Source organism: Kosakonia pseudosacchari (assembly GCF_900184035.1).
In the GTDB taxonomy this organism is placed as follows: Bacteria; Pseudomonadota; Gammaproteobacteria; order Enterobacterales; family Enterobacteriaceae; genus Kosakonia; species Kosakonia pseudosacchari.
Genome location: NZ_FXWP01000004.1, coordinates 115,343 through 172,245, shown reverse-complemented (window position 1 = coordinate 172,245; position 56,903 = coordinate 115,343). Strand labels below are relative to the sequence as shown.

The window sequence follows — 56,903 nt, the reverse complement described above, 5'->3', positions numbered from 1 at the left end:
TGGTGACGCTCGGCGTGGATTCCATCAGCACAAACGGTTTCCCGCCTTTCAGGGTGCGCATCATGTCGTGATACATGGCGGTGTAGCAGGCCAGCGCCGTTTCATCTTTATCCCGGTGCCACATTGGGTAGCTATCCCAGGAGATAAAATCGATCGCTTCGGCAAGCTGCCAGTAATCGTAATCGTAGAAATACTCCATAAAGTTGGTGGTCACCGGCAGTTGTGCGTTGGCGGCTTTCAGCGGAGCCACTTCATGACGGCAAAAATCGGTGACCTGCGCGGTGTTAAAACGCCGCCAGTCGAGGTTCAGCCCGTGAATGGAGACCTCCCCCTGCGGCGCTGGCGACTGGATCTGCGACCAGTCGCTGTAGGTATGGCTCCAGAAATCGCTCCACCAGGCGTGATTGAGATTTTCCAGCGTCTGATAACGTGCTTTCAGCCAGCCGCGGAATTTCTCCTGGCACAACGCGCAGTGGCATTCGCCGCCATATTCATTGGAAACATGCCAGCCCAGCACCGCCGGATGGCGCGCATAGCGCTCTGCCAGCAGCGTGTTGATTTTCAGCGTCTTTTCCCGGTACACCGGCGAGCTCATGCAGTGATTGTGCCGCCCGCCGTGCAGCGCCGGGACGCGATCGCGCCCCACCCGCAACACCTCCGGGTATTTTTGCGACATCCAGGCCGGACGCGCACCGCTTGGCGTTGCCAGAAATATATGGATACCGGCGGCATATAATTTATCGATGACCTCATCCAGCCAGGCGAAATTAAATACCCCTTCCTGCGGTTCGAGTTTCGACCAACTGAATATTCCGACGGACATCACATTGCATTTTGCCTGCTGCATCATGGCAATGTCTTTATCAATAATATCGGGATAGTTTTCCCACTGTTCCGGGTTATAGTCCGCGCCATGCAATAGCGAGACGACCTTCGGGCTTAAAGGCGCAAATTTATTCATAATGAATTCCTGAAATTTACCACACCAAAATTAATTAAAAACTTTTACCGATGGCAGCACTTTCCCCTGGCAATCAAATAACGCCTGGTTTTCGCGGGCATTTCCCTCTTTCCACTGGTCGTTGATATATTTCATGCCCGCTTGCGTGGCCCAGGTATTTCCGGGAACGGCAATCCAGGTGGGCTCCCAATAAAAAATACCTTTGCCGCGATGGCCCTGAACATTAATGACCGACTGCATTAAATCGTGGATATAGTCATATTGCCCCTGCACGGTGCCGGGGTAGCCGCCATCTTTCTCCTCTTTCGCCTGGAAGCTGTTTTCCGCGTTATCACAGTTCGCCAGCGTGTAGGCATAAGCCGCTTCCACCACAATCACATCTTTGTTGTAGCGCTTGCTGATGTCGTCCATATTGGCCTGTAACGCGCTGATCGGTCCGTTCCAGTAGGTGTACATGGAGAGGCCAATGACATCGAACGGCACGTTGCGTTTGGTGATTTCATCAAACCACCAGCGGAAGGTATCGTTCTTGGTGCCCTCCGCCAGATGCAGCATGATTTTCACCTGTTCGCCGTTGTTCAGGTTCTCTTTCAGCCCGTCGATAGCGGAATTCAGCAAGCCCGCCAGCCGGTCAAACTCACCGCCACCCTGCCCCCAGCTTTTGCCTTCCGGCCACAGTATGCCGCCGTTGATCTCATTGCCGATTTGCACCATATCCGGCAGTACCCCCTCCTGCTTAAAGCGGGCGATAGTGTCGCGGGTATAGTCATGGATTGCCGTTTTCAGTTGCGGGTAATCCATTTTCTCCCAGGCTTTCGGTTTGTATTGTTTGCCCGGATCGGTCCAGAAATCGCTGTAGTGGAAATCGAGCAGCAGTTTCATACCCTGCGCTTTGGCTCGTTTCGCCAGCGCCAGCGTGCTGGCTAAATCGTTGTTACCACCGCCATAGGCCTGGCCCTGCGCATCTTTCGGATCGACCCACAAACGCAAGCGCACATAGTTGACGCCATTGGCCTTCAGAATGGCGATCGCATCCTGCAGCTGGTTATTTTCGTTATAAAACTTCGCCCCGTGTTTCTCGGCGTCGAGCAGCGTTGAAATATCCGCGCCTTTGATGAAATCGGCGGGCATACCGCTAAAAGGGCGCGTCTTTAACGCGTCGGCGGCAAAGGTGCTGGCGGACAAACTACCAAGACAGACAGCAAGCAGAGCGGGTGCAAATCTTTTCATGTGGTTATCCTTTGGTGCTGCCGGAGGTGAGGCCGGAGACGAAGTATTTTTGCAGTGCCAGATAAAGAATGGCCACCGGAACGGCGATCAAAACCGCGCCCGCCGCGTAGGTGGTGTAACTGGCGCCCATTTTTTGCGCCACCAGGTTGTAAAGCCCAATCGGCAGCGTGTATTTGTCCGGGGTGCGCAAAATGGTGCTGGAGAGAATGAAATCGCCCAGCGGCCCGGTGAAAGAGAACAGCGCCACCACGGCGACAATCGGTTTCGACAGCGGCATGATGATCTCAATAAAAATGCGGAAGTTACTCGCGCCGTCCATGCGAGCGGACTCATCCAGATCTCGCGGGATGGCATCGAGATAGCCTTTCATCAGATAGGTGTTCATCGGGATCATCCCGGCGACGTAAATCAGTACCAGCGCCATATGGCTGTTGATTAAGCCCAACAGTTGCGACAGCACGAAAATGGCGATCAGCGCCGAAAATTGCGGGATCATCTGCAACAGCAAGAACAGCATCAACCCGTTCTGCCGCCCTTTAAAACGAAAGCGGGAAAAGGCATAGGCGGTAAAGCTGACGCTGATAAGCGTCAGCACCATGGTCAGCAGGCTGATCTTCATTGAGTTCCAGTACCAGGTCAGGTAATTGACCTGACCGTTAAACAGATCGGCGTAGTGCTGAAACGAGAGGTTTTCCGGGATTATCGAGGTGCTGAGCAGGCTGTTACCGGCGTTCAGCGACGCACCAACCGTCCATACCAATGGGTAGATGATAATCAGCGATACCAGCCCGATAACCAGCCAGGAGAGCGTCAGGCGGATCCACTTCTCGCGGCGGATACTTTGTGATTGAGCCATTTTTCTTCCCTTATGCCATATCGTCGTTTTTAAAGGATTTGGTCGCGCGGAACTGCCACAGCGCCAGGCCGACAACAAAAATCGACAGCAAAATGGTGATGGTCGCCGCAATCGCATACTGCGAGGAGGACATCGTCAGCTTATAAATCCACGACACCAGGATATCCGTTCCCCCCGCGTTCGCCCCCGCCACCGCCGGGCCGCCGTTGTTAAACAGATAGATGATGTTGAAATTGTTAAAGTTGAAGGTGTATTGGGTGATGATGATCGGCGCAATCGAGTACAGCACCAGCGGCAGCGTAATGGTGCGCAACCGCGTCCAGGTCCCCGCGCCATCCATTTTCGCCGCTTCGTACAAATCATCCGGGATGGCCTGCAACACGCCGGTGGTCATGGCGAAGACAAACGGGAAGCCGAGCCAGGTTTGCATCATAATCAGCGCCGTTTTGGTCCAGAACGGATCCGTCAGCCACGCTTTCGGCGCAATGCCGAAGAACGCGAGAATGGCATTGTTAATCACGCCAAACGAGTCATTAAACATCCCGGCGAACACCAGAATGGTGACAAACCCCGGCACCGCCCATGGCAAGATAAAAATGGTGCGTATCAGCGGCTTAAAACGCAGATCTTTCTGGTTCACCAGAATCGCCAGCAGTACGCCAACGGAACACTGCAACGTGGTGGCCAGTAGCGTCCAGACCACCGTCCATTGCAGGACATCAAAGAAGGTTGAGCGCCAGATCGACAAGGTGAAGATGTTAACGAAGTTCTTTAATCCCACCCAGTCCACCAGTTTGGCCGGTGGCGTGTGGTAAAGGTTGTAATTGGTGAAGGCGATGGCGAAACCGAAGAGGATCGGGAAAATCACCACAAACACCAGCAGAATAAAGCCTGGCGTGATCATCAGATACGGGAAGCCGTCGCTGAGCAACATCTGGTACTGTTTGCGTACGCTGTTGAGCGGTTTTCCCTCGTCGCGTTTTTTACCATTTACCCACGCATCGCGCAGCGAGAGGTAATAGACCATCACGCCAAAGGCGATGATGAGTACGCTGATAATCCCTTCTGCCAGCAAGAAAATGGAGTTATCACGCGGGACCTCTTCACCAAGCGTATATAACCCCCACAATCCTTCGCGCAGAAAATCGTAAAAAATGCCCATAAAGCTGCTAAGCAGCACCAGGAAGATAAGGCCCTTTAACCACTGGCGGTGATAAAACTGACCAAAACCCGGCACAACGGCCAGCAGCAGCCCGCACCACGCATGACGCCCTGCGCCACGCGTTTTGGCAAAATTTTCGCTGGGACTGATAATCACGTACGACTCCTTTTCAACAACGGGAGGTAACCCTCCCGTTTCGCAACAACACGCGGTTACTGGTTACTGGCCTGCATCGCTTCAACTTGCATATGGATCTGTTTGGTGGCCGCATCGAGCGCCGCCTGCGGTTCCTGTTTGCCGGTCAGGCTCAACTCCAGCGCGGCATTCGCCGGGCCCCACACTTCGCCCATCTCCGGAATGCCCGGCATTGCCGTCGCACGCGCCGCCTGCACCGCTACCGCGCTGGCTTTTTCGTCGTTTTTGATAACCGGATCGTCAATCATCGCTTTCTGCGCCGGGATTTCACGCGTGGCGATATAGCGCGTTTTGACGTACTGCGGCTGGTTGATAAATTCGATGAATTGCTGCGCGAGTTTTTTGTCTTTGCTCCAGGTTGAAACGACATAGCCCTTCACGCCGAGGAACGAGCTCATCGGCTTGCCGTCCGGCAGGTTCGGCAGCGGCGCGACGCCGTAATTGATACCCGCCGCTTCATACGGCTGGAATGCCCACGGGCCGTTGATCACCGCCGCGGCTTTTTTCTCGGTAAACAGCGAATCAATGGCGTTCAGGCCGTTATCGCCGAGGATGCCGGAGGGAAACACGCCTTCGGCATAGAATTTTTTCAGGAAGGTGACGGCTTCCACCGCGCCCGGTTTATTGAGGCCAATATCCTGTGGGTTGAAGCCGCCTTTGTCGTTTTTGCCAAACAGGTAGCCGCCTTCCGGCCCGATGGCACCCCAGCTGTAATAAATCTGGTCAAACTTGGCCAGCAGTCCGTATTTGTCCTGTGCGCGCTGTTTTTTCGAATAGTCGAGCCACTCCGGCAGGCTTTGCAGCGGCTTATCAATCAGTTCTTTGTTATAGATAAGCACGAGGGTTTCCACCGCTTTCGGCACACCATACAGAGTGTTATCCAGACGAAAGGCGTTAATTGAGGCAGGCGTAAAGGCGTCAACTTTTTCTTTATCCAGATTCAGGGGGGTCAGCAGCCCTTGCACCACCGCGCCACCCAGCTGATCATTGGGAATGACCAGCACATCCGGGCCAATTCCGGCTGGCCCATCAAGGCGTAATTTTTCCAGTTGCTGCGCGTAGGGCATCTCCTGCACGTTAACTTTGACGTCGTACTTTTGTTCAAAATCTTTTACGGCGTCCTGAATGCCGACCGACTTTTTGATGTCTTCCCAGACATTAAGCTGCTGAGTGGCGGCGTGCGCCGACAGGCTAACCGTCTGGCCAACGGTGAGTGCAGAGAGGATCAGTGCAGTAAGTGTGTTCTTTTTCATTATCAACCTCATGTCAAGGTATAACAATTATGTGGTTTTTATGGCGCAACATCAGGATACCCTTTAAACAAACCACCTGATATTGCAGGGTTTAAGACGTATTCACCCGCCTTATTGAATTTGTTATACGCTACGCTTTACTAATTAATAAAACGAGCATAAACGGTGAGTTATGTGACCGGCATTACAGAAATGAAAATTCATTATAGGGCGCAAAAACACTGGAAGTTATAGTCATAGCAAGATTTTTCGCCGTTACGCAGCAACGCCAGATGATTGTTATACGTAATACAAAAACACTCAACACACGGCATAAATGGTAAATAACGGCTACTACATTCGGGGAACGTTGATGTCCAATATACGACTGAGGAATGTCACCAAACGGTTTGGCGACACGGTGACGCTGAATAATGTCAATTTGTCGATTGATGATGGCGAATTCGCGGTATTTGTCGGCCCTTCCGGCTGCGGCAAATCCACCATGTTGCGCATGATTGCCGGTCTGGAAGAGGTCAGCGAAGGCGAAGTGTTGATTGGCGACGAAGTGATGAACGATGTCGCGCCAGCCCATCGCGGCGTGTCGATGGTGTTCCAGTCTTACGCGCTCTATCCGCATATGACCGTGGCGGAAAACATGGGCTACGGGCTGAAAGTGAACAAAGTGCCGAAAGAGGAGATCCGCCGCCAGGTAGAGATGGTGGCGAAAACCCTGCAACTGAGCCATCTACTGGACCGAAAACCGAAACAGCTCTCTGGCGGTCAGCGCCAGCGTGTCGCTATTGGTCGTGCGATTGTCCGTAACCCGCGCGTATTTATGTTCGACGAACCGCTGTCAAACCTCGACGCCGAATTGCGCGTTGAGATGCGCCTGCACATTGCGCGCCTGCATCAGGAGCTGAAAACCACCATGGTGTATGTCACCCACGACCAGGTGGAAGCGATGACGCTGGCGGATAAAATCGTGGTGATGAACTACGGCAATGTCGAGCAAATGGGCTCGCCGATGTCGCTCTACTACAACCCGAAAAACAAGTTTGTCGCCGGGTTTATCGGCTCGCCAAAGATGAACTTCCTGCCGGCAACCGTTAACGCCTGGCAACCTGGCGAAGTGACTATCACGCTGGCGCAGGGTCATCAATTAACGCTCGGTATTGACACCTCGCGGCTGGAGCCTGGTGCGTCGATCACGCTCGGCATTCGACCGGAACATCTCTCCACGGATGTCACGCGCGGCACGCCGCTGGAGTTTCAGTGTGAAGTGGTGGAACGGCTGGGGAATAACACTTACCTGTTTGGTCAGTGTTACGGCCATGACAACATTAAAATTTTGTTGCCGGGGGATGTCCATTTCCGCCCGTGGCAGAAAATTACCCTCGCTTTTGATAGCCGCCACTGCATGATTTTTGACGATCAGGATTTGCGTGTCAGCGCCGATATTCCGGTGCCAAACCCGGACTCTCCGGACGCGCAGATAAATTGATTTTCACTCATCAAGGATAAGTGCTGCTCCGTTTTGCGTGTTTTTCATCAGATAAGCTTTGACTACCCTTATCTGCATCGACAGCAAAAACGCATTAACGGAGCCATGATGAAAGCTATCGCTATTACCCGCGCCGCGCAGAACGGCAGCAATCTGGATTTTCTTACCGACATTGAACTGCCGCAACCGACCGCCAGCGGCCACGACTTACTGGTGGAAGTGAAAGCCGTTTCCGTCAACCCTGTGGATACCAAAGTGCGCGCCGGTTTTAACGCCGATGCACCGCGCGTGCTGGGCTGGGATGCCGTTGGCGTGGTGACTGCCGTGGGAGAAGCGGTAACGTTGTTCCAGCCGGGCGATGAAGTGTGGTACGCCGGTGCGCTAACCCGCCCTGGCAGCAACAGCGAATTCCAGTTGGTGGACGAACGCATTGCCGCGCGCAAACCGAAAACGCTGGATAACGCAGCCGCCGCCGCCCTGCCCTTAACCGCCATTACCGCCTGGGAGCTGTTATTCGACCGTCTGGGTATCAAAGAAGGCGGCAACGAAAATGATGTGCTGCTGATTGTTGGCGCGGCGGGCGGCGTAGGCTCGATCATGACGCAGCTGGCACGTAAGTTAACCCGCTTAACGGTGATTGGTACGGCATCCCGCCCCACCAGCCAGCAGTGGGTAAAAGAGCTGGGTGCGCACTATGTGATTGACCACAGCAAACCGCTGACCGAAGAGCTGGCGCGCATTGGTATCAAACAGGTGTCGCATGTCGCCAGCCTCAATAATACCGAAGAGCATTATCAGCAGTTAATTAACGCCCTGAAACCGCAGGGTAAACTGGCGCTGATTGACGATCCGCACAGCCTGGATGCGCTGCCGCTGAAGGTGAAAAGCATTTCGCTGCACTGGGAGTTTATGTTTACCCGTTCAATGTTCACCACCGAGGATATGATTGCCCAGCACCAGTTGCTCTCCCGCGTGGCGCAGTTGATCGATGAAGGCGTGTTAAGAACCACACTTGGCGAGCATTTTGGCGCGATCAATGCCGCGAACCTGCGTAAAGCCCATGCGCTGCTGGAAAGCCAGCGTGCGGTCGGGAAAATCGTACTGGAAGGGTTTGCTGGCTAATACTCGCCAGGATTATTCTTAAAGGTTACAAGCGGATAGCGAAAATCGCCGTCCGCTTTTCCTGCTCCGCCCTGGGTTTGCTTACACTTTTTACCAAAGCGTTATTTTTTGGTGGTTGCTCCGTTGTCCGTTAACGGCAATGATGGCGTGCTATTTATGCAACCGCGTGAAATGGATAAGAACAACCTGGAGAGAGTATGAGTAAAACAAAAATGATGCTTCTGGGCGCGCTGTTGGCAACCGCCACGACGGCCTTTGCCGCACCGCAAACCGCGACGCCAGGCGCTAGCGGGGCGCAATCTTACGAAATTAATGAGTTCGTCGCCGACTTTACGAAATTCACCATTGGCGACACGGTTCCGGAAATGTACCGCAGCGAAGAGTACAACATTAAACAGTGGCAACTGCGTAACCTGCCCGCCCCTGAAGCCGGTAGCCACTGGACCTACATGGGCGGCAACTATGTGCTTATTACTGATGCCGAAGGCAAAATCCTCAAAGCCTATAACGGCGACATCTTTTACCATCGCTAAACCAGGAACTGAATGATTATTCGCCGCTGGCAGGAAAGTGACAGACCGTTTTTACGTACCCTTTTTTTACACGCCCGCAAAGCGAGCTGGCATTGGCTTGATGGCAGCGACTGGCGGCTGGAAGATTTTGACGCCGCCACGCTCGATGAAACCATCTGGGTCGCTGAAGAGGATGGCCACCGGCTGGGGTTCGCCTCGGTGTACGAAAACGACAACTTCCTGCACAACCTGTTTGTCGACCCGGCCTTTCAGGGCAAAGGCGTCGGCAGCGCACTGCTCAAACATGCGCAATCTACCTTTACCAGCACCGGCGCGCTGAAATGCTTGTTGCAGAACAAAACCGCACTGGCGTTTTATCAGCACCACGGCTGGCATATCGAAGCACAGGGCGTTTCGCCGGAAGGGGATTACGTGCTGATGCACTATCTGAAGAAGTGAAAAACCTCTCCCGGACGGGAGAGGTTTGCTGACTTACACTGCGCGAAATGCGATATCGCCAGGAATGACTTCGCCCTGCCAGTAGAGCTGCGCGGCTACGCGCCCGGCAAGTTGACGGTAGATAGCGGTAAATTCGCTGTCCGGGCGGCTCACCACTGTCGGCGTACCTTTATCCAGATCTTCACGCAGCGAAATGTGCAGCGGCATCTGACCCAACAACTCAGTGTGATACTGCTCAGCCAGTTTTTCCGCACCACCGGTGCCGAAAATCGGTTCGTGATGACCGCAGTTGCTGCAAATGTGCATGCTCATGTTTTCAACAATACCGAGCACTGGCACTTCCACTTTCTCGAACATGACGATGCCTTTTTTGGCGTCAATCAGCGCGATATCCTGCGGCGTGGTCACCACCAGCGCGCCGGTCACCGGAATGTTTTGCGCCAGCGTCAGCTGAATATCACCGGTGCCTGGCGGCATATCCAGCACCAGGTAATCGAGATCCGGCCACATGGACTCCTGCAACAGTTGCAGCAGCGCTTTGCTGGCCATCGGACCGCGCCACACCATAGCGTTATCGTCGGTTACCAGATAACCAATCGAGTTGGTCGCCAGGCCGTGGGCGATAATCGGCGCCATATGCGTGCCGTCCGGCGAGGTTGGACGCTCATGTTCCGCACCGAGCATTACCGGGATCGACGGGCCATAAATATCGGCGTCGAGAATACCGACTTTCGCCCCTTCCGCCGCCAGCGCCAGCGCCAGGTTGACCGCCGTGGAGGATTTCCCCACCCCGCCCTTGCCGGAACTGACGGCAATGATGTTTTTCACACCGTTGACGCCCGGCTGGTTCTTCACACGTTTTAAGGTGGCGATGTTGTGCGACAACTTCCAGTCGATGGCGCGCGCGCCGGTCAGACGCAGCAATTCGGCGCTGCACTGGGCTTTTAACTCTTCAAACGCACTGCGCCAGACGAACGGCATCAGCAGCTCAACATGCAGGGTATCATCCAGCCATGCGACATGGTGCACCGCTTTAAGCGCGGTGAGATTGTGCTTCAGGGTTGGGTGCTGAAAATCGGCCAGCGTCCCGGTGACAATCGCGCGTAACGCTTCCGGGGATTTGGCCTGGGATTGCGAACTCATCCCGACTCCTTTGTAGTTGTTCTGAAAACGACATTGTAGCCAGCAAGTTTACCCCACGGGCAACAATTATTCATTTACGGATAAATGCCGTTAACGCATGGCGTAATTATTACTCATGTATTCATCTATGGATTGAAACGTGCTTAAAACTCCAGGTACAGGGGCAGCGATATTTACCAAAAAGGTTGATGTAGGGATTAAAACGCTGCAAAAGCCCTTCTCGCGTGGCGCAATATTTACCTTTTTGGTAATATTTATGCCCCTTTTTCTCAAGAAGATGTAATGCCTACTATGACTCAAGTCGCGAAGAAAATTCTGGTAACGTGCGCGCTGCCGTACGCCAACGGCTCCATCCACCTCGGCCATATGCTGGAGCACATCCAGGCTGATGTCTGGGTCCGTTACCAGCGAATGCGCGGCCACGAGGTCAACTTCATCTGTGCGGACGACGCCCACGGCACGCCGATCATGCTGAAAGCACAGCAACTGGGGATCACTCCGGAGCAGATGATTGCGGACATGAGTCAGGAGCATCAGACCGATTTTGCTGGCTTTAACATCAGCTACGACAACTACCACTCTACGCACAGCGATGAGAACCGTGAGTTGTCGGAGCTTATCTACACTCGCCTGAAAGAGAACGGTTTTATTAAAAACCGCACGATCTCTCAGCTTTACGATCCGGAAAAAGGCATGTTCCTGCCGGACCGTTTTGTGAAAGGCACCTGCCCGAAATGTAAATCACCGGATCAATACGGTGATAACTGCGAAGTGTGCGGCGCAACCTACAGCCCGACCGAGCTGATTGAGCCGAAGTCGGTGGTTTCCGGCGCGACGCCGGTAATGCGTGATTCCGAGCACTTCTTCTTCGATCTGCCGTCATTCAGCGAAATGTTGCAGGCGTGGACGCGCAGCGGCGCGCTGCAGGAGCAGGTGGCGAACAAAATGCAGGAGTGGTTCGAGTCCGGCTTACAGCAGTGGGATATCTCCCGCGATGCGCCCTATTTCGGTTTCGAAATCCCTAACGCGCCGGGCAAATACTTCTACGTCTGGCTGGATGCGCCAATCGGCTACATGGGTTCATTCAAAAACCTGTGCGACAAGCGCGGCGATACCAGCAACTTCGACGAATACTGGAAAAAAGAGTCCACTGCCGAGCTGTATCACTTTATCGGTAAAGACATTGTTTACTTCCACAGCCTGTTCTGGCCGGCGATGCTGGAAGGCAGCAACTTCCGCAAGCCGACCAACCTGTTCGTGCATGGTTATGTGACAGTGAACGGCGCGAAGATGTCCAAATCGCGCGGTACGTTTATCAAAGCCAGCACCTGGCTGAACCATTTCGACGCCGACAGCCTGCGTTACTACTACGCGGCGAAGCTCTCTTCGCGCATTGATGATATCGATCTCAACCTCGAAGATTTCATTCAGCGCGTGAATGCCGACATCGTTAACAAAGTGGTCAACCTCGCCTCGCGTAACGCTGGTTTTATCAATAAACGTTTTGATGGCGTACTGGCAGCAGAGCTTGCCGACCCGGCGCTTTATAAAACCTTTACCGACGCGGCAGTGACCATTAGCGAGGCGTGGGAGAGCCGTGAGTTCGGCAAAGCGGTGCGCGAAATTATGGCGCTGGCCGATGTGGCGAACCGCTACGTTGACGAACAAGCACCGTGGGTGGTGGCAAAACAGGAGGGCCGCGACGCCGATCTGCAGGCCATTTGCACCATGGGGCTGAACATGTTCCGCGTGCTGATGACGTGGCTGAAGCCGGTTCTGCCGTCGCTGGCGGAGCGCACTGAAGCGTTCCTCAACACCACGCTTGAGTGGGATGCCATCAACCTGCCGCTGCTCGGCCACAAAGTTAACGCCTTCAAAGCGTTGTATAACCGTATCGAAATGAAACAGGTGGAAGCGCTGGTGGAAGCGTCAAAAGAGGAAGTGAAAGCGGCTGCCGCACCGGCCACTGGTGAGCTGGCGGATAACCCGATTCAGGAGACCATCAGCTTTGATGATTTCGCGAAAGTCGATCTGCGCGTGGCGCTGATTGAAAACGCCGAATTTGTCGACGGTTCCGACAAGCTGCTGCGCCTGACGCTGGATCTGGATGGCGAAAAACGCAATGTCTTCTCCGGTATTCGTTCCGCTTACCCGGACCCGAGCGCGCTGATTGGTCGCCTGACGGTAATGGTCGCGAACCTCGCGCCGCGCAAAATGCGCTTTGGTATCTCCGAAGGGATGGTGATGGCCGCCGGCCCTGGCGGGAAAGATATCTTCCTGCTAAGCCCGGACAGCGGCGCAAAAGCAGGCCAGCAAGTGAAGTAAAAAAATAAGGCGCTGAATTCAGCGCCTTTTTCTATACTCAATTTTGCATTATCAAACATTACCTCACATGGAAAACAGGGGATTATCGTGAAATTGAGTAAACTCATCGCCGCACTTTTTTCTGTCGCTTTACTTATTGGCCTGAGCGGCTGTGGTGAAAAAGAGCAGAGCAAAACGTTTAGCTTCGCACAAGCGGGCACAGAAGTGACGCTCACCTATTACTACAAAGGTGACCAGGTCGAGCGCCAGACGGCGAAAAACAAAATTGAATACTCCTCAATTGGTGCGAAAAACAAAGAGGAAGCCATGAAGGTTCTGGATCCGATCAGCAAAAAATACCAGAGCATTAAAGGGATCAAAGAGAGCGTGGATTATCAGGAAACCTACGCCCAGGAGACGCTGGATGTGGATTACAACGAGGTCGATTTTGCTGCGCTGAACAATCTGCAAGGTTCCGAGTTTACCGGCACGGTCAATGGCAAAATCAGCATGAAGAAATCAGAAGAGCTGCTGAAATCACGCGGCTTTAAAGAAGTCCAGTAAGTCATATTCTCCTTCAGGCTGCGCGTTGCTGGCGGCGCTAAACCACAGCGATGCAGCCTGAAGGATAGTTGATTATTCCGCTTCGGTTTTACCCTTCGGTTTTTGCTCGCGTACCGCCAGACCACGCAAAAAATAACGCATCACCTGATCGCCGCATTCGCGGAAGTTCTTATGATCCGGCGCGCGCATCATGGCGGTAATTTCCGGCATAGAGATGCGGAACTGCTGGGCAGTCAGAATGGCCAGAATATCGTCAGTCTTTAACGAGAAGGCGATGCGCAGCTTTTTTAGCACGATGTTGTTATTCAGCTTACGTTCGGCCACCAGCGGCGGTGCGGTTTCATCTTTGCCACGCTTTTCATAGATAAGGCCATTCAGAAACGCAGACAACACAATATCCGGGCACGGCTTATAACCTTCCTCATCTTCTTTGCGCAGCCAGGGTGCCAGTTGTTCAACGGTCACTACCGTGTCTGCCAGCGCCAGAATGCGCACCAGCGCGGTGTTATCAGCTTGCAGGGTGTAACGCACGCTGCGCAGGATATCGTTATTAAGCATATTTGTTTCCGGAAATGATGAACCAGCGCGCAGTGTAGGCATCGCACAGGAATTTACAACCCCAACGCCTCTTTTAAATTTTTCAGATAACGTCGACTCACCGGCACCGTCAGGCCATCGCGCAGCAGTAATTCCGCCTGGCCGTTATCTTCAAGGCGGATCTCTTTAAGATGCGCCATATTAACCAGGTACTGGCGGTGGCAGCGCACCAGCGGCGTACGGCTCTCCAGCGTGCGCAGTGTCAGCTCAGTAAACCCCTCTTTGCCTTCCTGGCTGGTCACATACACGCCGCTCATGCGGCTACTGACAAATGCCACTTCGTCCATCTGCAATAACCAGATGCGGCTATGCCCGGTACAGGGAATGAATTTCAGCGCTTCCTGGTTTTCCGGCAACACCGACATATCCTGCACGTTTCGCTCAAGACGCAGACGGCTGAGGGTTTTCTCCAGGCGGCGAGCTTCGATCGGTTTAAGCAGATAATCGAACGCGTGTTCTTCAAACGCCTGCACTGCGTATTCATCAAACGCTGTCAGAAAAACCACATACGGTCGGTTGCCCGGATCGAGCATCCCGACCATCTCCAGCCCGCTAATGCGCGGCATCTGGATATCAAGAAACAGCACATCGGGGCGCAGTTTATGTACCGCGCCAATCGCTTCGACGGCGTTGCCGCACTCGCCAACAATCTCAATGTCGCTCTCTTCCTGAAGCAGAATACGCAGGTTTTCCCGGGCCAGCGGTTCATCATCAACAATCAGCACTTTTAACATGCGTGTTCCTCCAGCGGGAGTCGTAAGGTAATGCGGGTAAACAGATCCGGCTCGCAGGCAATGGTAATGCCGCACTCATCGCCGAAACGCGCGCGCAGGCGCTTATCCACCAGGCTCATCCCTAATCCACTGGCGTCGGTTTTCGGCTGGTACAACCCGGCATTGTCTTCAATGTCCAGCACCAGATGCCGTCCGTCCTGGCTGGCGTTAATCACAATCTCACCCACGCCCAGCAGGTGCGACGTGCCATGTTTAATAGCATTTTCCACGATCGGTTGCAGGGTAAACGCCGGAAGTTGCAGGTGCGATAACGCCTCCGGCACATGCAACTGCACCTGCAAGCGCGACTGAAAACGTGCTTTTTCAATTTGCAGGTAGGCGTTTACATGTTCAATTTCGTCTGCCAGCGTCACTACTTCCGACGGCCGTTTTAAATTTTTACGAAAGAACGTGGAGAGATATTGCACCAGCAGTCCGGCCTGATCGCTGTCGCGGCGGATCACCGCTTTTAGCGTGTTCAGGGCATTAAACAGGAAATGCGGGTTTACCTGCGCATGCAGCAGCTTGATTTCCGACTGGGTAAGCAGCGCCTTTTGCCGCTCATACTGCCCGGCAAGGATCTGCGCCGAAAGCAGTTGGGCAATCCCCTCGCCCAGCGTGCGGTTGATGGAGCTGAACAGGCGGTTTTTCGCTTCATACAATTTGATCGTGCCCACAACGCGCTGGTTTTCGCCACGCAGCGGGATCACCAGCGTTGAGCCGAGTTTACATTGCGGGTGGAGCGAACATTTGTAGGGCACTTCGTTGCCATCGGCATAAACCACTTCGCCGGTTTCAATGGCACGCTGCGTCCAGACCGATGAGATAGGTCGCCCCGGCAGATGGTGATCATCACCGATGCCGGTGAAGGCCAGCAGTTTTTCCCTGTCGGTTATCGCCACCGCGCCAATATCGAGCTCTTTATAGAGCACCAGCGCCACCTTCATGCTGTTCTCTTCGTTAAAACCCTGGCGCAGAAACCCCTCCGTCGACGCCGCCACTTTCAGCGCGGTGGCGGAAAACGCCGACGTATACTTTTCAAACATTGCGCGCTTATCGAGCAGGATGCGCATAAACAGCGCCGCGCCCACGGTGTTAGTCACCATCATCGGCGCAGCAATGCTCTGCACCAGGTGCAACGCGCTATCAAACGGACGGGCAATAAGCAGGATAATCAGCATCTGGATCAGTTCCGCCACACAGGTCACCGCCCCGGCGGTAAACGGGCTAAACACCAGATCGGTGCGCCCGCGTTTGATGAGCGCGCGGTGCACCAGGCCGCCGAGCAACCCTTCAACAAACGTAGAGAGCATGCAGCTCAGCGCGGTCATGCCGCCCATCGAATAGCGGTGAATACCGCCGGTTAACCCGACGAGACCGCCCACTAACGGGCCGCCGAGCAGACCGCCCATCACCGCGCCAATCGCGCGCGTGTTGGCGATAGAATCTTCGATATGCAGGCCGAAATAGGTGCCGAGAATGCAAAAAATGGAGAAGGTGACATAGCACAGCAGCTTATGCGGTAAGCGCACGGTCACCTGCATCAGCGGAATAAACAGCCGCGTTTTGCTCATCAACCAGGCGATAACCAGAAACACACACATCTGCTGAAGCAGCAGCAACACCAGATTGAACTCGTACATACCCGCAACACCACATCAACCAAAGCGCGTAACATACAGGGTGTTTTCAGATGTTTCTTTGAAGCGCTGCAAAAAAATACAAAATCGTGCTCCGCATCACAAAGTAAGCCAGAGTGATTAACCGTTCGCACACATTTTGCGCAATTTTGCGGCTGCGCATCCTGTGCCAGACGGCAGCGGCTACAGTTATACAGGGAGTCGGCTGGCGAGGGTAACACCATGGCGCTTTACACAATCGGTGAAGTGGCGTTGTTATGCGACATCAACCCCGTGACGCTGCGGGCCTGGCAGCGACGTTATGGACTATTACAACCCCAGCGTACGGATGGCGGCCACCGGTTATTTACCGAAGAGGACATTGACCGCATTCGGGAGATCAAACGCTGGATAGAGACCGGCGTGCAGGTCAGCAAAGTGCAAAAGCTGCTCTCTCCGGCGCTGGCTGAGACGCATGATGGCTGGCGCGCCCAGCAAGAAACCGCTCTGCAATACCTGCAACAGGGCGACCCGCATCGTCTGCATCAGTGGATCAAAGAGCACGGGCGAGACTATCCGGCGCAGGCGCTGACAACGCATCTGCTCATCCCTTTACGATTGCGGCTACAAACTCAGCAGCCCGCCCTGCTGGCGATGCTGAGCCTGCTAGACGGCATCCTTATCAATTACATTTCCGGCTGCCTGACGTCTGCGCGTAAAAAACCGGGCAAAGACGCGCTGGTGGTTGGCTGGAATGTGCAGGACACCACGCGGCTGTGGCTGGAGGGCTGGATGGCAAGCCAGCAGGGATGGCGGGTGGATATTCTGGCGCACGCCCTGCCCCAGTTGCGCCCGGAGATGTTTCCCGGTCGGACACTGCTGGTGTGGTGCGGCGAAACGCCGGGCGAATCGCAGCAACAGCAGATGCTGGCATGGCGCGACGCGGGACACAGCGTCTGGTTGCTCGGCATTTAATGTTTTATTAACAACTCAACTTGCCTTTATAATGCCAGCCTGATTCAGAAGGAGCATAAAATGAAGTCTGGTAAAATCCTTGTTATCGCTATCTTTTTGCTGATGGCTATCGGCGGAATTGGTGGCGTCATGCTCGCCGGTTATTCGTTTATTGTGCGTGGCGGTGTCGGTTGAGCCGCTGCGCCAGCCGTTCAAATCCCCGATCGACAATAATCGCTGCCAGCGCCACCAGCACCGCCCCCTGCACCACATAAGCCGTATTAAAACCGCTCAGGCCAATGATGATTGGCGTCCCCAGCGTACTTGCTCCCACCGTTGACGCGATGGTGGCGGTGCCGATATTAATAATCACTGACGTGCGCACCCCGGCGATAATCAGCGGTGCGGCGAGCGGTAATTCGACTTTTAACAACCGCTGCCACGCGCTCATACCCATGCCTTTCGCCACACTTTGCACGCTTTCCGGTACCGAGGCGATCCCCGCCAGCGTCCCCTGTAAAATCGGCAATACGCCATACAGTACCAGCGCAATAATCGCCGGTTGTTTACCAAAGCCCATTACCGGCACGGCAATCGCCAGCACCGCCACCGGGGGAAAAGTTTGCCCCACGGCGGCAATGGTTTCCGCCAGCGGGCGAAACTCCCGCCCGGCAGAACGCGTGACCGCAATGCCTGCGCCAACGCCCAGCACAATCGCTATCACGCTGGAAACCGCGACCAGCGAGAAATGGGCGACGGTAAGCGAAATAAAACTCTCCTGCAAATAGACCGGGCGCGGCAGTTGCGGAAAGAACGAACTAAACAGCGCCGCGCTGTGCGGCAACCAGACCAGCAGCGCAATAAACAGCACCATCAGCCACAGTAGCGGATCACGCAGGATCTTCACAGGCGGCCTCCACGCGCAGCAAATCGCGAAAATGCAGACTGCCGCAGGGCTGCCCCTGCGCATTATTCACCGGCAACACCTCGCACTGCTGGGCGACAAAAGCCGAGAGCGCTTCACGCAGCGTCATCGCTGCCTGAAGCGGTTCACCGACATCAACGCGTTCACTGCGCAGATATCCGCTCACCTGACGCAATGAGAGCAGCCGCACGCCAAGCTCGCTGCGGCCAAAAAACTCGCGCACGAAATCGTTACGCGGCGCGGTCAGCATCGATAACGGAGTGCCCTGCTGTACCACCTTGCCACCATCCATCAACACCAGGTGATCGGCCAGTTGTAAGGCTTCATCAATGTCATGCGTCACCAGCACAATGGTGCGTCCAAGCAGGCGGTGAATACGCACCATCTCCTGCTGTAACGCCGCGCGTGTCACGGGATCAAGCGCGCCGAAAGGTTCATCCATTAACAGGACTTCCGGATCGGCGGCAAGCGCACGGGCAACGCCCACACGCTGCTGCTGCCCGCCGGAAAGCTGATGGGGAAAACGCTCGCGCAGGGAAGACTCCAGCCCAAGCAAGGCCATCAGTTCATCAACCCGCGCGTCGCGCTTCGCGCGCGACCATTTTTGCAGTTGCAGCACGGTGGCAATGTTCTGCGCCACCGTCCAGTGAGGAAATAATCCAATCGACTGAATGGCATACCCCATGCGACGGCGCAGTTCCAGCACCGGCAGCGAGCGGATATCTACCCCGGCAAAGGTAATTGTGCCTTCGTCATGCTCCACCAGCCGGTTAATCATCTTCAGGGTGGTGGATTTTCCGGAACCCGAGGTGCCAATCAGCACCGAAAACGCGCCAGTTTTAACCTGCAAATCGAGATGGCTAACCGCGGGCTGACCGGCAAAGGTTTTACTGACGTTATTAAATTCAATCATGATGTTTCACCTTCAGCAGCGCTATCCCTAACGCAAATAACGCATCAACAATCACCGCCATCGCGATGACCGGAATGACGCCCAGCAACACCAGATCCAGCGCGCTGCTCAGCAGCCCCTGAAAGACCAGCGCACCAAACCCGCCCGCGCCGATCAATGCGGCGATCACCGCCATCCCGACCGTTTGCACCGCCACCACCCGCAGGCTGCGCAGCAGCAGCGGAAGCGCCAGCGGCACGCGCACCTGCCAGAAACGCTGACGCGCGCTCATGCCCATCGCTTCGGCGCTTTCCAGCACCTCCTGCGATACCTGGTTTAATCCGGCGACCACGCCGCGCACCAGCGGCAGTAAGGCATAGAGAATGAGCGCAATCAGTGCCGGTGTCAGGCCGGTTCCGGCAATGCCAAAACGACCAAGCTCAGGAAATTGCTGTACCAGCCCGGCAAGCGGGGCTATCAGTAAGCCGAATAGCGCCACCGAAGGAATGGTTTGAATGACGTTGAGCAGAGCGAATACCGGTCCCTGCCGGGAAGGATGACGATAGCACCACAACCCGACGGCGAAGCCGAACACCAGCGCAGGCAACAGCGTGCCAAACAACAGCGTTAAATGCTGCGCCAGCGCATCGTTGAACACATCCTGGCGATTGGTGTATTCGCGTAGCAGTGAGAGATTATCCAGCGCGCCGCTGAGTAATAAATAGAGAGGAAAGCACCACACCTGCGCATGCAGCAACCAGCGCCACACGGGGTTTACCACCACGCGGCGAATCGCATCGCTACAGGCCAAAAGCGTCAGTGCCAGCCACAGCCACAACCCGCTGCCGGGTGATGTGCGCGCCAGCGGGCTGCCCGTTTGCACGAGATCGGTCGCCGCCCTGCCCGCGCTCCATATCAGCAGGCAGAACAGCACTTCGGTGAACAGCAACGTTGCCACCTGTGTACCGCGACCGGGCAGAAAACTCATCGCCAGTAATATCGCGGGTGCCAGTAACCAGAGCGCGGAAAAAAGCTGCCATAAGGCGCGGCTTTCGCCGGAGACCAGCCGGTTTGGCGCATAGTTCACAAACGGCAGCCACGCCGCCAACCCGCCCAGTACCGCCAACAGCAACAACACACGGTTATGGCAGCGTATCGAAACATCCATAGGGGTAATTATTTCACCAGGCCTTTTTCTTTCAGGTAGTCAGCCGCGACTTTCTTCGCATCCAGCCCTTCCACCGCAATACTGGCATTGAGTTTTTGCAGCGTTTTCTCATCCAGGCTGGCAAAGACCGGTTTTAGCCACGTATCCAGTTCCGGGTAGGCTTTCAGCACAGATTCGCGAACCACTGGCGTTGGCGCATAGATGGGCTGCACCCCTTTCGGATCGCTCAGGGTCTGCAGACCCAGCGCTGCCACCGGTCCATCCGTACCGTAGGCCATCGCCGCATTGACGCCGGAGGTTTGCTGCGCTGCTGCTTTGATGGTGACCGCCGTATCGCCACCGGCCAGCGACAACAATTGATCCTGTTTCAGCTTAAAGTCGTAGGCTTTTTCAAACGCGGGCAGCGCATCGGTGCGCTCAATGAATTCAGCCGAAGCGGCGAGCTTAAATTCACCGCCCTGCTTCAGGTAGCGGCTCAGATCCTCAAGCGAGTTAAGTTTGTTTTTCTGCGCCACATCCTGACGCACCGCAATCGTCCAGGTGTTGTTCGCCGGGGCGGGGGTTAGCCAGACCAGCTTATTTTTTTCAGCATCCAGCTTTTTGACTTTCTCGTAGCCCTGCTGCGCGTTTTTCCACGCCGCATCGTTCTCATCTTTAAAGAAGAACGCACCGTTACCGGTGTACTCCGGATAAATGTCCAGCTCACCAGAGGTGATCGCGCCGCGCACCACTGGCGTGGTGCCGAGTTGCACTTTATTGACTGTTTTTACGCCATGACTTTCCAGAACCTGCAAAATGATATTGCCCAGCAGCGCCCCTTCGGTATCAATTTTAGAACCGACCTTTACCGGCTCCGCCGCCTGCAGCGGGAGGCTCACAGCGGCCATCAACCCTATTGAGCACGCAATCTTTTTCATGATTGTCATTGTACTTCCCTCATTTTTTACCGCCTTTTTCAGCAGCTTGAGAAAAGAGCGTAGCCGAAAAATAGCGGCTTTGTCGCCTGAGAGCCCTAAACGATAAAGGAATAAGATATAGCGAGGAAAATCAGGCCGGTTTCCCGGCCAGGGAAAGGTTAACGCAGTTCGAAAGAACCCTGATTCACGCGCGCGGAATCAACGCCGATAAAGACGTTGAATTTGCCCGGCTCCGCGTCATATTTCATACGCTGGTTCCAGAATTTCAGCGCATTAATATCGATCGGGAAGCTAACGGTTTGGGTTTCGCCCGGTTTCAGATTCACCTTATCAAAGCCGCGCAGTTGTTTTACCGGACGGCTCATTGACGCGGTGACATCCTGCAAATACATCTGGATAACCGTTTCGCCTTCGCGCTTGCCGGTGTTGGTCACCTCAACGCTGGCGGTCACTTTGCCGGTGCGCGTCATCGACGGCGCAGACATCTTCACGTCAGAGACTTTAAAGGTGGTGTAGCTCAGGCCATAACCAAACGGATAGAGCGGGCCGTTCGCTTCGTCGAAGTAGCGGGAGGTATATTTGTTCGGTTTATCGGCGTCATACGGGCGTCCGGTGTTCAGGTGGCTGTAATAAACCGGGATCTGACCAACCGAGCGCGGGAAAGACATCGGCAGTTTACCGGACGGGTTGTAATCACCAAACAGAATATCGGCAATGGCGTTGCCGCCTTCGGTGCCGGCAAACCAGGTTTCCAGAATGGCGTCGGCTTGCTGATCCTCTTTCACCAGCGCCAGCGGACGACCATTCATCAGCACCAGCACCAGCGGTTTGCCGGTGGCTTTCAGCGCAGCAATCAAATCGCGCTGGCTCTGCGGAATGGTGATATCGGTACGGCTGGAGGCTTCATGCGCCATGCCCTGTGCTTCACCGACAACCGCAACAACCACGTCGGATTTTTTCGCCGCAGCGACCGCTTCATCAATCATCTCTTTGGGCGAGCGCGGATCAACCACTACCGCCGGTTCATAGAGATTGAGAAAATTAACGATATCTTTGTCATTGGTGATGTTTGCCCCTTTGGCATACACCACTTCACCTTTACCGGCCAGCGCGTTGCGGATACCGGTCAGCACGGTAACGGACTGATCGGCAACACCAGCCGCAGACCAGCTGCCCATTGAATCGCGTTTACTATCCGCCAGCGGGCCCACCACCGCCACGGTGCCCGATTTTTTCAGCGGCAGCGTTTCCAGACGGTTTTTCAGCAGCACCATACTTTCGCGCGCCACTTCACGCGCTTCTTTGCGGTGCAGACGGCTTTCGGCATTGGTATCTTTCGGGTCGCTCTCCTTCGGCCCCAGGTGGCTGTACGGATCGTTAAACAGCCCCATATCGTACTTCACATTCAGCACGTGGCGGGTGGCATCATCCAGTTCCGCCATCGTCACTTTGCCGGATTTCACCAGGCCCGGCAGGTATTTGCTGTAGTACTCATCGCTCATACTCATGTTGATGCCGGACTTCAGCGCCACGCGCACGGCGTCTTCGGGGTCGGCGGCGGTGCCATGTTTAATCAGCTCTTTAATCGCCCCGTGATCGGAAATGGTGATGCCTTTAAAGCCCCATTCGTCACGCAGCAGATCTTTCAGCAACCACGAGTCAGATGACGCCGGCGTGCCGTTGAGCGAGTTCAGTGCCACCATGACGCCGCCGCTGCCAGCGTCCAGCGCGGCTTTGTACGGCGGCATATAGTCGTTGAACAGGCGCTGCGGGCTCATATCAACGGTGTTGTACTCTTTACCGCCTTCAACCGCGCCATAAGCGGCGAAGTGTTTCACGCTGGTCATGACCGCGTAGCGATCCGCCGGGCTTTTGCCCTGCATCGCTTCGACCATGGTGCGACCCATTTCAGCGGTCAGGTACGTATCTTCGCCAAACCCTTCAGAAACGCGGCCCCAGCGCGGATCGCGCGAGACATCGACCATTGGCGCCCAGGTCATATTCAGGCCGTCATCCGCCGCCTCATAGGCAGAAACGCGGCCCACCGTTTTCACCGCATCAAGGTTAAAACTGGAAGCAAGACCGAGGCTAATCGGGAAGACGGTACGCTGGCCGTGTACCACGTCATAGGCGAAAAACAGAGGGATTTTCAGACGGCTAAGCTGCATCGCCTGATCCTGCATGGCGCGAATATCCTGCCGGGTGACGGTGTTAAAAATCGCGCCGACCTGGCTTGCTTTGATCATGTCGCGAATGGCTTCTTTTGGGTTATCCGGCCCGACGCTGATTAAACGCAACTGGCCGATTTTTTCATCGACCGTCATTTTCTTGAGCAACTCAGTGACAAACGCATCCCTTGCTTCTGGCGTCAGCGGATGGTTGCCGAACATCTCCTGAGCCAGCGCTGGTTGCAGCGCGAGGCTCACAGCGACACCTACAGAACATAGCCATTTCATGTCGTTTACTCTCTTGTTTTTCACCCATAACCGCGGTCACTGGCCGCGAAAGAAACGCAGTGTGCCATAATCCTGGCACGTGTTGCAGAGTGGGACTCTGATTTTTATGCGAATTCGCTCCCCCGTTTGGTTTTACGGGACTACCATTAATGCGCACTTTACACGTCATCATGCATAACGCGCCAAAGCGGCAGGTTCACATTCTTATGACGCTTACTGAGATAAGCTTCCGGGTGCCAACGCCAATAAAAGACGGCCCGAAGAATGAAATGTCTTGAACAATGATTAGCCACAAGGAGTGGATAATGTCACATCCAAACAACGCCTTTATCAGCGAACTCAAACGGCTGGTTGGCGCTTCTCACCTGCTTACCGACCCGGCCAAAACGGCCCGCTATCGTAAAGGCTTTCGCTCTGGACAGGGCGATGCGCTGGCGGTGGTTTTCCCCGGCTCGCTGGTCGAATTATGGCGCGTTCTGCAGGCCTGTGTTAACGCCGATAAAATTATTCTGATGCAGGCGGCCAACACCGGGCTGACGGAAGGATCGACGCCAAACGGCAATGATTATGACCGGGAAATCGTGATTATCAGCACCCTGCGCCTTGATAAGCTGCACCTGCTGGATAACGGCGAACAGGTGCTTGCCTACCCTGGTACGACGCTCTATTCGCTGGAAAAAGCGCTTAAACCGCTGGGCCGCGAGCCGCATTCGGTAATCGGCTCCTCCTGCATTGGCGCGTCGGTCATCGGCGGGATCTGCAATAACTCTGGCGGTTCGCTGGTGCAACGCGGCCCGGCCTACACCGAAATGTCGCTATTCGCGCGCATTGATGAGCAGGGCAAACTGGTGCTGGTGAACCATTTAGGGATTTCGCTGGGGGAAACGCCGGAGCAGATTTTAAGCAAGCTTGATGACGATCGTGTGAGCGATAGCGACGTGCTGCACGACCAGCGCCACGGCCACGATCATGATTACGTCACCCGCGTGCGCGATGTCGATGCCGACACGCCAGCGCGTTACAACGCCGACCCGCAGCGCTTGTTCGAAGCGTCCGGCTGTGCGGGGAAACTGGCGGTTTTCGCCGTGCGTCTGGATACCTTCCCGGCCGAAACGCGCCAGCAAGTGTTCTACATCGGCACCAATCAAACGGCAGTGCTGGCGGAGATCCGCCGTCATATTCTGGCGAACTTCGAACACCTGCCGGTGGCCGGTGAGTATATGCATCGCGACATTTACGATATCGCCGAACGCTACGGTAAAGACACCTTCCTGATGATCGATAAACTCGGCACCGACAAAATGCCGTTCTTCTTCACCATGAAAGGCCGCACCGAAGCGCTACTGGAAAAGGCGGCGGTATTTAAGCCGCATTTTATTGACCGCTCATTGCAAAAAATCAGCGGCTTTTTCCCGTCTCACCTGCCGCCGCGCATGAAAGCGTGGCGCGATAAATATGAACATCACCTGCTGCTGAAAATGTCCAGCGATGGCATTGCGGAAGCAGAAAACTGGCTGAAAACGTACTTTGCCAGTGCCGAGGGGGATTTCTTCGTTTGCACTCCTGAAGAGGGGAGCAAAGCGTTTTTACACCGCTTTGCCGCCGCCGGTGCGGCGATCCGTTACCAGGCCGTTCATGCCGATGAAGTGGAGGATATTCTGGCGCTGGATATCGCGCTGCGCCGCAATGACAGCGACTGGTTTGAGCATCTGCCGCCGGAAATCGACAGCCAGCTGGTGCATAAACTCTATTACGGCCACTTTATGTGCCATGTTTTCCACCAGGATTACATTGTGAAAAAAGGCGTGGATGCCCATGCGCTGAAAGCGCAAATGCTGGAACTGTTACGCCAGCGTGGCGCGCAATATCCGGCCGAGCATAACGTCGGGCATCTGTATGAAGCCGCTGAACCGTTAAAACGTTTTTATAAAGAAAACGACCCGACAAACAGCATGAACCCCGGCATCGGTAAAACCAGCAAGCGTAAGTTCTGGCAGGAAGAATCGGCGACAGATAATGCATCGTCAACGGCGATGAAATAACCCGGCGACGGGCTGTATTGTGTGCTCCTTTCGTAATAGAGTAGCGAACAGCGCCAGAGAAACGTTTCTATGGCCGCCTGCTTTGAAGGAGCACACCCGTTATGTCAGCTGTCGATATCTTATCCGGTCCTGCGGTGGTAGTGCGCGACGCCTGCCCTGACGACGTTCACGCCATCGCTTCGCTTTACGCCTGGCATGTTCTGCACGGCCGCGCCTCCTTTGAAGAAGTCCCGCCGACTATTGATGAAATGCGCACCCGCATGAATCGCATCGCGAAAGAGGGTTTGCCGTGGATGGTGGCGCTCTATCACGGCATCGTGGTCGGTTATTGCTATGCCGGTTATTACCGTCCGCGCGAGGCGTATCGTTACACGCTCGAAGAGTCCATTTATGTGGATGCCAGCATGACCGGGCGTGGTATTGGCAGCACGTTGATGAGCGCATTGATCGCACGTTGCGAAGAAGGCCCGTGGCGGCAACTGATTGCGGTGATTGGCGATGGCAACAACAATTCCGGTTCGCTGCGGCTGCATAAAAAGCACGGGTTTGAGATTGCCGGGCAGTTGCGAAGCGTCGGTTACAAGAAAGGCGACTGGCGGGATACGCTGATCATGCAGCGTCCACTCAACGACGGTGACTGGACGCTGCCGGAGTAATTAATCGTTTTGCGCGGTCTGCTCACCCGCAGACGGGTTTTGCGCCATCTGCGCCGCTTTCTGGCGCTTATAGCTTAATGCAGAAGCCGGAACCGGCTGCACTTTGCCGGTTTCAATCCAGGTGCGCAAACGACTGGCATCGGCAAAGTGGGTAAATTTGCCAAACGCATCCATCACCACCAGCGCTACCGGTTTGTTGTTAATCACGGTGCGCATCACCAGGCAGTGTCCTGCCGCATTGGTAAAGCCGGTTTTCGTCAACTGAATGTTCCAGTTATCGCGGTACACCAGGTGGTTAGTATTGCGAAACGGCAGCGTATAAGCCGGGTTGGCGAAGGTGGCCATCTCTTCACGCGTGGTGCTGAGCTGACCAATCAGCGGATACTGTTTGGTGGCAATTAACAGCTTGCTCAGGTCGCGGGCGGTCGAGACGTTGTGAATTGACAGGCCGGTCGGCTCAACATAATGGGTATTAGTCATGCCCAGCGCTTTCGCTTTGGCGTTCATCGCCGCGATAAAGGCGTTATAACCGCCCGGATAGTGGTGCGCGAGACTCGCCGCCGCGCGGTTTTCCGAAGACATCAGCGCCAGCAGCAGCATATCTTTACGGCTGATTTCGCTATTGAGGCGCACGCGAGAGTAAATCCCTTTCATCTCCGGCGTCTGGCTGATATCCACTTTGAGTTTCTCATCCAGCGGCAGGTGCGCATCCAGCACCACCATCGCTGTCATCAGCTTGGTAATGGAAGCAATAGGACGCACCAGATCAGGGTGGCTGGAGTAGATAACCTGATTGGTTTGCAGATCGACAATCATCGCGCTACCTGAAGCGATTTCAGGTTGTGCGGCGATGGTCGCCGCTGTGGTTTTCGCGACGGCAAACGGCGCCACGGGCGCAGCCAGTATTAACGCCAGGCTTAATAAGGAAACTCGAAATTTCTGCATGGTGAGACTTCTGAAAATTATTCACGCACGTTATTACGCACACCGCTTCTGTCAGCCGGAGCAATAACAGAGCTGGCTTTGGCATAATAGCCGCCACGCAGGGTTGCCGCCAGAGGATAATCGTTGCGAGAGATTGCGTTGCCGACATTTACGCCAGCAACGCAACAGGTTTAGAACAAGCGGTAACCGTAACCCCACAGGATCACCGTCAGCGCCAGCAGCACTTCGAGTACCAGCACCCCGATCGCCAGCGTCGAGCTTGAGAAACTTAAGCCCTCTTCTTTATTGATATTCAGGAAGGTTGGGATACCGACATACAGCAAGTAACCGGTGTAAAACAGCGCCACGGTCCCCACCAGCGCGCAAAGCCACACCAGCGGATAGAGCGCCACAATCCCACTGAGAAACAGCGGTGTTGCCACATAACCGGCGAACACCATGCAGCGCCCTAATGAGGGCCGCTGCGGCAAGCTACGCGCCATCCACCAGATCACGCGCCCCATCACCGCCACGCCTGCCAGCATCAACGCATAGAACAGCACCGCCAGATAGAAACCGGTAAACAATGACAGCGTCACCACACTGTTTTCGCCAAAATTCCAGCCGATTTGCGTCGTCCCAATAAACGCGCAGACAACCGGAATGGCCGCCATGATTAACACATGGTGAGTGTAATGATGCGAGATTGTCTCGTTTTCGCCCTTAATAACCTGCATTTCACGATCGGGATGGGAAAAGAGTCCCCAGACATGGTTCATAACGCCCCCTCGCTGAAAGCCCGAACATCGACACTGTCAGTATAATTCACTATTACGATTATTTTTTGTACAACAACAAAAATGGCGCGACAACGAAACGGCGTCATTCCGGCGAAGGCGCGATATCGGGTGTATGCTTAAAAGCGTTTTACCGGGAGGACATAAAAACAATGGATATCAATCATCTGATTAGCCAGTACGGCTACGCCGCGCTGGTGATTGGTAGTGTGGCTGAAGGAGAGACAATTACCCTGCTGGGCGGTGTCGCCGCGCATCAGGGGCTATTACGGTTCTGGCTGGTGGTGATATCCGTGGCGCTGGGCGGCATGATCGGCGATCAGTTGCTCTATCTGCTCGGCAGACGCTACGGCACGAAAATCCTGCGCCGCTTCTCCCGTCACCGGGAAAAAATCCACCAGGCGCAGTCGCTCATCCGCCGCCATCCCTACCTGTTTGTTATTGGTTCACGTTTTATGTACGGCTTTCGTATTATTGGCCCACTGTTGATTGGCACCAGCCGTTTACGACCGAAAATCTTTCTGCCGCTCAACATCGTGGGTGCCATCGTCTGGGCACTGCTGTTTACCACGCTCGGTTACGTAGGCGGGGAAGTGATTGGCCCGTGGCTGCACCAGTTCGACCAGCATGTTAAACGCTGGATCTGGCTGATTCTCGCCATCGTGCTGGTGGTGGCGCTGCGCTGGTGGTTTCATCATCGGCGGAAAAAACGCCAGCGCAACGCGGCGAACGACTAAGCCGTTTTCGGTTTGAACTGCGGGTTAGCCAGCATAAAACCGCCATCAATAATCAACGATTGTCCGGTGGTGTAGCTGGCATGTTCTGAACAGAGCCAGGCAACCATGCTGGCGATCTCTTTGGTGGTGCCCGGTCTTGTCAGCGGAACAATGGGCAACGAACCCGGTTTTGCATCTTCATCGCGCATGTTGTTCATCGGCGTGGCTATTGCCCCCGGCGCGACGGCGTTGACCAGGATGTTGTGATCCACCAGTTCCAGCGCCATCGATTTGGTTAACCCGCCGAGCGCGTGTTTGGCGGCGGTATAGGCGCTGGCGTCCGGTAACGGCGTATGCTCATGCACCGAGGTGATATTAATAATGCGCCCGCCCTGCCCCTGCTGCACCATGTGCCTGGCGGCGATTTGCGAGCAGAGAAACGCGCCGTCGACATCGACGGTAAAAATGCTGCGCCAGTCCTCAAATTTCATATCAAGAAACGGGGCTTTGCTCATCGCCCCGGCGTTATTCACCAGCACATCAATGCGCCCGAAGCGGGAAATCAACGTCTCAATCGCCTGCGCCCCTTCCGGCAACTGGCTGAGATCGAGGTGGATGGTTTCCGCCCGCCGTCCAAGCGCCTCAACATGCAAAGCAGCCTCTTCCGCGCCCTTTTCGTCCGAATGCCAGGTAATGCCGATATCAAACCCCTGTTCCGCCAGCATCAGCGCACACTGTCGGCCAATCCCGGAATCGGCGGCGGTCACAATCGCAACTTTGGTTACAGGCATAGGTCGTCCTCTGGTTAACAAATAGACAGGTAAGTATAGGAAAAAGGCACAACTGCGTGAGATTGCCTACGCTTTTAACTACCTGCATATAAAAAGGACGAAGAAAATGATGAAGATACTGCTTTGGGCAATCCTGATTATCTTTCTGATTGGTCTGCTGGTGGTCACCGGCGTATTTAAGATGATCTTCTAACTGTGTCGCCGGGTAGCGCCCGCTACCCGGCATTGCTTGTTAATTCCCCTTCGCGCTGTAATTCACCGGCACCCAGCGATAACCGTTCTCCGCTTTCATCACTTTACCGATACCCGGGAAAGCAATATGCGCTGCGGCCACCCAGTCGCCTTCACGCGCGACCTGCGCCAGCACCTTTTCACGGGTTGTTACCGCTTGCTGCTGATTAACATCGAAATGGATCGCCACTTCCGGCTGGGGCAGTTGCACCGGGTGCGCGTGAATAATATCGCCCCACAGCATCAGCGTCTTACCGCCGTGAGTGACGCGGTAAATGACGCTGCCTGGCGTGTGTCCCGGGGCCGGGATCGCTTCAATGCCGGGGATAATTTGCGTTGGCGCACGGAAGGGGCTGAGCTTACCGGCATCGATAACCGGGCGCAGCGAGCGTTCGGACTCCGCAAAAGTATGGCGCTGCCCCTCTTCTACCTCTTTTTCATGCGCCGGATTGAGCCAGAAATCGACATCACGCTGATCGACCCGCACGGTGGCATTCGCAAATACCGGTTTGCCGTCGCGCTGCACGCCGCCGGAGTGATCGGCATGGATATGCGTCAACAGCACCGTATCGATGGTCGCCGGATCAATGCCCGCCGCCCGCAGGTTTTCCGGCAGATGACCGCCCGCGTCACCAAACAACTGCCCGGCACCGGCATCCACCAGAATGAGCTGCTTGCCGGTGTTAATCACAAAGGCGTTGATCGAGGTTTCGGCATTGACGGGTAAACTGGCCTGCGCCATCCGTTCCTGCAACTGCTCCGGGGTGATATGGGTCAACAGTTTGTCGAACGGCACCGCTACCGTGCCATCGGAAACGGCGGTGATTTGCCAGTCGCCCATCGCCATGCGGTAAAAACCCGGCGCTTGCGGCTGGTGTGTTGAGAGCGGTGCGGCGGCAATAGCGCCAAAACTCAACCCCGCCGTCGCCAGCGCCAACAGAAGTGGATAATGTTTCATACTCTTCTCCAGTCGTTTTCATTGCGCCAGTATCCGGCAACGGCTACTATCACTCCAATTGATTGGAGTAATAATGACTATCAAAGAGAATGATTTCCGCAAAATCGATCTTAATTTATTGATCGCCTTTGCGGTGCTGTTTCGCGAACAGAGCGTTTCCGCCGCAGCGGATAAGCTGCATCTGGGTCAGCCGGCGGTAAGCGGTGTGCTGTCGCGTCTGCGTACCTTGTTTGACGATCCGTTGTTTATTCGTAGCGGCCATAAAATGCAGCCCACCGCCCGCGCCGTGGAGCTGCACACAGAACTGCTACCGCTGCTGGAGCAGTTGCAAAGCGCGCTGTTTCAGCAAACGGCATTTGATCCGCAAACGGCAACCGTTACGCTGACGCTCGGGATGGCGGACTGGGTGGAAATGTGGCTGATGCCGAAGCTGATCCCGGCGTTGCAACAGGCCGCGCCTGGCATGCGCCTGAATGTGGTGGCCAGCGATCCCTTCAGCGACGCAGGTCGGCTGGAAGGCGGCGAGATGGATATGGCGATAAGCGTCGCCGAGGCCGGACCGCGCTGGCTGGAGCGCGAGGTGCTGACCACCATGCCGTTTATCACGCTCTGGCATCCGCAACAGCTGGCGTTGAGCGCACCGCTGGATATCGACACTTTTGCCGCGCAGCCGCACTTAATGGTCAGCTACCGTGAAGCCACCAGCAGCCACTTCGACACGCTGCTGGCAAAAACCGGCCATCAGCGCCGCATCTACTACACCACGCCGCATTTCGCCGCCCTGCCGGGGTTACTGGAGACCATGCCCGCACTGGCAACCGTACCGGCAGGCCTGGCGCAGGAGTGGCAGCGCACGCGCGGGTTTGCGAGCAGCCCGCTGCCGCTGGATGTGCAGCCAATTGAGCTGGCAATGCTGTGGCATCAGCGCCACAGCAGCGATCCGGCGGTAATGTGGTTGAAAGCGTTTATCGCTAAACGCTTTAACTGACGCCTCTGCCCGCTCAACACGGGCAGAGCGGGTGTTATTTCAGACTCTCGCCATTGCTGGCGATGACATCGCGATACCAGTAAAAACTTTTCTTACGGCTGCGTGCCAGGGTGCCGTTGCCATTATCATCGCGATCGACATAAATGAAGCCGTAACGCTTAGAGATCTCCGCTTTGGAGGCGCTGACCAGATCAATCGGCCCCCAACTGGTGTAGCCCATCACCTCCACGCCATCGTCAATCGCTTCGCGCACCTGCACCAGGTGATCGTTAAGATAAGCAATGCGGTAATCGTCGTTAATGCTGCCGTCCGCTTCCACTTTGTCTTTCGCGCCCAGCCCGTTTTCAACGATGAACAGCGGCTTCTGCCAGCGATCCCACAACATATTAAGCAGTGTGCGCAGGCCAATCGGGTCAATCTGCCAGCCCCACTCAGAGCTTGCCAGATGCGGGTTCTGCACCATGCTGAGAATATTGCCGCGCGCTTTCTGGTTCAACTCTTCATCAGTGGTGACACAACCGGTCATGTAGTAGCTAAAAGAGATAAAATCGATAGTCGATTTCAGCGCGTCACGGTCAGCATCGGTGATATCGATGCGAATGCCGTTGTCGCGGAAATAGCGCAGCATATAGCCCGGATAGGCGCCACGGCACTGCACATCGCCAAAAAATTCCCAGCTACGATTCTGCTGGAGCGCTTCCAGCACATCTTCCGGTTTACAGCTCAGCGGATACATCAAACCGCCCAGCAACATGTTGCCGATTTTGCCGTCAGAGACAATCTCGTGGCAGGCTTTTACCGCCAGCGCACTCGCCACCAGTTGGTGATGAATGGCCTGGTACACCTCCGCTTTGCTGCTGGTTTCCGGCAGACCTACGCCGGTCATCGGCGCGTGCAGCGACATGTTGATCTCATTAAAGGTCAGCCACAGTTTCACTTTGCTGGCATAGCGGGTGAACACCGCGCGCGCATAACGTTCGAAAAACGCGATGGTTTTGCGGTTGCCCCAGCCGCCGTACTGCTTTACCAGCCCCCATGGCATCTCATAGTGGGAGAGCGTGACCAGCGGCGTGATGCCATGTTTTGCCAGCTCATCAAACAGCTTATCGTAAAATGCCAGCCCCGCTTCGTTCGGCGCGGGCTCATCCCCGTTGGGGAAGATGCGCGTCCAGGCTATCGACACTCGCAGGCAGCGAAACCCCATCTCGGCAAACAGGGCGATGTCTTCCGGGTAGCGGTGATAGAAATCGATCGCCACATCTTTCAGGGCGCTGTCACCCGGCACACGTTCGACAACATCGCCAAACACGCCTTTTGGCTGTACATCAGAGGTCGAAAGACCTTTCCCACCTTCAAGATACGCGCCCTCCACCTGATTGGCCGCGAGTGCGCCCCCCCATAAGAACGCTTTAGGAAATGCTTTCATCTCTTTCTCCTTTGATTAACCCGCAACCGCAAGCAGCGGCATACCGGCCTGAACTGAACGGGAGGCCACGGTGTGAACGCCACCGAAGCTGTCGCTGTTACTGATGATAATGGGCGTGGCGAGATCGAATCCGGCGGCGATAATCGCCTCGCGATCGAACTCCAGCAGCAGATCGCCGGCTTTCACTTTGTCACCCACCTGCACATGGGCGGTGAAGGGCTTCCCGTCGAGTTTCACCGTGTCGATACCGACGTGGATAAGCACTTCAATGCCGTTATCGCCGAGCAGGCCTATAGCGTGTTTGGTTTCAAACAACGAAACTACTTCACCGGCAAACGGCGCCACCACCCGACCATCAGCCGGAATAATCGCCACCCCTTCCCCCAGCAAACCGCTGGCGAAAGTGGTGTCCGGCACCTGGTCGAGCGCCAGCACGCTACCGTTCATCGGCGCGAGGACCGCGCTGGCCGTTGCCGGGACAACGTCAACCGGCTCTGCGGCAACGGTCGTTTTCGGCAGACCGGCAACAAACGTCAATACGCAGGAGAGCACCAACGCCACCACACACCCGACAATGCCACCCCACAGCGTGGCGTCAACGCCGCCCGGCGGGATCATCTGCGCCAGCGTAAAGACATTGGCAAAACCGAAGGAGTAAACATGGCTGTTGCTGAAGCCAACAATCGCGCCGCCCATCGCCCCGGCGGCACAACCGAAAATAAACGGACGACGCAGCGGCAGCGTTAAACCGTAGACCGCCGGTTCGGTAATACCAAAAATACCGGCGGCAATGGCGGAACCTGCCAGCATTTTCTGTCGGCCATCGCGGGTACGCAGGAAGATCCCCAGCGTTGCCCCCACCTGGCCTAATACCGCAGGCAGCAGGATCGGCAGCATGGTGTCCTGGCCGAACACCGCCAGGTTGTTGATCATCAACGGCACCAGCCCCCAGTGCAGACCGAAAATCACACAAACCTGCCACAGCGCGCCGAGCGCCGCGCCCGCCAGCCACGGTGCCAGCGTGTAAACCGCCTGGTAGCCATGCGCCAGCATCTGGCTAAGCCAGGTGGCGATCGGGCCAATCACCAGAAATGTCAGCGGCACGGTAATGGCAATGCAAAACAGCGGTGTGAAGAAGTTCTTAATCGACGCGTGCAGAAAGCGGTTGCCCTGCTTTTCCAGCCAGCAGCTAACCCACGCAGCCAGAATAATGGGGATCACCGACCCGCTGTAATTGATGAAGGTGACCGGCATACCCAGGAAGGTTTCGCTCACCGCTCCGCTCGCCTGGCCGGCTTCAAAGGCACTTATCATTAATGGGTGCGTTAACGCGCCGCCAATCGCCATCGTAATAAACGGGTTGCCGCCAAATTTTTTCCCGGCGGTGTAACCGAGAATCAGCGGGAAGAAGAAAAAGAGCGCGTCACTGGCGGCGAACCAGATTTTGTACGTGCCGCTGGTGGTCGTGAGCCAGCCACACACGACCGCCAGCGCCAGTAAACCTTTAAGGATACCGGACGCCGCAAGAATGCCGATAAAAGGGGTGAAAATGCCGGAAATGATATCAATCATGCGGCCAAACAGACTGCCTTTATCATCGCCTGCCGCCACGGGCGTATCGTCTGTTAAGCCCGCTTCGTTACGCACTGCTTGCCAGACATCATGAACGTGGTTACCAATCACCACCTGAAACTGGCCGCCGCTTTCCACCACCATAATCACGCCGGGGTTGGCTTTTAAGCCTTCGGCATCGGCTTTTTTCATCTCTTTAAGTTTAAAGCGCAACCGCGTGGCGCAGTGCACCAGGCTTGTGATGTTCTCTTTGCCGCCGACGTGGCTGAGGATCTCTTTTGCCAGCGCTTGATATTCCATGCTGCGTTCCTTACTTCATGCCCGGAGGCGTTGACTAAGTAAAAAAAAAACCTGAGACCGGCACCTCGCGGTGTCGGACTCAGGTTTTGCCTGCATTATGCTTGCAGTAACAATCCGTAAAGCGCGTTAGCGCCGTTCTTTGCGTACCCGCTCAATATGAATAGCGAGGAACATAATCTCTTCTGTGGTCAGCGAGCGCTGATAATTGCTTACCAGGTGACGCGCCACTTTTTCCGCACACTGCCAGGCCAGCCGGTAGTTCTCTTTCACCGCCTGGTGGAGCGACACATCGTCGTCTTCCACCACCGTGCGGCTCAGCATGCGCTGGGAGAAGAACTTCAGGTGCGTGACAAAACGGTGATAGCTCAGTGACTCTTCATCGTATTCCAGCTTCAACTGGTACTTCACGATATGCAAAATTTCCTGCATCACCTTAGTGATATGCATCACTTCAGGCATTTCACTGTTCAGTTGCGCCGTCACCAGATGCAGGGCAATAAACCCCGCCTCATCTTCCGGCAGCTCCACGCCAAGGCGTTTCGCGAGGATCGCCCGCGCCTGCTGACCCAGTTCAAACTCTTTCGGGTAGAGGCGTTTTATCTCCCACAACAGCACATTGCGCACCACCGCGCCCTTTTTCTGCCGCTCAATGGCAAAAAAACAGTGGTCGGTCAGCGTGATGTAGAGGCTCTCCTGCAACTTCCCGAGCCGCCCTTTGGCAAGTTCAATAATGCGATCGCAGGCGGTCATCACCTCCAGCGGGATCTGACTAAGAAGCTCGCCAAGACGCCGCACCAGTTCATCGCTTTGCAGGGCGAACACTTTTTCGATGCAGCCCTCATCAAGCTGGTCGCCGGGGCGTTTCTGGAAGGCAATTCCCCTGCCCATCACCACTTGTTCGCGCTGCTGCTCGTCCAGCACCACCACGACGTTATTGTTTAATATTTTGGCGATATTCATTCCGACCCCGGAAACAAAAAAACCTGACCTCCGGCAGTTGCCAGATGATCAGGTTTCGCCTGCTTGCGCAGTAACAATCCACGCCCGCACTTTAAACCAGCTTTGTCAGAGCGAACAACGAGGCAGCCAGTGAAATGTGATCGCCATCATACGATATATTCAGTTAATGAATGTTGTAATTGCCGCGTGTTAGACGCCAACGCGGCGACGCTGGCGGGCGATCGCTTGCGCGATATCGTCGGAATTTTTATAGGCGCGGATCTCGGTAAACAGTTCGCTGGCCTCAAGGTATTCTTTACGTAAATAACCGAGCCACTGTTTGATGCGCGCAACATGATACAAACCGGTATCGCCCTGCTTTTCCAGCCGCGAATATTTCGCCAGCAATTCGACAACCTCCGGCCACGGCATACGCGGTTCGTTGTACTTCACCACCCGGCTAAGATTCGGTACATTCAGCGCACCGCGACCAATCATCACCGCATCGCAGCCGGTGGCCACCATACAATCCTGCGCACTTTGCCAGTCCCAGATCTCGCCATTGGCAATCACCGGAATCGTTAACCGCTTGCGGATCTCACCGATGGCGTGCCAGTTAATGCACTCCGCTTTGTAGCCCTCTTCTTTGGTGCGCCCGTGGACTGCCAGTTCGCTGGCACCGGCCTGCTGTACCGCATCGGCAATTTCAAACGCCCGAGCGGGGCTGTCCCAGCCAAGACGCACTTTTACCGTCACCGGCAGATGTGACGGCACCGCTTCACGCATCGCTTTTGCGCCACGGTAGATAAGCTCAGGATCTTTGAGCAACGTCGCGCCGCCGCCGCTGCCGTTGACCAGCTTCGACGGGCAACCGCAGTTGAGATCAACGCCCCAGGAGCCCAGCTCAACCGCGCGCGCGGCATTTTCCGCCAGCCACTGCGGATATTGACCTAAGAGTTGAATACGCACCAGCGTACCGGAAGGTGTGCGGCTTTGACGATGCAGTTCCGGGCAGATTTTATAGAAGGATTTTACCGGCAGGCGTTGATCCACCACGCGCAAGAATTCGGTGATGCACAAATCATAATCGTTAACCTCGGTCAGCAGCTCGCGCACCAGCGAATCGAGCACGCCTTCCATCGGCGCCAGTAATACACGCATATCTCGCCCCATAAAAAAGAGGCGCCATAGTAGCGTCTCTGTTCAGGCGTGGAAAGTGCCTTTCTTCACTACACTTTGGGCTACATCATGCGGTAAATCTTGTGGGAATGCATAACGTTCCTGAATGGAATGTTTGGTATGCTCACAATTCATGATGTGATCAGTAGCACGTTTTTCGCTTTAATTGTATGATGAATGCGTTTCGACAAGGGCTTTCACCATGAGTAACTCACTGAATATTATCTGGCAGTATCTTCGTGCGTTTGTGCTTATTTACGCTTGTCTCTACGCAGGCATTTTTGTTTCATCCCTGCTGCCGATTGCCATTCCTGGCAGCATTATCGGCATGCTGATTATGTTCGTGCTGCTGGCGCTGCAAATTCTGCCCGCCAAATGGGTAAACCCCGGTTGCTTTATTTTGATCCGTTACATGGCGCTGCTGTTCGTGCCTATTGGCGTAGGCGTGATGCAATATTACGACCTGCTGCGCGCGCAGTTCGGCCCGATTGTTGTTTCTTGTGCGGTGAGCACACTTATCGTCTTTTTAGTGGTGAGCTGGAGCACCCATCTGGTGCACGGCGAGCGTAAAGTGGCAGGACAAAAAGGTCAGAAAGAATGATGACGTATATCTGGTGGTCGTTACCGCTGACGCTGGCGGTGTTTTTCGCCGCGCGTAAACTCGCCGCGCGTTTCAAGCTGCCGCTGCTCAACCCACTGCTGGTGGCGATGGTGGTGATCATCCCGATCCTGCTGGTCACGGGCACTCCCTATGACCACTATTTCCAGGGCAGTAAAATCCTTAACGATCTGCTGCAACCCGCCGTCGTGGCGCTGGCGTTTCCGCTCTATGAGCAGTTACACCAGATTCGCGCCCGCTGGAAATCGATTATTACTATCTGCTTTATCGGCAGCATGGTGGCGATGTTTTCCGGTACCGCCGTGGCGCTGCTGATGGGCGCGACACCGGAAATTGCAGCGTCGATATTACCCAAATCCGTCACCACGCCGATTGCGATGGCGGTTGGCGGCAGCATTGGCGGTATCCCGGCCATCAGCGCTGTCTGCGTGATCTTTGTTGGCGTATTGGGTGCGGTGTTTGGCCATACCTTGCTGAACCTGATGCGTATCACCACAAAATCAGCACGCGGGCTGGCGATGGGAACCGCCTCGCATGCGCTGGGAACCGCGCGCTGCGCCGAGCTGGATTATCAGGAAGGGGCGTTCAGTTCGCTGGCGCTGGTGATTTGCGGGATTATCACCTCGCTGGTCGCCCCGTTTTTGTTCCCGGTTATCCTCGCGTTGCTGGGCTAAAATTTGCGATACATCGCGCATTTTTGATTTGAGTTTCATAAGTTGCACATACAGTGTGAAGTGAATCACACATAGAGGCTATACAGCCCCGTAAACTACGATTCCAATACACTGCTATGAGGCACAGCTATGCATTCACGTTTTCACCCTGCTTTTTCCGGGCTTGCGGAGAATTTACAGACCGCACTGGCTCCTCTGCTGGCGGATGAGCACTTCCCCGCCATGCTGAGCGCAGAGCAGGTGGCAACATTGCAAAGCGCAACGGGGCTGGACGAAGATGCGCTGGCGTTTGCGTTGCTGCCGCTCGCCGCCGCCTGCGCCCGCACCGACCTTTCCCACTTCAACGTGGGCGCGATTGCGCGTGGCGTCAGCGGAACATGGTACTTCGGTGCCAATATGGAGTTTGCTGGCGCGACAATGCAGCAAACCGTGCATGCCGAGCAGAGCGCGATCAGCCACGCCTGGCTGCGCGGTGAAAAAGCGCTCTCTTCCATCACCGTCAACTACACGCCGTGCGGCCACTGCCGCCAGTTTATGAATGAACTCAACAGCGGCCTGAATCTGCGCATTAACCTGCCGGGTCGCGCGCCGCATACGCTGGGTGATTACCTGCCGGACGCGTTTGGTCCAAAAGATCTCGACATCAAAACGCTGTTAATGGATCAACAGAACCACGGTTTTGCATCGAGCGGGGATGACGTAGCGCAGGCGGCCATTCACGCGGCAAATAAAAGCCACTCGCCCTACACCACTTCGCCGTCAGGCGTGGCAATTCTTTGCCGCGACGGACGTATCTTCAGCGGGAGCTACGCGGAAAACGCCGCGTTCAACCCAACGCTACCACCATTGCAAGGCGCGCTGAATCTGCTTAGCCTTAGCGGTTTTGATTACGCGGATATTCAACGCGCGGTGCTGGCGGAACGCGCCGATGCGCCGCTCACCCAATGGGATGCCACTGCCGCAACATTGCGCGCGCTGGGATGTGAGCATGTCGAACGCGTTTTGCTGAGTAAATAATTGCTGCTGCGGGTTCGCGCCCGCAGTGATGAAAAACCCCGCAATTGAACTGCCGTTTCTTGCGCTTGCCGTACGGGTAAAGTAGCCTGAGGGACATTCTAATCCTGTTCGAGTCTGCTGCATGTTAAAGCGTTTTACTTACAGCTTGTTAGTCCTTATCGGCTTACTGCTGTTGACTGCGCTTGGCTTAGACCGCTGGATGAGCTGGAAAACCGCCCCCTATATTTACGACGACTTGCAGGATCTCCCCTGGCGCCAGGTTGGGGTGGTTCTCGGCACTGCGAAGTACTACCGCACCGGCGTTATCAATCAATATTACCGCTACCGAATTCAGGGTGCGCTTAATGCGTATAACAGCGGCAAGGTTAACTACCTGTTGCTGAGCGGCGATAACGCGCTGCAAAGTTACAACGAACCGATGACCATGCGTAAGGATTTGATTGCCGCCGGTGTCGATCCTGCCGATATCGTGCTGGATTACGCCGGTTTCCGGACGCTGGATTCGATTGTGCGCACCCGCAAAGTCTTCGATACCAACGATTTCATCATCATTACCCAACGTTTCCACTGCGAACGCGCGTTATTTATCGCCCAGCATATGGGTATTCAGGCGCAGTGTTACGCCGTGCCTTCGCCGAAAGATATGTGGAGCGTACGCGTACGCGAGTTTGGCGCACGGCTGGGTACTATCGCCGATCTCTATATATTCAAGCGTGAGCCGCGCTTCCTCGGCCCGCTGGTGCCCATTCCGTCAATGCAGGAAGTGCCGGACGACGCGCAAGGCTACCCGGCCGTCACCGCCGAGCAGCTTATCGATATGCAAAAGAAAGGAAAAAACGGAAGCGTTAATTAATTGCCGCGTTGCGACTGCTGGTTTTCACTGGACGAACAAGCGTAAAGCCGCGCTCAACGAAATGACGGTGATCGATAACCGCACGGCTGGCTTTATCGAGCGTCCAGTGACCATTTAGCGCATTGAAGGACAGGGCCTTCTCCCCTTCCGGCGTATTCACCAGGTATTCCCCGCTTTTTAAGTACCCTGCGCTGCAGACAATTCGCGCTGGCGGGCTGTTCTTCATTCTGAACTCTATTTTGCGAAAACCGGTGGGCACCGGGCAAAAGTAAAAAAAAGGCAATGCGGTGATTTTTATATCGCCAAGTGAGGCAATCACGTCGCCATCGCGCAACAGTTCGACATTTTTCAAAGAGAAGTTAACAGGTGAGTTTTTTTCATGCGGTAAATTATCAACAGTAAAATAGACAAAATTCATAAGCGCCCCTGAGCTGCGGATACAACATCATTCACAGATTCATTCTTTCAAGCGTAAGTAGCTATGGGCAGACAGGCATTCAGAATTGACTTAAATATCGGGCACATGGGATGTACCCGAAGTGCAAAGCGAAGCGTCAGGCCACTTTGCTCTCATGCTGTTGCAGGCTTCGCTCAAGGTCGTAGATCAGGCTTCTCACCATATCCGGGGTTAAATTAAAAAAGGGCGAATCAAAGGTCGTTGTTCCCGCGCCGCAGGGTCCCGTGCTGCAACCAAACTTCACTACCACGCCGTTCACATCCTCTACCACTCCCACCTGCCAGCCAATCACGGGAAGTGCAGGAAACGCGCACTCGCTGTTCATCCCTAATCTCCTTATTAATGTTGCGTCTTTATTGAGCGTAGCACCGAAGCAAAAAATTTAACAACTCGCCGCGCGTGAAGTTTTTTGGAGGAAGGCAGTGGGTTTACTCCATGGCAGCAGGGGGCAAACAGGCAAAAAAAAGCCCGCTTTTTGAGCGGGCCGGGTACAGACGATGGGATTATTTTTTGCGTGCGTATTTTAGCGAGTCCAGCGCCACGGCGAAGATAATGATGCCGCCCTTGATGATGTACTGCCAGTACGGGTTAATACCGATATAGGTCAGGCCGTAGTTGATGACGGTGAAGATAATCACACCGGTCACCACGCCAAGCACGGTACCCACACCACCGCTGAAGGAGACCCCGCCAACCACGCAGGCGGCGATGGCGTCCAGTTCATACATAAAACCAAGGTTGTTGGTGGCAGAACCGATACGACCCGCTTCCAGCATCCCGCCGAAGGCATAGAACACCCCGGACAGCGCGTAAATCATCAGCAGGTTCAGCGCCACGTTAACGCCGGAGACTTTCGCCGCTTCCGGGTTACCGCCGATGGCGAAAATGTTTTTGCCAAAGCGGGTTTTATTCCACAGCACCCAGACGAACGCCACGGCGATCAACGCGTAGAAGGTGATATATGACAAGCGGAAGCTGCCCAGCGCAATAAAGCCCTGCGTAAAGGTCGAGAAGCCGCTGTCAAAGCCGGAAATCGGCGACGCGCCAACAAAGTCGTAGTACAGGGAATTGATACCGTAAACGATGATCATCGTACCCAGCGTGGTGATAAACGGCGTCACGTTCAGGTAGGCAATCACGATACCGTTTACCAGGCCAATCACCGCGCCGATCGCGCAAACAATCAGGATCACCACCGGGATCGGCATCGTCGCCATATCCGGGAAGACCTTGTTGACGTTTTCCATCGATTGCAGCAGCGTTGCGGCAACCACCGCCGCGAGGCCAACCTGACGCCCGGCGGAAAGGTCGGTACCCTGGGTAACAATCAGCCCCGCAACACCCAGCGCGATAATAATACGCACCGAGGATTGGGTCAGAATGTTACTTAAGTTCAGCAGACTTAAGAATGTGGGATCCTGAAAAATGATAATGGCCAGTAACACTAAAAGAACAACGTAAATACCGCCGTCTTTCAGATAAGTGAGAAAAGTTTTCTTATTTAACGCACTCATGAGGAGCCCCTGATCTTAAAGGTGCAAAGACGCAAGACGGAGAATTTCGTTTTGCGTTGTCGTTTTAGTATCAACAATTCCGGAAACAAGGCCATTGCTCATTACCAGAATACGGTCAGTGATGCCTAACAACTCAGGCATTTCAGAGGAAATAATAATGATCCCCTTATTCTTTTTCGCCAGTTCGGCAATCAGTTGGTAAATTTCAAATTTCGCACCAACGTCAATACCACGGGTCGGCTCATCGAGCATTAAAATTTCCGGCTGAGTTAATAACCAACGGCCGATAATAACTTTTTGCTGGTTACCACCGGAAAGCGATCCAATTTGTGTACGGTGCCCAGGCGTTTTAACACGCATTGAGTCAATAACCCACTGGGTATCGCTCTTCATGCGGCTATTATCCAGTAGACCAACCTTATTTTTATAATTCTGAATATTGGAGATAAGGGAGTTAAAACCGATATCAAGATAAGCATAAATACCGGTAGAACGGCGCTCTTCAGTCACCAGCGCAAAACCATTATTAATGGCTTCATTGGCGTTGTGGTTATTAATCACTTTGCCATGCAATTTAATGGTGCCAGAAGATTTTTCGCGAATACCAAATAACGTTTCAACGATATCAGTGCGTTTCGCCCCGACCAGGCCTGCGATACCGAGAATTTCGCCTTTGCGCAAATCAAAGGAGATATCGCGAATAGAGGGCTGGCGCAACGAGGTGAGATTACGCACTTCCAGAATGGTTTCACCCGGCACGTTGTGCTTGTCCGGGAAGCGCTGGTTCAGGGAGCGGCCAACCATCATAGCGATGATCTTATCCATATCCAGCCCTTCCAGCGGCTGGGTAGCGATCCATTGACCATCACGCAAGACCGTAATTTCATCGCACAGCTGGAATATCTCTTCCATTTTATGGGAGATATAAACAATACCGCAGCCACGCTCTTTCAGCTTACGAATAATTTTAAACAGATGATTGACTTCTTTTTCCGTCAGCGAAGAAGTCGGCTCATCCATAATGACAATTTTGGCGTCATAAGAGAACGCTTTGGCAATTTCAATCATCTGCATTTGCGATACAGATAATGTTCCCACGCGTGCTTTAGGGTCGATATCAATATCCAGCTCATCAAAAATGGCTTTGGTATCGTGGAACATTTTATCCTGATCGACAAACATGCCTTTGGTGGGATAACGCCCCAACCACATATTGTCCATCACGGAACGTTGCAACACCAGGTTGAGTTCCTGGTGAACCATCGAAATACCATTTTCCAGCGCTTCTTTCGCGGAATGGAAATCGATCTCTTTCCCCTGAAAAAGAATGCTACCGGAATCTTTTTGATAGATCCCAAAAAGACATTTTAATAATGTTGATTTCCCCGCACCGTTCTCACCCATTAATGCATGGATAGAGTGCGGACGGACTTTCAAATTGACATTATCGAGTGCCTTTACGCCTGGAAAAGACTTGTTGATATTGCTCATTTCCAACAAGAATTCACCTGACGACTGAGTATTATTGCTGACCATAATTATACCTTGTTGGCCTGGCATATCGTGTTATAAGGGCGCAACAGTCGTTGCGCCCAATGAGAACATGCTTTCTTAATATTATTTACCGGCGATTTCAGCCAGGTTGTCTTTATCTACACCAACGTAAGGAATACGAACAATTTTATTGTCGATTTTCCAGTTGGTGCCATCTGCCGCGCCTTTGCCTTCGGCAAGGTTTTTCGCCAGATCAAAGCTTGCTTTCGCCTGGTTGTTCGCATCGTTCAACACAGTACCGGCCATAGCACCGGATTTCACCAGCGCCAGCGCTTCTGGCAGCGCATCAACGCCAAATACCGGAATAGCAGATTTATTGTGTGCTTTCAGTGCTTCAACCGCGCCCATTGCCATCGCGTCGTTGTTAGCGATAACCACTTCAATTTTGTTAGCGTTCGGACCAGAGAGCCAGGCGTCCATTTTGTCTTTCGCCTGAGCGGTATCCCACATCGCGGTATCCAGAGCCAGCTGCTGGGTTTTAATGCCCTTATCATTCAGCTCTTTGATAACGTAAGTGGTACGTGCTTCCGCATCCGGGTGGCCCGGCTCGCCTTTCAGCAACACGTACTGAATCTGACCATCTTTATTCAGATCCCAAGCCGGGTTTGCCGCCCAGTGTTTAGCAATCAGATCGCCCTGAATCACGCCGGATTCTTTGGAATCGGTACCCACGTAATAGGCTTTATCGTAGCTATCCAGCGCTTTACGAGAAGGTTCTTTGTTGAAGAAAACAACCGGAACGTTTTGACCACGCGCTTTCTCAATCACCGTACCTGCCGCTGCCGGGTCAACCAGGTTGATCGCCAGTGCTTTTACGCCTTTCGCCAGCAGCACGTCGATCTGGTCGTTCTGTTTGGATTGGTCATTCTGCGAGTCGTTCATCAGCAGCTGAACATCTGGCGCTGCTTTGGCGTCTTTCTCAATAGCCTTACGGACAACGGACATAAAGTTGTCGTCATATTTATAGATGGTCACACCAATGCGGGTATCCGCTGCGTGTGCGGCTGCGCCAAAAAGCATGCTTGCCATAACAGCAGACAGAGTCAACACCTTCTTATTCATGGTATCTCCGGTTTTTTTATATGCAGGGTAGTTCTTGTGAATAATGCTCGGCGGGTCAGTTGTTACGAAGACGTTACTGCCGACCGAAGTTCACTCTAAAAATCCATTCGTCCGTGTCCGGGTAACGCTCCAGAAGTTCGCTTTCTTCGATGTTTCAAAGCGCTCACTTGTAGTGAAAGTGATTAATCACCGTTACATCGTGTTTCAGCTTCTAAAACGCTGACATCATAGTCAGCGCCTTGTTAAGATACTGTGAATTTACTCACAGATTGAAAACGGTTACATCATCGAAGTTTATAAGTTAGTGATCGGTGCCACAGTTTGCCGCGCGGTCACCGAATGGCGGCGTACCAGCGTCGGCATAAAACAGTGCGCAGCCTCTGGATCCAGCTTGTCCGCGGCTCCCTGCAACGCCAGCTCGGTTGCCAGTCGCGCCATTGAGGCGACCGGGTAACGCACCGTCGTCAGTTGCGGGTCGGTGTAACGCGCAATGGGAATATCATCGAAACCAATCAGTGATAAATGCTGTGGCACCGCAATGCCGTTGTCTTTCAGCGCCGTCAGCGCCCCCGCCGCCATGCTGTCGTTATAGGCAAAGACGGCGGTGAGTTGCAGGTTGCGCCCCAGCAATTCCACCATCGCCGCTTCACCGCCTTGCATGTCCGGCGAACCGGTGCCAACCCAGCTGTCCGGGGCGTTAATCCCCTGCTCTTCCAGCGCGCGGAACCACCCTTCACGGCGCATATCGTTGTCTTCAATCTGATGGCTGGACGCCAGATAACCGATGCGCTGATGGCCGTTATTAAGCAACATGCGCGTCGCCATCACCGCCCCGCTGACGTTATCAAGGCAGACGCAGCGGTGGGCATAGCCTGGCACCAGGCGGTTGATAAGCACCATGCCGGGGATCTGCTCCATAAAGCCTGTCAGCTCTTCATCGCTGAGGGCTTTTGAGTGAACAATCAGGGCGTTACAACGCTGGCGGATCAGGACTTCAATAGCGTGACGCTCTTTTTCCGCCTCGTGATAACTGTTGCCAATCAGCACATATTTTTGGTGCTGCTGCGCAACCGTATCCACCGCTTTCACCAGCGCACCGAAAAAGGCATCAGAGACATCCATCACCACCACACCAATGGTGTCGCTAACCTGCGTCGCCAGCGCCTGGGCGTTGGCATTCGGGCGATAACCCAGCTGGGCGACGGCTTTCATCACCGTTTCGCGCGTTTCCGGGCTGACCAGCGCGCTGTTATTGAGCACGCGGGACACCGTCGCGACAGAGACGCCCGCATGCCGGGCAACGTCACGAATGGTGATCATTTTTACCCACCTTTTCTGGATTGCGGCAGTTCACAGCCACCCCCTGTGTTAAGTAAGGAGGCTATTCTGGCAGCGAGCAGGCGATTGCTACGTGAGTGACATCACATGAATGGAAACGGTTACATCCGTTTTGTTAATGATTGTGATCCAGATCGTTATCTGGATGTGCGAGCTAATGATGTCCCTGCAGCACGTGCGGTCAATTGCCGCCATAACCACTCCATTGGCCCCTGGCGAAAATGCCTGAGCCAGAAGAGGGAAAAGAGGATGTTCACCGCCCACACCGCAGGCACAAAGGCCAGCAGTTGCAAGCGATCGAACTGCATAAACAGCCCGAAACGATTGAATAAGGTGATACAGATTACCGTTTGCAGCAGGTAGTTAGTGAGCGCCATGCGTCCTACGCAGGCAATGGCATTGACCAGTTTGTAACCATAGATCTGCGGCCAGAACCCCCACGCCAGCGCCGCATAGCCCACCGCCTGTAACGGCGCGCCAAGCTCGCGCGGCGCTTGCAGAAGAAAAGCGCACCAGCGATACGACCAGCCAAGCTGCCACTGAGCAATTATCGCCGGAATGTTGATCAGAAGCCCTAAGCTAATCAGCAGCACACCCGTTCGGCGGTAATGGCGCAGGCTGAATTGCCCTTTCAGCCAGCCGCTGCGCATCAGCGCCGCGCCTGTCAGCATCAGGCCCGCCAGTTGCCAGCCATATTGCGCGCCCAGTGCCAGCAGCGCGTTAGAGAGCATATCCGCGCGATTACTGATGGCCTCGCCGATGCCGCCGCTGACTCGCCACCAGGTTTCGTACTGCACATTCGCCGCATCCGGCAACCAGGAGCGGTTCGGCTGCGAACCCGAAATCCCCCCCAGCAACAACAAAACGGCAATGCCAATCAGGTACAGCACCACGCCGGTGTTAAACATCGTTTTAACGTTCTGCGCGTCACGCACCATGCGCCAGGCAATCAGCCCCACCAGCCCGTAAGCCAGCAGAATATCGCCATCCCAAAAAATGAGACCATGAATGAAACCGAGCAGCACCAGCAGCGTCAGGCGCGACTGGATCCAGCGCTTACCGCGCGGCAGCAACATTTGCAGACCCGCGCCGAACAAAATGGCAAACAGCGAGAGGAATTTTACCTGCGCGAAGAGATCGAGCAGCGCCCAAGTCCAGGCATCCGACGCCGTGATGTCGCCGTACCAGGCTGGGTTAAGATAGGCCGCCTTGGGTAAACCAAAGGCGGTGATATTCAGCAAAAGAATACCGAGAATGGCGATGCCACGAATAAAATCCAGCGTGACATTCCTCTCCATGTCGGCGGCTCCGGCGAATTAGTTAGTGTGGCGGACGGCGCGCAGGAACTCCTGGCGGGTATTCTGGCTCGACTTGAACAAGCCGCCGAGCGAGGTGGTCGTCGTCGCGCTGGTCGCGTCGCGAATGCCGCGCGCTTTCACGCAATAATGCACCGCATCAATAGAAACCGCGACATTGTTGGTGCCAAGCAGTGTTTGCAGTGCGGTAAGGATCTGCTGCGTCAGTCGCTCCTGCACCTGCGGGCGCTGCGCGAAGAATTGCACGATACGGTTGATTTTCGACAGGCCAATCACTGAATCCTTCGGAATATAGGCAACGGTGGCTTTGCCGTCGATAGTGACAAAATGGTGTTCGCAGGTGCTGGTCAGCGTGATATCGCGCACCGTCACCATCTCATCGACTTTCATTTTGTTTTCAATGACGGTGATCTTCGGGAAATTGGCGTAATCGAGGCCGGAGAAGATCTCATCGACATACATTTTGGCGATGCGATGCGGTGTTTCCATCAGGCTGTCATCATTCAGATCGAGATTCAGCAGTTGCATAATCTCGGTCATATGGCCGGCGATAAGACGTTTACGGGATTCGTTATCCATTTGCACCGGTGGGCGCAGCGGCGTTTCCAGACCACGGGCAACCAGAGCCTCATGAACGAGCGCCGCTTCTTTACTGAGTGATGACATGTTTTTATTCTCCTGCAGGTGTGGCGAACTTCGCGTTGTTAACGCAAAGTGAGCGAACATTGTGCGTGAGGTCGCGCACATAATCCAGCCCCGGCGGCGATAATTATTGAAATCGCTGCCGCCTTTCAGTTCGTGCGTTTCCAGACCAGAACCCCGCCAATAACCAGGGCAATTGCCGCCACGCCAAGCGCCGGTTCCAGCCGCTGCGTAAGCCAGGTGGAAAGCGCGGACGTCATGGGTCCCACCAGTTGCCCCATCGCATAACCGGTGGTCAATAACCCGGCCATATAGCGTGTGTGATTGGGGGCGAGCTCGCGTCCATACAGCAGTGAAAGCTGCACGGCGCAAAGAAATCCACCGCCCACCAGCAACGCACCGCACACCAGCCCGCTCATCCCTGGTAGCAACCATGCCGCCAGTACGCCCGCCCCCTGCAGCCACAGCACCACCGCCAGCCGCTGATGGCTATGACCAACATGGCGCAACAGAATACTGAGTGCTATCCCCACCACCGCTGCGGCACCGAACACCGGCCAGACAAACTGAGCAAACAGGCTACCAGGAAAGCGCAGCGCCGCCATTTGCGACAGAAAGGTCGCCGGTAAGATATAGCCAAACCCGGCGAGGCTATAGCTCCACACCAGCCGTTTAAGATCGGGGGTTAACTGTAACGGCTGCGGCTTTTCTCCCGGCCGATGCCACTCGCCGGGACGCGGCAAATAGCGAGCAATCAACGCCACCAGCAGCAGTGCCAGCACGCCATACACCTGCCAGGCAGATGCAGCACTTAACCCTTTTGCCTGGATCGCCACCGCCAGCAGGCCGCTTAAAGCAATGCCCGCCCCCGGCCCGGCGAAAACCGCGGCGCTCAGTCCTGGTTTTCCGGCATGCGCCAGCCGCTCGTTGGTCCAGGCGGCAATCAGCACCATCGCCCAGCCGCTCATGGCGCCAATCACCAGGCGCAACGCGCCGTGAATCACGGCGTTATCCGCAAGCGAAGAGAGAAAGGTCAGCGCCACCGCGCCGCCAATACCAAGATAAAGACGGACTTCGATATGCCGCTGCGCGCGCATTGCGTCCCAGGCACCAAGCAGATAACCGAGGTAGTTAATCGCCGCCACCAGCCCGGCGCTGGTCAGAGTCAGTTGCCCGTCGCGGATCATTAACGGCACCTGCGGCGTGAAGGCAAAACGCCCGATGCCCATCGCGACCACCAGCACAATAAACCCACAAAGCGCCACACGTTGCGCCATTAGCGCCCCCAAATGTTAACGTAAAGTTATGTTTATGATGCAGTATGTTGCGTTTATGCGGAAGTGAAAGTTACTCACAGCATGGGGAATAGCCTGTATGATGAAAGGAAGTCACCTTACTTTGTCTGTAAAAATTCTAAGGAGCCCCGCATGGAAATGCTTGAAGAGCACCGCTGTTTTGAAGGCTGGCAACAGCGCTGGCGCCACGACTCCACCGTACTGAACTGCACGATGACCTTTAGCATCTTTTTACCGCCGCACTACAGCGCAACACCGCCGCCGGTGCTGTACTGGCTTTCCGGTCTCACCTGCAATGATGAAAACTTCACCACCAAAGCTGGCGCGCAACGCGTGGCCGCAGAATTAGGTATTGTGCTGGTAATGCCGGATACCAGCCCGCGCGGCGACGATGTGGCAGATGCAGAAGGCTATGACCTCGGCAAAGGCGCAGGTTTTTACCTCAACGCCACCGAGCAGCCATGGGCGGCGCACTATCGTATGTATGATTATCTGCGCGATGAACTCCCTGCGCTTATCCAGTCGCAATTTAAGGTCAGCGACCGCTGCGCGATCAGTGGCCATTCGATGGGCGGTCACGGCGCGTTGATCATGGCGCTGAAAAACCCAGGCCGTTACACCAGCGTTTCCGCCTTCGCACCAATCGTGAACCCAATACAGGTTCCGTGGGGACAAAAAGCATTTCGCGCCTATCTGGGTGACGACGCGCAACAATGGCGTGAGTGGGATAGTTGCGCGCTGATGCTGGAAAGCAATGAAACTGACGCGATCCCAACACTTATCGATCAGGGTGATAACGATCAGTTCCTGGCCGATCAGTTACAGCCCGCGCGGCTGGCGGAAGTGGCGCGGCAAAAATCCTGGCCGCTGACGCTGCGTATCCAGTCCGGTTACGATCACAGTTACTTCTTTATTGCTGCTTTTATAGAAGATCATTTGCGCTTCCATGCGCAGCATCTGTTGAAATAACGGTAACCCCGGCGGCATCATGCAGCCGGGCTTTCTCTGTCAGAAGCGGTAATCCAGCGCCATAAAGTAGCGGCGGCCATCTTCGTTGTAGCTGTAATCGTCGCGGCGCAAATCTTTATCGCCAAGGTTGAGCACACCCGCACGTAGCTTGACGTTTTTCGTCGCCTGCCATGCGCCGCCCGCATTCCAGATAACGTAGCCCCCCGGTGTTACGCCCTGCGATACGGAGCGTTTTTCCCCGCTGTAGTTGGCGGAAACATAGAATGACCACGCCGGGTTTGCTTGCCAGTCCAGCGTGCCGTTGGCGGTGTGGAACGGCAGATCCTGCAACGGTTTATTGCCGCCACCGCTCAGGTTGCGCCCATCGTTATAGGTGTAATTCAGCGTCAGCTTCCATGCTTCATCGAACGGGATTTTCACCTCGGTTTCCACCCCCTGAATCCGCGCTTTATCCACGTTGTAGTATCGGAATACCGGCACCAGTGCGCCGCTGGCATTACGCTCAAAACCGACGAAGTTAGCGTAACCCGGTGCTTCGCTCAGGCTCGACGTACGGCTGATATTGATCATGTCGTCGATATTGTTCTGGAACGCCGTTACGCTGCCCTGCACGCCTTCCAGCCAGCCCGCTTCCCCGCTGTAGTAAAGCCCGAGCTCGAAACTTTCGCTGGTCTCCGGTTTCAGCTCCGGGCTGCCAACAATGCGACAGCCGCCACGACATGAGTTGGTAGCCCAGTCCGGGCTGAGCTGCAACAAAGAAGGCGCTTTAAATGCCGTCGCCCAGCCGCCTTTTACGGTCAGCGTATCGGTGGCGCTGTAAACCAGGTAAGCACGTGGGCTCCAGTGATCGCCATAGGTGTCGTGATCGTCCATACGGACACCGGTGGTCAGCGCCAGTGGTTCGAAAATGCGCCACTCATCTTCAACAAACAGTGCGTACTGGCTGGTCGAGGTTTCACTGCTGTTGCCGCCAGTCAGGTTAACAGGATCTTTTAACGTGTCGTGACGCCACTCGCCACCCAGCGTAACAAGCTGATTATATTGCCCCAGCGGCAGCACCACTTTGCCATCGAGCGTGTTGCTTTCCGAACGGATTGCGCCGCTGTTGCCCGGGTTTTTGTTATCGATCTGTTCGCCGTAGAAACGCAGCTCACTGTTTGCCACGCCCCAGCGGCCATTGTGCGCCAGCGAGTAGTTTTGCCGGTCAAGGCGGTTTTTATCCAGCGAATCCGAGTTTCTGTCCTGGCGGTCGTAGCCATATCCGGCGGTAAAATCGTGATCGTCGCCTGGCGTCCAGGCAAACTCAACGTTGCCATCACGGCTGGTGAAACCTTCGATACGCGGCGACTGACCGCTGGCGTCCGTTTGCGAACTCTGCTGTTCATCTTTTTCGCGTTTTGCCACGCTGCCAAAGGCTTTCAGCCCAAGCACACCATCAATCAGCGGGCCACTGGTGTAGAACTGGCCATTCCAGGTGTCGCCGCGATCGCGATGCTCCTGAATAGTGCTATCCGCAGTGATAGTGCCGGTCCAGTGCGGGCCGATTTTTTTCGTGATGATGTTCACCACGCCGCCGAGTGCGTCCGAACCGTACAGGGAAGACATCGGGCCGCGTACCACTTCAATGCGCTCAATGGCATCGACCGGGATCCAGTTAAGATCAAAATCGTTATGGCGGAAAACCGCATTGCGGGAGTTGACGCGCTTGCCGTCAATCAGGATCAGCGTGTAGCTACTGTTGAGGCCACGCAGGCTCACGCCTTTACGGTTGTCCCCTTCATTGGTGAGCTGAACACCAGGCACCTCTTTCAGCACATCTTTCAGGTTTTGCACCGGCTTACGCTGTAAATCTTCCTGCGTGATCACGCTAATACTGGCCGGAGCGTCTTTCAGGTTCTGCTCCGTTGCCGACGCGGTGACCACCAGCGTTTCGCCATTCTCTGCGGCCATTACCGGCAGCGCCAAAGAAAATGCGGACGCGCAGAGGCCTCCCCGGACAATGGGATTCAAGGTAAACATTCCGTAACTCCATGAGGTAACTACAAAAATTGCGAAGAATATTGCTCACATACTGCAAAACACGTCAGCGTTACATTGACCCTGACGGGGAAAATGAGTGGCATTCGGGCACAGAAGGCCCGGGCAGATACCCTTTTTATTCAGGCACTTACCATAATGTAAACGATAATGATTATCAATTTCGCAAGATTAAAGTTATGTAAATAATCGCAGCGGGAGGGAACGTTGGCAGGGCAAAAAAAAGCCCTCCATACAGAGGGCTAAAGAGTGAATTTATTTCGTGAAACGTTCCGGAAACTCCATTTCACTATAACGCACGAAACGGGTTCCTTTAGAAAATTTATAGCCTAACCAGATAATAAGGAACAGCGGGATACCGATATACGTCGCCGCAACGGCGCCCCAGTCAATGCTGTCTGCCAGGAAAGCCTGATAGTTCTGCCCAAGCGTGATGATTAGGCACAGGACGAAAGCGAAAATCGGCCCCAGCGGGAAGAAACCTGAACGATACGGCAGGTTATCCAGCGAATGCCCCTGCGCCACATAGCCACGACGAAAACGGTAGTGGCTAATAGCAATGCCCAGCCAGGCGATAAAACCGGTCATCCCGGAGGTGTTCAGCAGCCATAAGTACACGGTCTGGTTGCCAAACATGGAGGTCAGGAAGCACAGCGCGGCAATCACCGTGGTGGCATACAGCGCGTTACGCGGTACACCGCCTTTCGATAATTTCGCGAAAATGCGCGGCGCTTTGCCATCACACGCCAGCGTATAGAGCATACGCGTGGAGGCGTACATTCCTGAGTTGCCTGCCGACAGCACCGCCGTCAGGATCACCGCGTTCATCACCGCCGCCGCAGAGAGCAGACCCGCATGCTCGAACACCAGCGTAAACGGGCTGACGCTGATATCTTTCACGTCGTTACGCAGCAGGCTCGGATCGGTGTAGGGAATAATCAGGCTGATAATCAAAATCGCGAACACATAGAACAGCAGAATACGCCAGAACACCTGGCGCACCGCGCGCGGAATGTTCTTCTCCGGATCTTCCGATTCACCCGCCGCGATACCAATCAGCTCAGTCCCCTGGAAAGAGAAACCGACGATCATTGCCACACCGATCATGGCGGAAAAACCACCGGCAAATGGCGCATCGCCAATCGCCCAGTTGCTCCAGCCCGCCGGTTTTTCCCCCTGGAAAATACCGACAATCATCATCACGCCGACAATGATGAAGATAATGACGGTAGCCACTTTAATCAGCGAGAACCAGTACTCCGCTTCGCCAAAGCCTTTCACAGAGATGTAGTTCAGCAGGAAAATCACCGCGAGGAACAGCGCGCTCCAGATCCAGCCCGGCGTATCCGGAAACCACCAGGTCATCACCAATTGCGACGCCACCAGGTCAACGGCGATGGTCACCGCCCAGTTGTACCAGTAGTTCCAGCCCAGCGCGAAGCCGAAACCCTCTTCAACATATTTCTGACCATAAGTGGAGAACGAACCGGAAACTGGCATAAACGCCGCCAGTTCACCGAGGCTGGTCATCAGGAAATAGACCATCAGGCCAATCAGAATATAAGAGAACAGCGCGCCGCCAGGGCCCGCTGAAGAAATAGTCGCCCCTGATGCGACAAACAAACCTGTACCGATGGAACCGCCAATGGCGATCATCGTCAGATGACGCGCTTTGAGTTCTCGACGAAGCGTGGGCGCTTCTGTGGTTTTAGTTTCGGAAACCATAAGAAAATGCTATCCATCCAAAAAATGAGGCGCGATTGTAGCAAACGAAACGCCGGCCTTCCGGCATAAAACGCCTCTTATTAGAGACCTTCATGATCGGCAACGGATTATAAGTAAAGCAGTGAATGGCAGATGTTGCGAGGCACAAAACAGGCTCCCGCGCGGATGCGGGAGCAGAAAGATCAATTCAGACCGCGTACCGAGGCGATAAACTGCTGCAGTTCCGGTGTTTTCGGCTGCGTAAAAAAGGCTTTGCTGTCGCCCTGCTCCCAGACTTTTCCCTGATGCATAAACACCACGCGGTCACCCACTTCGCGCGCAAAATTCATTTCATGGGTCACCAGAATCAGCGTCATCCCCTCGCGGGCAAGCTGCTCCAGCACGCGCAGCACCTCGCCGACCAGTTCCGGATCCAGTGCCGAGGTAATTTCATCGCACAGCAGCACTTTCGGTTTCATCGCCAGCGCACGGGCAATCGCCACACGCTGCTGCTGACCGCCGGAAAGATTGGCGGGATAGTAGTCGATACGCTCGCCGAGCCCCACTTTTTCCAGCATCTCGATAGCCAGCCGACGGCACTCGTCAGCAGGTAATTTCAGCACCCGTCGCGGCGCCAGCATCACGTTTTCCAGCGCTGTCATATGCGGGAACAGGTTAAAGCTCTGGAATACCATACCCACTGAGCGGCTGATCTCACGCGCCTGCGATTCCCGGTCAGTTACCGTCATACCGCCCAGTTTAATACTGCCATCCTGGTAGCCTTCCAGCCCGTTCATACAGCGCAGTAAGGTGCTTTTGCCCGAACCGCTGCGGCCAATAATCGACACCACTTCGCCCATTTCAATGTCGAGGCTTACGCCCTTCAGCACATGGTTGTCGCCATAATATTTCTGCACTTCATTAATGGTGATGAGCGGCATGGAATTTCTTCTCCAGATAACGGCTGTAGCGCGACAGCGGATAACACAGCAGGAAGTAGCCTAACGCCACCAGGCTAAACACTTTAAACGGCGCGAAGGTGACGTTGTTAAGCATGGTGCCGGCTTTGGTGAGTTCGACAAAACCGATAATCGACGCCAGCGCCGTGCCTTTAATCACCTGCACGGAAAAGCCCACCGTCGGCGCAATGGCGATTCGAATGGCCTGCGGCGCAATCACGCGAAACAGTGTTTGACCAAAACTCAGTCCCAGACAACGGCAGGCTTCCCACTGCCCTTTTGGTAATGCTTTGATGCTGCCGTACCAGATATCAAGCAGGAAGGCGCTGGTAAACAGCGTTAGCGCCAGCGTCGCCGCCGTCCACGCGCTGACGTCAATACCAAACAGCGCAAGGCCAAAAAAAGCCAGGAACAGTTGCATCAACAGCGGCGTGCCCTGAAATAACGCGGCATAGGCGCTGATAAACCGTTTTGGTAAGCGCCAGCGGCTAATACGCAACACCAACAGCGGCAGCGTCACCAGCGTGCCGCAGACAAAGGCGATCAGCGACAGCAGCACCGTCCAGCGCGCTGCCAGCAGTAGGTTGCGCAGAATATCCCAGTCGGTAAACGTACTCATTAGCTCTCGCTCCCCAGCCATTTGCGCCCAATTGCCAGCAACAGCTGGCGCATCAACAGCGACAGCATCAGGTACAACAACGTGGTGACAAAATAGACTTCAAAACTTAAAAACGTGCGCGACTGAATCAGGTTGGCCATAAAGGTCAACTCTTCATAAGAGACTTGCGACACCACCGAGGAACCCAGCATAACGATAATGCACTGGCTCACCAGCGCCGGATAAATGCGTTTCAACGCGGGGGGCAAAATCACCCGTAAGAAGGTTTGCGATTTGCTAAGCCCCAATACGCGGGCGGCTTCCCACTGCCCTTTCGGCGCTACCTGGATCCCGGCGCGGATAATTTCCGTGCTGTAAGCGCCAAGGTTAACCAGCATGGCGATCAGTGCCGCTTCACCGGCGGTGAGCTTCAGCCCGAGGCTCGGCAAACCAAACACAATAAAGAACAGTTGCACCACAAAAGGCGTGTTGCGGATAAGCTCAACGTACGCGCCCCAGATGGCACTCATCACACCGGGTTTACCGCTACGCAACGCCGCACCGACGATGCCTATCGCCACACCGCCAACCGTTGCCAGCGTGGTTAAGGTCACCGTGGTCCAAAGCCCTGCCAGCAGCTCCGGCCAGAACGGCCAGAGCGCGGCGAAATCAAGCGACGTCGTCATGCGTTACGCGCCAAAGTTGGCCGGTAAAGGCGCCTGCATCCATTTCTGTGACAGGCTGTTGAGTTCGCCCTCTTTCAGCGCCTGCTCAACCAGCTTGTCGACTTCCGCTTTCAACGCGGGTTCGTTTTTCATCAGTCCGATATAGCACGGCGAATCTTTCAACATAAACTGGCTGACCGGCGCTTTTTGCGGGTTCTGCCGCGCAATGGCCGCCACAACAACGTTACCGGTGGCGAGATACTGGACCTGGCCGGACATATACGCAGAAAGCGTGGTGTTGTTATCTTCGTAGCGCTTCACGTCGGCATCTTTCGGTGCGATATCGCTCAGCACCATGTCTTCCACGGCGCCGCGGGTAACGCCGATAGATTTGCCGCTTAACGCTTTCGCATCGGGCACGGTGGCCTCTTTCGGGCCAAACACGCCAAGGAAGAACGGGGCATAGGCTCGGCTGAAGTCGATCACTTTTTCGCGTTCTGCATTTTTGCCAAGGCTGGAAATGACGAGGTCAACTTTATGCGTTTGCAGGTACGGCACACGGTTAG

The 56,903-nt window shown here is 54.9% G+C and carries 55 protein-coding genes (2 of these 55 running past the window's edge); 18 read left to right on the top strand and 37 right to left on the bottom strand.

Annotated elements, in window-relative coordinates; genetic code table 11:
• The 5 genes in view from BN2591_RS00850 to BN2591_RS00830 are tightly spaced (at most 56 nt apart) and all read right to left on the bottom strand, a layout consistent with a single transcriptional unit that may run on beyond the window.
• On the bottom strand, positions 1 to 961 hold the beginning of the coding sequence (locus tag BN2591_RS00850) for a beta-galactosidase (RefSeq protein WP_086868257.1). It extends 1,097 nt beyond the left edge of the window; 961 of the gene's 2,058 nt are visible here — the first part of the coding sequence; the start codon lies at positions 959 to 961; the stop codon falls past the left edge of the window.
• 30 nt (positions 962 to 991) lie between these two features.
• Positions 992 to 2,191, bottom strand: a complete 1,200-nt coding sequence (locus BN2591_RS00845) for a glycoside hydrolase family 53 protein (RefSeq protein ID WP_086868256.1) — start codon at positions 2,189 to 2,191, stop codon at positions 992 to 994.
• Between the two features lie 4 nt (positions 2,192 to 2,195).
• A complete protein-coding gene (locus BN2591_RS00840) occupies positions 2,196 to 3,047 on the bottom strand; it encodes a sugar ABC transporter permease (protein WP_017459831.1) in 852 nt (283 codons plus the stop codon).
• Between the two features lie 10 nt (positions 3,048 to 3,057).
• A complete protein-coding gene (locus BN2591_RS00835) occupies positions 3,058 to 4,365 on the bottom strand; it encodes a carbohydrate ABC transporter permease (protein ID WP_086868252.1) in 1,308 nt (435 codons plus the stop codon).
• 56 nt (positions 4,366 to 4,421) lie between these two features.
• Positions 4,422 to 5,657: an extracellular solute-binding protein gene (locus tag BN2591_RS00830; protein ID WP_086868250.1), complete on the bottom strand. Its 1,236-nt coding sequence runs from the start codon at positions 5,655 to 5,657 to the stop codon at positions 4,422 to 4,424.
• A gap of 352 nt (positions 5,658 to 6,009) precedes the next feature.
• Here BN2591_RS00830 and BN2591_RS00825 point away from each other — a divergent pair, with 352 nt between their 5' ends.
• The 4 genes from BN2591_RS00825 (at position 6,010) to BN2591_RS00810 (ending at position 9,233) form a co-directional block, all read left to right on the top strand.
• Complete coding sequence (locus BN2591_RS00825; protein WP_086868248.1) at positions 6,010 to 7,140, top strand: ABC transporter ATP-binding protein; 1,131 nt, start codon at positions 6,010 to 6,012, stop codon at positions 7,138 to 7,140.
• Between the two features lie 108 nt (positions 7,141 to 7,248).
• Positions 7,249 to 8,262, top strand: a complete 1,014-nt coding sequence (locus BN2591_RS00820; protein WP_086868246.1) for a zinc-binding alcohol dehydrogenase family protein — start codon at positions 7,249 to 7,251, stop codon at positions 8,260 to 8,262.
• A gap of 197 nt (positions 8,263 to 8,459) precedes the next feature.
• Positions 8,460 to 8,795 (top strand): RcnB family protein, encoded by a 336-nt coding sequence (locus tag BN2591_RS00815; protein WP_017459826.1) that lies wholly within the window; start codon positions 8,460 to 8,462, stop codon positions 8,793 to 8,795.
• 12 nt (positions 8,796 to 8,807) lie between these two features.
• Entirely contained in the window at positions 8,808 to 9,233 is a 426-nt protein-coding gene (locus BN2591_RS00810; protein ID WP_086868243.1) for a GNAT family N-acetyltransferase, read from the top strand.
• Between the two features lie 33 nt (positions 9,234 to 9,266).
• Here the strand turns inward: BN2591_RS00810 and apbC are convergent, their stop codons facing one another.
• The gene (gene apbC, locus BN2591_RS00805; RefSeq protein WP_017459824.1) at positions 9,267 to 10,376 is read right to left on the bottom strand and encodes an iron-sulfur cluster carrier protein ApbC; all 1,110 of its coding nucleotides are present in this window, start codon (positions 10,374 to 10,376) and stop codon (positions 9,267 to 9,269) included.
• Positions 10,377 to 10,667: 291 nt separating this feature from the next.
• Here apbC and metG point away from each other — a divergent pair, with 291 nt between their 5' ends.
• Together metG and BN2591_RS00795 are read left to right on the top strand one after the other, a co-directional pair.
• Positions 10,668 to 12,701: a methionine--tRNA ligase gene (gene metG / locus BN2591_RS00800; protein WP_086868406.1), complete on the top strand. Its 2,034-nt coding sequence runs from the start codon at positions 10,668 to 10,670 to the stop codon at positions 12,699 to 12,701.
• An 87-nt stretch (positions 12,702 to 12,788) separates the two neighbouring features.
• Positions 12,789 to 13,244 (top strand): YehR family lipoprotein, encoded by a 456-nt coding sequence (locus BN2591_RS00795; RefSeq protein WP_086868241.1) that lies wholly within the window; start codon positions 12,789 to 12,791, stop codon positions 13,242 to 13,244.
• 72 nt (positions 13,245 to 13,316) lie between these two features.
• Here BN2591_RS00795 and BN2591_RS00790 read toward each other — a convergent pair whose 3' ends face one another.
• From BN2591_RS00790 to BN2591_RS00780, 3 genes are read right to left on the bottom strand one after another with little or no spacing between them, the layout of a single operon-like run.
• Positions 13,317 to 13,802: a YehS family protein gene (locus tag BN2591_RS00790; RefSeq protein ID WP_086868239.1), complete on the bottom strand. Its 486-nt coding sequence runs from the start codon at positions 13,800 to 13,802 to the stop codon at positions 13,317 to 13,319.
• A 53-nt stretch (positions 13,803 to 13,855) separates the two neighbouring features.
• Positions 13,856 to 14,575, bottom strand: coding sequence for a two-component system response regulator BtsR (gene btsR / locus BN2591_RS00785; protein ID WP_086868237.1), 720 nt, complete (start codon positions 14,573 to 14,575; stop codon positions 13,856 to 13,858).
• A complete protein-coding gene (locus tag BN2591_RS00780) occupies positions 14,569 to 16,257 on the bottom strand; it encodes a sensor histidine kinase (protein WP_086868235.1) in 1,689 nt (562 codons plus the stop codon). Before BN2591_RS00780 ends, btsR begins: the two co-directional genes overlap by 7 nt.
• Before the next feature lie 219 nt (positions 16,258 to 16,476).
• On the opposite strand from BN2591_RS00780, the gene mlrA reads away from it, so the two are divergent.
• Together mlrA and BN2591_RS00770 are read left to right on the top strand one after the other, a co-directional pair.
• Positions 16,477 to 17,208, top strand: coding sequence for an HTH-type transcriptional regulator MlrA (gene mlrA / locus BN2591_RS00775; protein ID WP_086868233.1), 732 nt, complete (start codon positions 16,477 to 16,479; stop codon positions 17,206 to 17,208).
• Positions 17,209 to 17,268: 60 nt separating this feature from the next.
• Complete coding sequence (locus BN2591_RS00770; RefSeq protein WP_086868231.1) at positions 17,269 to 17,382, top strand: protein YohO; 114 nt, start codon at positions 17,269 to 17,271, stop codon at positions 17,380 to 17,382.
• Here BN2591_RS00770 and BN2591_RS00765 read toward each other — a convergent pair.
• The 5 genes from BN2591_RS00765 to bglX all read right to left on the bottom strand — a co-directional run bounded on the left by BN2591_RS00765 (position 17,357) and on the right by bglX (position 23,545).
• Positions 17,357 to 18,094: an ABC transporter permease gene (locus tag BN2591_RS00765; protein ID WP_086868229.1), complete on the bottom strand. Its 738-nt coding sequence runs from the start codon at positions 18,092 to 18,094 to the stop codon at positions 17,357 to 17,359. The two genes, BN2591_RS00770 and BN2591_RS00765, sit on opposite strands and share 26 nt — an antisense overlap.
• Entirely contained in the window at positions 18,078 to 19,025 is a 948-nt protein-coding gene (locus tag BN2591_RS00760; protein WP_086868227.1) for an ABC transporter ATP-binding protein, read from the bottom strand. The genes BN2591_RS00765 and BN2591_RS00760 overlap by 17 nt, the downstream gene beginning before the upstream one ends.
• On the bottom strand, positions 19,018 to 20,172 hold the full coding sequence (locus BN2591_RS00755) for an ABC transporter permease (protein WP_086868223.1): 1,155 nt from the start codon (positions 20,170 to 20,172) through the stop codon (positions 19,018 to 19,020). The genes BN2591_RS00760 and BN2591_RS00755 overlap by 8 nt, the downstream gene beginning before the upstream one ends.
• Before the next feature lie 8 nt (positions 20,173 to 20,180).
• Complete coding sequence (gene osmF / locus BN2591_RS00750) at positions 20,181 to 21,098, bottom strand: glycine betaine ABC transporter substrate-binding protein OsmF (protein ID WP_086868221.1); 918 nt, start codon at positions 21,096 to 21,098, stop codon at positions 20,181 to 20,183.
• A gap of 149 nt (positions 21,099 to 21,247) precedes the next feature.
• On the bottom strand, positions 21,248 to 23,545 hold the full coding sequence (gene bglX, locus BN2591_RS00745; protein WP_086868220.1) for a beta-glucosidase BglX: 2,298 nt from the start codon (positions 23,543 to 23,545) through the stop codon (positions 21,248 to 21,250).
• Between the two features lie 305 nt (positions 23,546 to 23,850).
• Here bglX and dld point away from each other — a divergent pair, with 305 nt between their 5' ends.
• Together dld and BN2591_RS00735 are read left to right on the top strand one after the other, a co-directional pair.
• Positions 23,851 to 25,587: a D-lactate dehydrogenase gene (gene dld / locus BN2591_RS00740; protein ID WP_086868218.1), complete on the top strand. Its 1,737-nt coding sequence runs from the start codon at positions 23,851 to 23,853 to the stop codon at positions 25,585 to 25,587.
• A gap of 101 nt (positions 25,588 to 25,688) precedes the next feature.
• Positions 25,689 to 26,243, top strand: coding sequence for a GNAT family N-acetyltransferase (locus BN2591_RS00735; RefSeq protein ID WP_086868216.1), 555 nt, complete (start codon positions 25,689 to 25,691; stop codon positions 26,241 to 26,243).
• Here BN2591_RS00735 and pbpG read toward each other — a convergent pair whose 3' ends face one another.
• On the bottom strand, positions 26,244 to 27,188 hold the full coding sequence (pbpG, locus tag BN2591_RS00730) for a D-alanyl-D-alanine endopeptidase (RefSeq protein WP_086868213.1): 945 nt from the start codon (positions 27,186 to 27,188) through the stop codon (positions 26,244 to 26,246). It lies immediately after the preceding gene.
• Positions 27,189 to 27,358: 170 nt separating this feature from the next.
• Positions 27,359 to 27,946 carry a Yip1 family protein gene (locus BN2591_RS00725; RefSeq protein WP_017459802.1) on the bottom strand — a complete coding sequence of 196 codons (588 nt, stop codon included), beginning with the start codon at positions 27,944 to 27,946 and terminating at the stop codon, positions 27,359 to 27,361.
• Positions 27,947 to 28,116: 170 nt separating this feature from the next.
• Here BN2591_RS00725 and BN2591_RS00720 point away from each other — a divergent pair, with 170 nt between their 5' ends.
• Complete coding sequence (locus tag BN2591_RS00720; protein WP_086868211.1) at positions 28,117 to 28,701, top strand: DedA family protein; 585 nt, start codon at positions 28,117 to 28,119, stop codon at positions 28,699 to 28,701.
• Here BN2591_RS00720 and BN2591_RS00715 read toward each other — a convergent pair.
• Positions 28,698 to 29,471, bottom strand: coding sequence for an SDR family oxidoreductase (locus BN2591_RS00715; protein ID WP_086868209.1), 774 nt, complete (start codon positions 29,469 to 29,471; stop codon positions 28,698 to 28,700). The genes BN2591_RS00720 and BN2591_RS00715 overlap by 4 nt on opposite strands.
• Positions 29,472 to 29,580: 109 nt before the next feature.
• Between BN2591_RS00715 and yohP the strand changes: the two genes are divergently transcribed.
• The gene (yohP, locus tag BN2591_RS24855) at positions 29,581 to 29,664 is read left to right on the top strand and encodes a small membrane protein YohP (protein ID WP_000698460.1); all 84 of its coding nucleotides are present in this window, start codon (positions 29,581 to 29,583) and stop codon (positions 29,662 to 29,664) included.
• 39 nt (positions 29,665 to 29,703) lie between these two features.
• On the opposite strand, the gene BN2591_RS00705 is transcribed toward yohP, so the two are convergent.
• Positions 29,704 to 30,660, bottom strand: a complete 957-nt coding sequence (locus BN2591_RS00705; RefSeq protein WP_086868207.1) for an MBL fold metallo-hydrolase — start codon at positions 30,658 to 30,660, stop codon at positions 29,704 to 29,706.
• 73 nt (positions 30,661 to 30,733) lie between these two features.
• On the opposite strand from BN2591_RS00705, the gene BN2591_RS00700 reads away from it, so the two are divergent.
• On the top strand, positions 30,734 to 31,648 hold the full coding sequence (locus BN2591_RS00700; RefSeq protein WP_086868205.1) for a LysR family transcriptional regulator: 915 nt from the start codon (positions 30,734 to 30,736) through the stop codon (positions 31,646 to 31,648).
• 34 nt (positions 31,649 to 31,682) lie between these two features.
• Here the strand turns inward: BN2591_RS00700 and BN2591_RS00695 are convergent, their stop codons facing one another.
• From BN2591_RS00695 to dusC, 4 genes are all read right to left on the bottom strand, one after another.
• Positions 31,683 to 33,074 carry a glycoside hydrolase family 1 protein gene (locus tag BN2591_RS00695; RefSeq protein ID WP_086868204.1) on the bottom strand — a complete coding sequence of 464 codons (1,392 nt, stop codon included), beginning with the start codon at positions 33,072 to 33,074 and terminating at the stop codon, positions 31,683 to 31,685.
• Between the two features lie 15 nt (positions 33,075 to 33,089).
• Positions 33,090 to 34,946 (bottom strand): PTS beta-glucoside transporter subunit IIABC, encoded by a 1,857-nt coding sequence (gene bglF, locus BN2591_RS00690; protein WP_086868202.1) that lies wholly within the window; start codon positions 34,944 to 34,946, stop codon positions 33,090 to 33,092.
• A gap of 126 nt (positions 34,947 to 35,072) precedes the next feature.
• A complete protein-coding gene (gene bglG, locus BN2591_RS00685) occupies positions 35,073 to 35,906 on the bottom strand; it encodes a transcriptional antiterminator BglG (protein WP_086868201.1) in 834 nt (277 codons plus the stop codon).
• Positions 35,907 to 36,095: 189 nt separating this feature from the next.
• On the bottom strand, positions 36,096 to 37,046 hold the full coding sequence (dusC, locus tag BN2591_RS00680; RefSeq protein WP_086868200.1) for a tRNA dihydrouridine(16) synthase DusC: 951 nt from the start codon (positions 37,044 to 37,046) through the stop codon (positions 36,096 to 36,098).
• Positions 37,047 to 37,266: 220 nt separating this feature from the next.
• On the opposite strand from dusC, the gene BN2591_RS00675 reads away from it, so the two are divergent.
• From BN2591_RS00675 to sanA, 4 genes are all read left to right on the top strand, one after another.
• Positions 37,267 to 37,665, top strand: a complete 399-nt coding sequence (locus tag BN2591_RS00675) for a CidA/LrgA family protein (protein ID WP_065370513.1) — start codon at positions 37,267 to 37,269, stop codon at positions 37,663 to 37,665.
• Positions 37,662 to 38,357: a CidB/LrgB family autolysis modulator gene (locus BN2591_RS00670; RefSeq protein WP_086868199.1), complete on the top strand. Its 696-nt coding sequence runs from the start codon at positions 37,662 to 37,664 to the stop codon at positions 38,355 to 38,357. Before BN2591_RS00675 ends, BN2591_RS00670 begins: the two co-directional genes overlap by 4 nt.
• A gap of 129 nt (positions 38,358 to 38,486) precedes the next feature.
• Positions 38,487 to 39,374: a cytidine deaminase gene (gene cdd / locus BN2591_RS00665; RefSeq protein WP_086868198.1), complete on the top strand. Its 888-nt coding sequence runs from the start codon at positions 38,487 to 38,489 to the stop codon at positions 39,372 to 39,374.
• A gap of 121 nt (positions 39,375 to 39,495) precedes the next feature.
• Positions 39,496 to 40,227: an outer membrane permeability protein SanA gene (sanA, locus tag BN2591_RS00660; RefSeq protein WP_086868196.1), complete on the top strand. Its 732-nt coding sequence runs from the start codon at positions 39,496 to 39,498 to the stop codon at positions 40,225 to 40,227.
• Here the strand turns inward: sanA and BN2591_RS00655 are convergent.
• The 9 genes from BN2591_RS00655 to BN2591_RS00610 all read right to left on the bottom strand — a co-directional run bounded on the left by BN2591_RS00655 (position 40,220) and on the right by BN2591_RS00610 (position 49,387).
• A complete protein-coding gene (locus tag BN2591_RS00655; RefSeq protein WP_086868195.1) occupies positions 40,220 to 40,645 on the bottom strand; it encodes a hypothetical protein in 426 nt (141 codons plus the stop codon). The genes sanA and BN2591_RS00655 overlap by 8 nt on opposite strands.
• Positions 40,646 to 40,781: 136 nt before the next feature.
• Positions 40,782 to 41,009: a hypothetical protein gene (locus BN2591_RS00650; RefSeq protein ID WP_086868194.1), complete on the bottom strand. Its 228-nt coding sequence runs from the start codon at positions 41,007 to 41,009 to the stop codon at positions 40,782 to 40,784.
• A 178-nt stretch (positions 41,010 to 41,187) separates the two neighbouring features.
• Positions 41,188 to 42,198: a galactose/methyl galactoside ABC transporter permease MglC gene (mglC, locus tag BN2591_RS00645; protein ID WP_017459789.1), complete on the bottom strand. Its 1,011-nt coding sequence runs from the start codon at positions 42,196 to 42,198 to the stop codon at positions 41,188 to 41,190.
• A gap of 15 nt (positions 42,199 to 42,213) precedes the next feature.
• Positions 42,214 to 43,734 (bottom strand): galactose/methyl galactoside ABC transporter ATP-binding protein MglA, encoded by a 1,521-nt coding sequence (gene mglA, locus BN2591_RS00640; protein ID WP_086868193.1) that lies wholly within the window; start codon positions 43,732 to 43,734, stop codon positions 42,214 to 42,216.
• A gap of 81 nt (positions 43,735 to 43,815) precedes the next feature.
• Positions 43,816 to 44,814, bottom strand: a complete 999-nt coding sequence (gene mglB / locus BN2591_RS00635; RefSeq protein ID WP_086868191.1) for a galactose/glucose ABC transporter substrate-binding protein MglB — start codon at positions 44,812 to 44,814, stop codon at positions 43,816 to 43,818.
• Positions 44,815 to 45,108: 294 nt separating this feature from the next.
• Positions 45,109 to 46,134: an HTH-type transcriptional regulator GalS gene (gene galS / locus BN2591_RS00630; protein WP_086868190.1), complete on the bottom strand. Its 1,026-nt coding sequence runs from the start codon at positions 46,132 to 46,134 to the stop codon at positions 45,109 to 45,111.
• A gap of 155 nt (positions 46,135 to 46,289) precedes the next feature.
• A complete protein-coding gene (yeiB, locus tag BN2591_RS00620) occupies positions 46,290 to 47,450 on the bottom strand; it encodes a DUF418 domain-containing protein YeiB (protein WP_086868189.1) in 1,161 nt (386 codons plus the stop codon).
• An 18-nt stretch (positions 47,451 to 47,468) separates the two neighbouring features.
• A complete protein-coding gene (gene folE / locus BN2591_RS00615; RefSeq protein WP_017459784.1) occupies positions 47,469 to 48,134 on the bottom strand; it encodes a GTP cyclohydrolase I FolE in 666 nt (221 codons plus the stop codon).
• Positions 48,135 to 48,259: 125 nt separating this feature from the next.
• Positions 48,260 to 49,387, bottom strand: a complete 1,128-nt coding sequence (locus tag BN2591_RS00610) for a YbfB/YjiJ family MFS transporter (protein WP_086868187.1) — start codon at positions 49,385 to 49,387, stop codon at positions 48,260 to 48,262.
• Between the two features lie 150 nt (positions 49,388 to 49,537).
• Between BN2591_RS00610 and fghA the strand changes: the two genes are divergently transcribed.
• On the top strand, positions 49,538 to 50,374 hold the full coding sequence (gene fghA, locus BN2591_RS00605) for an S-formylglutathione hydrolase (protein WP_086868185.1): 837 nt from the start codon (positions 49,538 to 49,540) through the stop codon (positions 50,372 to 50,374).
• A gap of 39 nt (positions 50,375 to 50,413) precedes the next feature.
• Here the strand turns inward: fghA and cirA are convergent, their stop codons facing one another.
• The 6 genes from cirA to BN2591_RS00570 form a co-directional block, all read right to left on the bottom strand.
• Entirely contained in the window at positions 50,414 to 52,393 is a 1,980-nt protein-coding gene (gene cirA / locus BN2591_RS00600; RefSeq protein ID WP_086868183.1) for a catecholate siderophore receptor CirA, read from the bottom strand.
• Between the two features lie 273 nt (positions 52,394 to 52,666).
• Entirely contained in the window at positions 52,667 to 54,136 is a 1,470-nt protein-coding gene (locus BN2591_RS00595) for an amino acid permease (protein ID WP_017459778.1), read from the bottom strand.
• Positions 54,137 to 54,318: 182 nt separating this feature from the next.
• Positions 54,319 to 55,056 (bottom strand): amino acid ABC transporter ATP-binding protein, encoded by a 738-nt coding sequence (locus BN2591_RS00585; protein WP_086868180.1) that lies wholly within the window; start codon positions 55,054 to 55,056, stop codon positions 54,319 to 54,321.
• Complete coding sequence (locus tag BN2591_RS00580) at positions 55,037 to 55,693, bottom strand: amino acid ABC transporter permease (RefSeq protein WP_086868178.1); 657 nt, start codon at positions 55,691 to 55,693, stop codon at positions 55,037 to 55,039. Before BN2591_RS00580 ends, BN2591_RS00585 begins: the two co-directional genes overlap by 20 nt.
• Positions 55,693 to 56,358 (bottom strand): amino acid ABC transporter permease, encoded by a 666-nt coding sequence (locus BN2591_RS00575; RefSeq protein WP_017459775.1) that lies wholly within the window; start codon positions 56,356 to 56,358, stop codon positions 55,693 to 55,695. The genes BN2591_RS00580 and BN2591_RS00575 overlap by 1 nt, the downstream gene beginning before the upstream one ends.
• A 3-nt stretch (positions 56,359 to 56,361) precedes the next feature.
• Positions 56,362 to 56,903 carry the 3' portion of a transporter substrate-binding domain-containing protein gene (locus tag BN2591_RS00570; protein WP_086868404.1) on the bottom strand. The gene runs 232 nt beyond the window's last position, so the window shows 542 of its 774 coding nt (coding positions 233-774); its start codon lies off the right edge, out of view; the stop codon is at positions 56,362 to 56,364.

Bases quoted from the DNA above. Each gene is read 5' to 3' on its own strand.
- galS (WP_086868190.1), bottom strand. From the start codon at position 46,134: ATGATCACCATTCGTGACGTTGCCCGGCATGCGGGCGTCTCTGTCGCG.
- BN2591_RS00595 (WP_017459778.1), bottom strand. From the start codon at position 54,136: ATGGTTTCCGAAACTAAAACCACAGAAGCGCCCACGCTTCGTCGAGAA.
- BN2591_RS00725 (WP_017459802.1), bottom strand. From the start codon at position 27,946: ATGAACCATGTCTGGGGACTCTTTTCCCATCCCGATCGTGAAATGCAG.
- BN2591_RS00825 (WP_086868248.1), top strand. From the start codon at position 6,010: ATGTCCAATATACGACTGAGGAATGTCACCAAACGGTTTGGCGACACG.
- BN2591_RS00760 (WP_086868227.1), bottom strand. From the start codon at position 19,025: ATGATTGAATTTAATAACGTCAGTAAAACCTTTGCCGGTCAGCCCGCG.
- BN2591_RS00575 (WP_017459775.1), bottom strand. From the start codon at position 56,358: ATGACGACGTCGCTTGATTTCGCCGCGCTCTGGCCGTTCTGGCCGGAG.
- mlrA (WP_086868233.1), top strand. From the start codon at position 16,477: ATGGCGCTTTACACAATCGGTGAAGTGGCGTTGTTATGCGACATCAAC.
- btsR (WP_086868237.1), bottom strand. From the start codon at position 14,575: ATGTTAAAAGTGCTGATTGTTGATGATGAACCGCTGGCCCGGGAAAAC.
- BN2591_RS00695 (WP_086868204.1), bottom strand. From the start codon at position 33,074: ATGAAAGCATTTCCTAAAGCGTTCTTATGGGGGGGCGCACTCGCGGCC.
- BN2591_RS00675 (WP_065370513.1), top strand. From the start codon at position 37,267: ATGAGTAACTCACTGAATATTATCTGGCAGTATCTTCGTGCGTTTGTG.
- BN2591_RS00610 (WP_086868187.1), bottom strand. From the start codon at position 49,387: ATGGCGCAACGTGTGGCGCTTTGTGGGTTTATTGTGCTGGTGGTCGCG.
- fghA (WP_086868185.1), top strand. From the start codon at position 49,538: ATGGAAATGCTTGAAGAGCACCGCTGTTTTGAAGGCTGGCAACAGCGC.
- BN2591_RS00790 (WP_086868239.1), bottom strand. From the start codon at position 13,802: ATGCTTAATAACGATATCCTGCGCAGCGTGCGTTACACCCTGCAAGCT.
- BN2591_RS00845 (WP_086868256.1), bottom strand. From the start codon at position 2,191: ATGAAAAGATTTGCACCCGCTCTGCTTGCTGTCTGTCTTGGTAGTTTG.
- bglG (WP_086868201.1), bottom strand. From the start codon at position 35,906: ATGAATATCGCCAAAATATTAAACAATAACGTCGTGGTGGTGCTGGAC.
- cdd (WP_086868198.1), top strand. From the start codon at position 38,487: ATGCATTCACGTTTTCACCCTGCTTTTTCCGGGCTTGCGGAGAATTTA.
- BN2591_RS00830 (WP_086868250.1), bottom strand. From the start codon at position 5,657: ATGAAAAAGAACACACTTACTGCACTGATCCTCTCTGCACTCACCGTT.
- BN2591_RS00770 (WP_086868231.1), top strand. From the start codon at position 17,269: ATGAAGTCTGGTAAAATCCTTGTTATCGCTATCTTTTTGCTGATGGCT.
- bglX (WP_086868220.1), bottom strand. From the start codon at position 23,545: ATGAAATGGCTATGTTCTGTAGGTGTCGCTGTGAGCCTCGCGCTGCAA.
- BN2591_RS00840 (WP_017459831.1), bottom strand. From the start codon at position 3,047: ATGGCTCAATCACAAAGTATCCGCCGCGAGAAGTGGATCCGCCTGACG.
- cirA (WP_086868183.1), bottom strand. From the start codon at position 52,393: ATGTTTACCTTGAATCCCATTGTCCGGGGAGGCCTCTGCGCGTCCGCA.
- folE (WP_017459784.1), bottom strand. From the start codon at position 48,134: ATGTCATCACTCAGTAAAGAAGCGGCGCTCGTTCATGAGGCTCTGGTT.
- BN2591_RS00720 (WP_086868211.1), top strand. From the start codon at position 28,117: ATGGATATCAATCATCTGATTAGCCAGTACGGCTACGCCGCGCTGGTG.
- BN2591_RS00735 (WP_086868216.1), top strand. From the start codon at position 25,689: ATGTCAGCTGTCGATATCTTATCCGGTCCTGCGGTGGTAGTGCGCGAC.
- BN2591_RS00580 (WP_086868178.1), bottom strand. From the start codon at position 55,693: ATGAGTACGTTTACCGACTGGGATATTCTGCGCAACCTACTGCTGGCA.
- BN2591_RS00820 (WP_086868246.1), top strand. From the start codon at position 7,249: ATGAAAGCTATCGCTATTACCCGCGCCGCGCAGAACGGCAGCAATCTG.
- BN2591_RS00650 (WP_086868194.1), bottom strand. From the start codon at position 41,009: ATGAACAGCGAGTGCGCGTTTCCTGCACTTCCCGTGATTGGCTGGCAG.
- BN2591_RS00700 (WP_086868205.1), top strand. From the start codon at position 30,734: ATGACTATCAAAGAGAATGATTTCCGCAAAATCGATCTTAATTTATTG.
- BN2591_RS00585 (WP_086868180.1), bottom strand. From the start codon at position 55,056: ATGCCGCTCATCACCATTAATGAAGTGCAGAAATATTATGGCGACAAC.
- metG (WP_086868406.1), top strand. From the start codon at position 10,668: ATGACTCAAGTCGCGAAGAAAATTCTGGTAACGTGCGCGCTGCCGTAC.
- pbpG (WP_086868213.1), bottom strand. From the start codon at position 27,188: ATGCAGAAATTTCGAGTTTCCTTATTAAGCCTGGCGTTAATACTGGCT.
- dusC (WP_086868200.1), bottom strand. From the start codon at position 37,046: ATGCGTGTATTACTGGCGCCGATGGAAGGCGTGCTCGATTCGCTGGTG.
- BN2591_RS00670 (WP_086868199.1), top strand. From the start codon at position 37,662: ATGATGACGTATATCTGGTGGTCGTTACCGCTGACGCTGGCGGTGTTT.
- mglA (WP_086868193.1), bottom strand. From the start codon at position 43,734: ATGGTCAGCAATAATACTCAGTCGTCAGGTGAATTCTTGTTGGAAATG.
- dld (WP_086868218.1), top strand. From the start codon at position 23,851: ATGTCACATCCAAACAACGCCTTTATCAGCGAACTCAAACGGCTGGTT.
- osmF (WP_086868221.1), bottom strand. From the start codon at position 21,098: ATGACAATCATGAAAAAGATTGCGTGCTCAATAGGGTTGATGGCCGCT.
- BN2591_RS00755 (WP_086868223.1), bottom strand. From the start codon at position 20,172: ATGGATGTTTCGATACGCTGCCATAACCGTGTGTTGTTGCTGTTGGCG.
- BN2591_RS00810 (WP_086868243.1), top strand. From the start codon at position 8,808: ATGATTATTCGCCGCTGGCAGGAAAGTGACAGACCGTTTTTACGTACC.
- BN2591_RS00715 (WP_086868209.1), bottom strand. From the start codon at position 29,471: ATGCCTGTAACCAAAGTTGCGATTGTGACCGCCGCCGATTCCGGGATT.
- yeiB (WP_086868189.1), bottom strand. From the start codon at position 47,450: ATGGAGAGGAATGTCACGCTGGATTTTATTCGTGGCATCGCCATTCTC.
- apbC (WP_017459824.1), bottom strand. From the start codon at position 10,376: ATGAGTTCGCAATCCCAGGCCAAATCCCCGGAAGCGTTACGCGCGATT.
- BN2591_RS00655 (WP_086868195.1), bottom strand. From the start codon at position 40,645: ATGAATTTTGTCTATTTTACTGTTGATAATTTACCGCATGAAAAAAAC.
- yohP (WP_000698460.1), top strand. From the start codon at position 29,581: ATGAAGATACTGCTTTGGGCAATCCTGATTATCTTTCTGATTGGTCTG.
- mglC (WP_017459789.1), bottom strand. From the start codon at position 42,198: ATGAGTGCGTTAAATAAGAAAACTTTTCTCACTTATCTGAAAGACGGC.
- BN2591_RS00815 (WP_017459826.1), top strand. From the start codon at position 8,460: ATGAGTAAAACAAAAATGATGCTTCTGGGCGCGCTGTTGGCAACCGCC.
- mglB (WP_086868191.1), bottom strand. From the start codon at position 44,814: ATGAATAAGAAGGTGTTGACTCTGTCTGCTGTTATGGCAAGCATGCTT.
- bglF (WP_086868202.1), bottom strand. From the start codon at position 34,946: ATGGAATATCAAGCGCTGGCAAAAGAGATCCTCAGCCACGTCGGCGGC.
- sanA (WP_086868196.1), top strand. From the start codon at position 39,496: ATGTTAAAGCGTTTTACTTACAGCTTGTTAGTCCTTATCGGCTTACTG.
- BN2591_RS00780 (WP_086868235.1), bottom strand. From the start codon at position 16,257: ATGTACGAGTTCAATCTGGTGTTGCTGCTGCTTCAGCAGATGTGTGTG.
- BN2591_RS00705 (WP_086868207.1), bottom strand. From the start codon at position 30,660: ATGAAACATTATCCACTTCTGTTGGCGCTGGCGACGGCGGGGTTGAGT.